We start from the raw sequence: 57,671 nt of genomic DNA on the forward strand, positions 1-57,671 counted from the left end.
GGACTGTCGCTTGCTGGCTTACCAGGTGTTGCGCCGGGTGGCCGCCGGCGGCTACGCCGACCTGACCCTTGATGCGGCCCTGCGCCGCAGTGCCCTGGCGTCGCGTGACCGGGCGCTGGCCACCGAGCTGGTCTATGGGTCTCTGCGACGGCGCGCCAGCCTCGATTATGCCCTGGCGCCCTGCTGTCGTCAGCCGCTGGCCACGCTGGAGCCGGCGGTACTCGATCTGTTGCGTCTGGGTGCCTATCAGCTGCTGTTCCTTGATCGGGTTCCCGCCCATGCGGCCATTCACAGCAGTGTTGAACTGACGCGCCAGCTGCGCCTGCAACGCGCCGCCGGTCTGGTCAACGCGGTGCTGCGCGCCCTGCAGCGGCGTCAGCCACAGTTGCGTTGGCCGACGGCTGAAGAGGATCCGCTGGGCTGGCTGACTGCCACCCTGTCGCTACCGGACTGGCTGGCGCAGCGCTGGTGGAACCAATACGGTTTGCAGCCGGCCGGTCGGCTGGCTGCCTGTCTGTTGCTACCGGCGCCGCTGACCCTGCGGGTCAATCGGCTGCAAACCACACCGGCCCAGCTGCTGGCCCAGCTGGCTGAGGCCGGCTATGCTGCCGAAGCCTGCCGCTATGCCGTCGATGGCATCCGCCTGCTGCAGCCGGTAACCGATCTGACGGCATTGCCGGGCTTCGCCAGCGGCGCGTTCCAGCCCCAGGATGAGGCCAGTCAGCTGATCGCGCCGCTGTTGCAACCCCAGGCCGGCCAGCGTCTGCTTGATGTCTGTGCCGCGCCCGGCGGCAAGACCTGTCATCTGGCGGCATTGACTCACAATCAGGCGGATATTCTGGCCGTGGATCTTCACGCCCACCGGCTGCGGAAGCTGGAACAGGGTGCTCGGCGGCTGGGTTGTCAGCGGGTGCAGACCCTTTGTCTGGACATGCGCCTGTCCGACGCCTGTCTGCCCGACGCCGCCTTTGACGGGGTGCTGGTTGATGCTCCCTGCTCGGGCCTGGGGGTGCTGCGGCGTAATGCCGAGCTGCGCTGGCGGCGCCAGCCGGACGATATCGCTGATTTGGCACAGCTGCAGCAGCAGATTCTGCAGCAGGCGGCGCGGCGGGTTGCTCCCGGTGGCCGCTTGCTTTATTCTCTGTGCACCACTACGCCGGAGGAATCCGACGCCCAGGTGGCCGAGTTTCTTCGGCGCCAGCCGGATTTCGAGCTGGAGCCGCTGCAAGACCGGCTGCCGCCGGAGTTGCTCGATGCGCAAGGCTGCCTGCGCACCTGTCCCTCTGTTCACGACGGCATGGACGGTTTTTTTGCCGCCTGCCTGCGGCGCCGTTGACCCGCTGCCCCCGAACCCCTTGTGAGGATGCATGATCAAAATTTCGCCTTCGATCCTGTCCGCCGATTTCGCCCGTCTTGGCGCCGAGGTACGCGCCCTGGAGGCCGCTGGCGCCGATTATGTTCATGTCGATGTCATGGATGGTCATTTTGTGCCCAACATCACCATTGGTGCCCCGGTGGTGCAGGCCTTGCGGCAGGTGACCCGTCTGCCTCTTGACGTTCATCTGATGATTGAGCAGCCGGATCGCTATATTCCCGATTTTGCCGCCGCCGGCGCCGATATCATTACGGTGCACCAGGAAGCCGTGCCGCATCTGCACCGCACGGTGCAGCTGATTCACGGCCTGGGCAAGAAGGCGGGGGTGTCTCTCAACCCGGCGACGCCGGCTGCCACCCTTGAAATCATCCTGCAGCAGATCGATCTGGTGCTGGTGATGACGGTCAATCCCGGTTTTGGCGGTCAGGCCTTCATTGCCGAGACCCTGCCGAAAATCCGCCAGCTGCGTGAGATGATTGATCGCAGTGGTCGCGCCATTGAACTGGAGGTGGATGGCGGCGTCAAGGTGGACAATATCGCGTCCATTGCGGCCGCCGGCGCCGATGTCTTTGTGGCCGGCAGTGCCGTGTTTGCCGCCAGCGATTACGCGCAACGCATTGCCGAACTGCGTCAGCATGGCCAGACCGCCCTTTCTTGAGGCCTTGCGGCAGGGCGTGCTGTTGGCCGATGGCGCCATGGGTACCCTGCTGTACAGTCAGGGCGGCGACTGTTCCTGCTTTGAGGCGCTCAATCTGCGGGAACCGCAGCGGGTGCTGGCGGCTCATCAGGCGTATCGCCAGGCGGGTGCCGGTCTGCTGGAAACCAATACCTTTGCCGCCAACCGCCATCAACTGGGTCTGTCGGGACTGGCCGATGCTGTCGCCGAGGTCAACCGGGCCGGTGCCGCTTTGGCGCGTCAGGCGGCGGCTAGTCAGGTGGGGCCCTGCTATGTCGCCGGCGCGGTCGGGCCACTGGGGCCGGCCTGGTATGAGCGCGAACCGCCGGAACAGGCCAGCGCGGCGCTGTTTCGCGAACAGATCGCCGCGCTGGTGGCTGGTGGCGTCGATCTGTTGCTGTTTGAAACCTTTGCCAGACTGGACGAACTGCTGTTGGCATTGCGGGTCGCGCGCGAGTTCGCTCTGCCGCGGGTGGCACAGATGGCTTTTGTTGCCGAAGGTCGCACCCGCGATGGCCTGAGCGCAGCCGATATCGTGCGGCAACTGCGTCCACTGGCCGATGTGGTCGGGACCAACTGTGGCTGTGGTCCGCACGACATGCTGCAGCGGGTGCGCGAAATGGCTGTCGTCGATGACGGCCTGCTGTCGGCCTTTGCCAATTCCGGTTTTCCCCAGTATGTCAATGGCCGGCATCTGTATCTGGCCACGCCCGACTATTTCGCGGCCCGCGGTGGCGAGATGGTGGCGGCTGGCGTGCGCCTGATCGGTGGCTGCTGCGGTACCACGCCGGAGCATATTGCGGCGCTGAACCGAACACTGCAGCGGCCGCTGCCGGTTCGCTCGGTTTCTTCGTCCGTTGTGCCGGTGACGCCGGTGCCGACGGCAGCGCCGGTGACTTCGCCGTTGCTTGAGCGCTGGGCGGCTGGGCGCCAACCCATTACGGTGGAGTTGGATCCGCCGCGCGGGCTGGATTGCAGCGCGGTTCTGGCCGGCGCCCGGCGGCTGGCGGCGGCGGGTGTCGACGCCATCAATCTGGCGGAAAATCCGCTGGCTCGTATCCGCATGGGCAATCTGGCTCTGGCGGCGCGGATTCAGGAGGCCAGCGGGGTGCCGGTCATCGCTCATGTGACCTGTCGTGACCGTAATCTGATCGGCTTGCATTCCGAGCTGATGGGGGCCCATCTGCTGGGTTTGCGGCATGTTCTGGCGGTAACGGGTGACCCGGTGGCGGTTGGCGATGCGGCTGGCGCCAGCAATGTGTTCGATCTCAATGCCATTGGTCTGCTCGGTCTGCTGGCGGCACTCAATCAGGGTCGAACCCTGTTGGGCAGCGAACTCGGCGGCCATACCGCCTTCTGCTGCGGTGCCGCCTTCAATCCCAATGCCCAGCCGCTGGAGGGACAACTGCGCAAGCTGGAGCGCAAGGTCGCCGCCGGTGCGCGCTTTGTGCAGACTCAGCCGGTCTACAGTGCCGAGGTGCTGCAGCGTCTGCGTGAGTTGTCGGGCCATTGTCCGGTACCGCTGTTTGTTGGCCTGCTGCCACTGGTGAGCGAGCGCAACGCCGAGTTTCTACACAACGAGGTGCCGGGTATCCGTCTGCCAGACGTGGTGCGCCAGCGCATGCGGGGCACTCAGGGCGATAGCGGTGTTGCCGCCGGAATGGCGGTGATGGACGAGCTGATTGGCCAGATGCGTGGCTGGGTGGCCGGCTACTATCTGATGCCGCCGTTCGGCCGGGTCGAGCTGGCCGAAGAGCTGATACATCGCATCCGTGCCGTGGCCTGAAATTGTGGTTGCCAGCACGGTTGTGATTGCCGCTGCAATGGGGCCGACAGGGCCGCTGCGGCACAAAAATATCCTTGATCTGCACCGTCCGACTGTGGTATTTAGCTGCATACTGTATACAAATTATCTTGATTTTATTACGAAAAAAAGGGCGGCTCGGCGCTCTTTTTTGCGGCATAACAGGGGCTCTCGAAACTTCAGGGGGCGCGGGTTTTACAGGAGGTCATATTGTCTGAAATCGTTTTTTCCAGCTGGGGGCGAGAGGTTGTGGACAACCGTCAGGGCGGTGAGGCCGATCTGGCGTCACTGAAACTGAAGATCCCCACCCAGTATCAGGGAGACAGGAAGGTTGGCGCGTTCATGGGCTGGGACGGCGTGGTGGTGCTTGATCCCGCGACGGACGTGGTGGCCATGGCTGCCGAGTACATGAAACGGGTGCAGGAAAAGCATTGCTGTGGCAAGTGCACGCCAGGCAAAAAAGGCACTCGCGTTTTGCAGGACACCTTGGCGCGCATTCTTGCCGGTCAGGGGCAGGAGAGCGATCTGGATGTGATCGAAAACCTCTCCGGGCTGCTGGAAAACTGCAAATGTACCCTGTGCATGACCTCGGTAATTCCGGTGCAGGATACCGTTCGCCATTTTCGCGACGATTATCTGGCTTATATCCGGGGGGGGCGTAAACCGCAACCCTTTGCCGGGGACTATATTGACAAACTGACCGCCCCCTGTATGGACCGTTGCCCGGCCCATATTGACATTCCGGCCTATATTGAAGAAATCAAGAACTACCGTCTTGACGATTCGCTGTCGGTCATTCGCGAACGCATGCCCATTGCCGCTGTTTGCGGCCGGGTTTGCCCGCATCCGTGCGAGTCGGCCTGTCGCCGGGCTCTGGTGGATGAACCGGTCAGCATCATGGTGATGAAGCGTGTTGCCTCCGACCACGAATGGCTGCACCACAAGCAGCCGCCAATGCAGCCCAAGCCGGCAACGGGCAAGAAGGTGATGGTTGTCGGAGCTGGCCCGGCCGGTCTGACCTGTGCCTACTACCTGGCACTTGAAGGCCATCAGGTGAAGATTATCGAGATGCTGTCCGAGCCTGGCGGCACCGTGGCAGTGGGGATTCCCGATTACCGCATGCCACGTCATCTGTTGCGGCGCGAGGCGGAGATCGTAGCCTCCCTTGGCGTTGAGATTCAGTATGGCGTGAAACTCGGTCGCGATGTGTCGCTGCGCGAACTCAAGGAGCAGTATGACGCTGTCTTTCTTGGAACCGGCTGCTTCAAGTCCAAGCCCATGGGCGTCGAGGGCGAGGACGCCGGTTACCAAGGCTTCTCCGAGGGCGGCATCCATTACCTGCGGGCCGTGGCACTGGGGCAGGACATCAAGACCCCCAAGCGCGTGGTCGTGGTTGGCGGTGGCAACACCGCCATCGACTGTGTCCGTGTCGCCCTGCGCGAAGGTGCCGAGGAATCGATCCTGGTCTATCGCCGGTCACGCGCCGAAATGCCGGCCGAGCCCTATGAGGTCGATGATGCCGAGGAGGAAGGCGTGCGGTTCGAGTTCCTCGTCAATCCTACCCGGTTGGTGGCGGAAAAGAACCGGATCGTCGGCGTTGAGGTGGTCAAGATGGCCCTGGGTGAACCTGATGAATCCGGCCGGCGGCGGCCGCAACCGGTGCCGGGCTCTGAATATGTGATTCCCTGCGACATGGTGATTCCGGCCATTGGCCAGGATCCCGACCTGTCCTATCTGGAAGATAGTGACTACGGCGTCAAGCAGACGCGCTGGAACAGCATTCTGACCCACGGTGGCACGATGATGACTGACGACGCCGGCATCTTCGCCGGTGGCGACTGCGAATATGGCGCCATGACCGTGGTGCTGGCCGTTGGCCACGGCAAGCGCGCCGCCAGTGTCATGCATCGCTATCTGATGGAGGGCAAGGCCGCCCTGACGGACGAAGAGGCCATGGAAGACGCGCTGAATCGCCTCGGGGTGTTTGACGGCAAGGAAAAGGTGCCTGTCCTGGGTGGTCTGCATCGTGAGCATCAGCCCAAGGTCAATGGCCCTGAGCGGGCAAAGAACTACGATGAGATCGAGTTGGCCATGCCGGAGAGCCAGGCGGTGATCGAAGCCGACCGCTGTCTGCGCTGCTACCGCGTCGCCATGATCGCAGTACGCTGATTGCGGCGGCCTTTCCGGATATCACGCGATTCTCAAAACGGGATTTAGGATATTTATATGAGCCATCACGCGGAAAAAGCCATGATCCGTCTGACCATTGACGGACAGGAAGTCGAGATCGAAGCCGGTTCCACCATCATTCAGGCGGCCGAAAAGCTGGGGATCAAAATCCCGACCATGTGCTACCTGAAAAAGGTTTCCACCACCGGCGCCTGCCGGGTCTGTCTGGTCCAGGTTGAGGGCGTTGAGCGACCGGTGACGGCCTGTAACACCATCGCCACCGCCGGTATCGTTGTGACCACCTCAACGCCGGAATTGGAGCGCCAGCGCAAGGACATGATTCGCCTGTTGCTGGTCAACCATCCTCTCGACTGTCCGGTCTGTGATGCCGCCGGCCAGTGCGACCTGCAGGACATCTGTTTTGACCATCATGTGCTTGACCAGCCTTACCGGGCACTGGATGTTGCCATGCCGAAGGTGACCGGCTGGCCGCTGATCGAACATGTGCCGTCTCGTTGTGTGCTCTGTGAAAAATGCGTCAAGGTGGGCCATGAACTGACCGGAATTGGCGATTTCTTCGTCAATGAGCGCGGGGATAAGGCGTTTATCGACCGCAAGCCGGGCCAGAACGACATTGATCCTTATATTGAGGGCAATGCCGTGGCCGTCTGTCCGGTCGGCGCCATGATTTCCAAGCCGTTCAAGCACAGTTCCCGCAGCTGGACCCTGGAGAAGGTGCCCTCGCTGAGCTTTTCCGGTGGGAGTCTGGAACAGGTTGATCTGAACGTGAAAAATAACCGCCTCTACCGGATTACCTCGCAGGACGAGGTGACCCGTAACGACGGTCTGCTCAGTTTTGATGCGAGTTTCGCTTACGGCTTTGTCCACGCGCCCGAGCGCCTGAGCCATCCGTTGGTGGCCGGTGTCCAGAGCGATTGGGACACCGCCCTGCGTCACATTGCTGCCAAGGCGCGGGAGCTGGGTGGCGCGGCGGTAGCCGGTTTGGCCTCGGCCCGGCTGACGCTGGAAGAAAACTACTTGTTCCAGAAGCTGTTTCGGGTTGCCTTCAAGAGTAATAACATCGATTCGGCAGCTCGTTTTGGTCAGCAGGCGGTGTACCGCACCTTGGCGGCCAATTTGGGGCTGCAGGGCGGCAGTGCGCCAATCGAGAGCATTGCCACGGCTGATGCCATTGTGGTGTTCGGTTCGGATATCAGTGCCGAGCAGCCCATGGTGAATGCGCAGATCCAGAAAGCCTGTCGTCGCAATGATGCTTATCTGGTTGTGGCCAACATGCGACGGGTGCGCATTGCGGGCCATTCCCATGTGTTTCTCAATTACCGCCCGGGGAGCGAAAATGCCTTGCTGGCGGCGCTGTGTCGTCTGTTGTTCGATCGTGGCCAGGCCGACAATGCCTGGATCAAGCAGCAGGTGCAGAATGCCGGTGATATCAAAAAGCTGCTGGCCAAGGTGGATGTCGCCGCGGCGGCCGGTCAGGCAGGCGTTGAGCTTGAACTGCTGGTCGAAGTGGCTGACAAGCTGGCGGCGGCTGGCCGTGTCGCTCTGATCTTTGGACGCGATATCAGCCAGAGTGGCCGGGCTGCCGAGCTGACCGCCGGATTGGCGGATCTGGCCATTCTCAGCGGCGCGCTGCAGGGGGCAGGCGTGTTCCCGGTGGATGAGCGGCCCAACAGTCAGGGTTTGCTGGATGCCGGGGTGTGCCCGGAACAGTTGCCTGGCTATCAGGACTACGGCACCAACGCTGCCCGGTTTGCCAAGGCCTGGCAGGTGCAGGCCCTGCCGGAAGGCGGCCTGAATGCGATCCAGATGCTGGAAGCCATCGAGGCCGGAAAAATCCGCATGTTGTATTTGGCAGCGGTCAATCCGCTGGTGACCTTCCCGGATAGCGCGCGCTGGAAGAAGGCTCTGAAGCAGCTCGATCTGCTGGTGGTGCAGGACATTCTGGCATCGGAACTGACCGAAATGGCCCAGGTGGTATTGCCGGCCTGTTCCTTTGCGGAAAAGAGTGGCAGCTTTGTCGCTTGCGATCAGTCGGTTGGGCTGCTGCAGCCGGCCCTGGCGCCTCTGGCTCAAAGCCGGTCGGACAAGCAGATTTTTGCCCAGCTGTTTGCTGTCTTGACCAGCCGGCCGCATACGCAGGACGATCAGCAGATCCTGGCTGAAATGGCCAGTCTGACGGATCTGTTTGAGCGGGTTGGCGTTGAAGGCGCGCGTTACCGGATACCTGCGGTCAAGAAAGGCTGGCAGGCAGGCAAGCTGCAATTCGCTGCGATTGGCGCGGCTGTTCCATCGCAGGGGCTCTGTCTGCTGACAGGCAAGATGCACGCCCATACCGGTGTGACCTCGACCTATGCTGCGGGGGCCTGTGAAATCGCACCTGCTGGCTACATTGAGATCAGCTGTGCGGATGCCGCTGCGGCTGGTATAGCCGAGGGAGACAAGATCAGTGTTGCCGCCGGTGACAAGAAGATTGAGGGCCCGGCGCGGTTGAGCAGCTATGTGCCGGCTGGGCTGCTGTTTGCGCCCTACCATTTCGCGCAACTCAATGCCCAGAGCCTGCTGCCGCTCAGTGATAACCTGGTAGCGGTTACCCTGGCCAAAGCCTGATGATGTAACCCGAAAACCGATGGCGGCGACAGGTTGGCTGCTATCGGATTCTTGAAAACAAAAAAGTCCGGTCTCTGGCGCAGAGACCGGACTTTTTTGTTTTCGAAGGGAACAGGGCCAGGGTGATTGAAGATTTGCCCTGATGCGGCTGTTGCTCTTAATGGGCCTCATGGTAGCGCAAAACCACCAGCAGGCAGCTGCCATCAGCGATGACATTAATGCCGTTGGCTTCGCAAAAGGCTATCGCTTGCGGACTTTCGGCGCCCGGCTGCATCCAGATATTACGGATGCCCCTGGCCAGGGCCTGCTCGACCAGTTGCTCGGTGATTTTGGGTGGCGTGATCACCGACAGGCTCGTTGCCTCGTCAGGCAAGGCCAGGACCGAATCGACGCAGGGAACCCCCTCGATGGTGGTGGCGCGGGGGTTGATGGGGACAGCCTTTAGCTGGTTCTGCAGGTAGCAGCGCAGCACCTTGTTGCCGTATTTGTCGCGGTTGGTCGAAGCGCCGGCCACACCGAACGCCTTGGCGGCGAGAAACTGGTCAATACGCTGTTGCATATCCATGACAACCTCCTTGGTTAAAAGATGCCATCCTCATCGCTGATGCGGGGGGCCTGCTGGACGATCGCCTGGCGGGCGAGGGCATCGCAGCGTTCGTTTTCCGGATGGCCGGAATGACCCCTGACCCAATGCCAGCTGATCTGGTGGGTACGGGCCAGAGCGTCGAGTTGTTGCCACAGGTCGCGGTTGAGAACCTCTTTTTTTTGCGCTGTTTTCCAGCCACGCTGGCGCCACCCGGCCAGCCATTCGGTCATGCCGCGACAGAGGTATTGTGAATCGGTGGTCAGGCGTACCTGGCAGGGCTTTTTCAGAGCCTGCAGGCCGGCAATGGCACCGCGCAGTTCCATGCGATTGTTGGTGGTATGAGGAGCATAACCACTGAGTTCCAGGCAGTGGTCGCCCCAGCGCAGCAGGGTGCCGAAACCTCCCGGCCCTGGGTTGCCGCTGCAGGCGCCGTCGCTGAAGATTTCAACGCAGGGGCGCGGGTCTGGCGCAATTTTGGCCGTACTGCTGTCATCCTGCGGCATGGATGCTCCCTGGGGGTAAACGGCGGCGGAAACACTTTGCATTTGAAGACTGAAAACGAAAAACCCTGTTCCGCCGGAACAGGGTTTTTTGATCAACTGGCGTCCCCAGGGGGATTCGAACCCCCGTCGCCGCCGTGAAAGGGCGGTGTCCTGGGCCGGGCTAGACGATAGGGACACGCGTTATGGTTGAAAATGGTGAGCCGGGGGGGGATCGAACCCACGACCATCTGATTAAAAGTCAGATGCTCTACCGACTGAGCTACCGGCTCACAACGAGGAGTGTTATACGCGATGCCCTGGGCGAAGTCAACACTTTTCCCGGCTTTTTTTGGCCTGTTTCTGCCGGATTATGCGTGAAACGGGTTGCGCAGCTGAATGGTCTGGTCACGGCGCGGCCCAACGGAAACCAGCACGATGGGGCAGCGGCTGATCTCTTGCATCTTGTCGAGATAGCGCTGGGCCGCCGGGGGCAGGTCGGCATAGCTGCGCGCAGCACTGATGTCGCATTTCCAGCCGTCAAGTTCCTCATAAACAGGCTTGCAATGGCGCAGGATGTTGGCATCACTGGGGAATTCTTCCAGTAGCTGACCCTGATAGGAATAGGCGGTGCAGACCCGGATGGCGTCAAAGGTGTCGAGCACGTCAAGCTTGGTGATCGCCAGTCCGGTCATGCCGTTGGTGCGTACCGCTTCGCGCAGAGCAACAGCATCAAACCAGCCGGTACGGCGCGGCCGCCCGGTGGTGGCGCCGAACTCCGAGCCGGCCTTGCGAATGCGCTCGCCGGTATCGTCGCTGAGCTCGGTTGGGAACGGCCCTTCACCAACGCGGGTGACATAGGCCTTGGAGATGCCGATGACCTCATGGATAAAGCGTGGACCGAAGCCGGTGCCGGTGCAGGCACCGCCCGCCAGGGTGGATGAGGAGGTGACGTAGGGATAGGTACCGTGGTCGACATCCAGCAGGCTGCCCTGGGCACCTTCGAACAGGATGTTGTGGCCTTTAAGGCGGCAGCTCTCAAGCAACTGCGAGGTGTTGCCGATGTACGGGCTCAGGCGTTCGGCATAGCGCCGATATTCATCAAGGATCTGTTGCTCGCTGAGCGGTTCCTCGTGGAAGTAATGTTCGAGCAGGAAGTTCTTTTCCGGCAGAATCTCCCGCAGCTTCTGAACGAAGATGGTGTCGTTGATCAGGTCGCACAGGCGGATGCCGCGGCGGCCGGCCTTGTCCTCGTAGGTCGGGCCGATACCACGACCCGTGGTGCCGATGCGCCGTTCGCTCTGCTTGCTCTCGCGGGTGATATCGATTTTCTTGTGGTACGGCATGATGATGTGGACATTGCGGTCGATCACCAGCTGGCTGTCATCGCGCAGGTAGCCCTTCTTCTTCAGGTTGTCGATTTCCTGAATGAAGACTGCGGGATCAAGCACTACGCCATTGCCGATGATGCATTTCTTGCCGTCATGCAGAATCCCCGAGGGAATCAGATGCAGAACGGTTTTTTCGTTGCCGACCACCAGGGTGTGACCAGCGTTGTTGCCGCCCTGATAGCGGACAACCGCCTGGGCGTGCTCGGTGTAGATATCGACAACCTTTCCCTTGCCTTCGTCGCCCCATTGAGCGCCAACGACTACAACGTTTGCCATGGTAAGTTCTCCTTGAGAATTGTATCGCAGGTGGTGCCTTGATTCCGGGCTGGCGGCTACCGACTTCGGGTTGTGTCGACAGCGGCCACGAATCCTATAAAAAGTGCTCTGTGGCGGATCTATGAACGGGTGTCAGGGTTTGGCAGTGTCGCCCAGTGCCTGGCGGGTCAGTTCCGTGCCGCTGAGATTCTGGCTGCTGCCATCGGCCAGGCAGAGCAGGTTGATCTGGTGTCCGTCATCGGCCATGTGGGCCAGATAGCGGTACTGCCGCCGCAGGCTGTTATCACAGGGCGGTGCCTGTTCGGTCAGCAGGGTGCAGGCGCTGTAGCCCTGGCCACGCAGCTGACGGGCCAGGCGCTGCATGGCGCTGTCCTGACACGGGGGGGCGCAAAGCAGCACATCGGTCAGAGGTTGCGCCTGCTGGCCCAGAATGTCGGGCATGGCGAACAGCAGATGAAGCAGATTGAAGGCGAAGCCGGTAGCTGCGGCCGCCCGGCCGTAACGCTCGGTCAGGTGATCATAGCGTCCGCCAAGGCAGACGGCCTGGCCAAAGCCGGTCAGAAAACCCTGGAAGGTCACGCCGGTGTAGTAATCCAGGCCCCGCAACTCTCCCAGATCCAGGGTGATGTGCTGATCCACCTGATAAAGCTCGAGCATGTGCAGTACCTGGTGCAGATCGTCAAGAGCCTGTTTCGAACGCTCGTTGGTTACGACTGCGCTGGCCTGATCGAGCACCTCGCGGCCGCCGAACAGGCGCGGTAGCGCCATCAGTTCTTCGCACTGGCCGTCAGACAGCGGTAGTTGCTGCAGCAGTTGGCGCAGGCTGGAGCTGTCCTTGTGCAACAGGGCCTGCTCAATGGCACGTACCTGGGGCAGGGCCAGGTCGAGGCCCTCAAGGACGCCACGATAGAACTCCACCTGGCCAATGTCGATGGTGAATTCGGGTGCCTGCAGCCGGTCGAGACATTCCAGCGCCATGGTAATCATTTCGGCATCGGCACGTGGGCTCGGATCGCCGATCAGCTCCACGCCTGACTGAAAGATTTCACGGTCCTTGCCGGCCTGTTCTTCGGTATGACGTAACACGCGACAGGAATAGCTCAGTCGCTGGGGCAGCTCGGCCTGTGTCATGCGGGTGGCGAAGATGCGGGCGATCTGCGGCGTGACATCGGGCGCGAAGGCCAGCAGTTGGCCGCTCTGGCGATCATCGAAGCGCAGGGTGCGATCCCGCAGATCATTGCCCAGGCCACGTTCAAGGACTGACAGGAATTCCAGTGATGGCGGGATAACCGGTTGGAAACCCCAAAGTCGGAAGACCTGTTGCAGGGTCTGGCGCAGGGATTCGATCTTGACAGCATTGGTGGGCAGGAAATCCTTGACGCCCTTGGGGATCATCGGTTCGTGGGAGGGTTCGTAGAGATTCATGAATGGTTTCGTCCGTACGCTCGCCGCTGACAGGGCGGCAGGAATCAGGGCAGATAAACCTGAAGGGCTGACAGGATGCGGTCGTCAGCCCGCAGTTGGCGCATGACCGCTTCGGGCACCGCCTGATCGACGGTCAGCAGCGAAACAGCCTTGCCGCCAGACTTGCGGCGGGACAGGTTCATCATGGCAACATTGATGTCGGCTTGCGCCAGGGCAGTGCCCAGCAGGGCGAGCACGCCCGGCCGATCTTCATTCTTGATGACGAGCAGGTGACCAACGGGCAGACCTTCCACCTCGTATTCATCGATACCGACGATACGGCATTCGTCACCACCGAACAGGGCTCCGCTGACCGATTGGCTGCCCTCGTCGCCGCAAACGGTCAACCGTATCATATTGGAGAAGCCCTGGGCAATGTTTGTCCGTGTTTCGGTGACACTGATGCCCCGCTCGCGCACAATGTGGGGTGCATTGACGTAGTTGATACGTGACCCGATAATGGGGGTCAGCAGGCCCTTGAGCAGAGCGGTGGTCAATGGCTCGGTGGGATGTTGCACCAGACTGCCGGCGTATTCGATGCGGATGCTGGAAAACGGCTTGTGCAGCATCTGGGCAAGAAGGCTGCCGAGCCGTTCGGCCAGTTCCAGGTAGGGGCGCAGACTGTCCAGCAGATCGGCGTTGACCGAGGGGACGTTGAGCGCGTTGCGGACAATCCCGCTGTACAGGTAGTCGATCACCTGCTGAGCAGCCTGGCGGGTGACATTGATCTGGGCTTCGGCGGTGGCGGCGCGCAGATGGGGGGTGCAGATGACATTGTCAAGCTGCAGCAGCGGATTGTCGATCGCTGGCGGTTCGACGGCAAAGGTATCGAGGGCCGCGCCGGCCAGGGTGCCATCCTGCAGCGCCTGCAGCAGGGCCTCTTCATCGATCAGGCCGCCGAGAGCACAGTTGACCAGATAGCAGCCCTTTTTCAACCGCGCGAAGGTGCGGGCGTTGAGCAGGTGTTCGGTTTCCAGGTTCAGTGGCACATGCAGGGACAGAAAATCAGCCGTGGCCAGCAGGGTATCAAGGGAAACCTTGCGTGCTCCCAGACGTTTGATGACCTCTTCGGACAGATAAGGATCGTAGAGGTTGACATCCATGTGCAGGCCGTGGGCGTACTCGATAACCCGCCGGGCAATCTTGCCGCCGCCAATCAGACCCAGGGTTTTGCCGTAGATATCGGTGCCGGTGAAGGGCGCTGATTGCCAGCGGCCCTGTTTCACGGCCAAGCTGGCCTGGGGGATGCGGCGTGCCAGGGACAGCATCATGGCAATGGCGTGCTCAGCCATGGTGGTGGTGCTGCCCGTCGGGGTGTTGGTGACCACAATGCCCTGCCGGTTGGCCGCTGCCAGGTCGATGTTTTCCACGCCAATGCCGGCCCGGGCAATGATCTTCAGGCGCGGTGCCGCCGCCATCAGTTCCGCTGTTACAGCCGTGCCACCGCGGACCAGCAGGGCGTCGGTGGTGGCGATGCGTTCCAGCAGCTGCTCCGGCCGGATGCCGGGCTGGTAGTCGAGTTGCAGGCCGGCGGTGTCGCGCAGCAACTGGAGTCCCTCGGCTGAGAAGGTGTCACAGACCAGAACATTCAAGGGGTAGATTCCTGTGCCGGAACGGCAAAAAAAGAGCGGGACAAAAGCAGGACGTTTCAGGTGGCAACCGCCTGAAACCTAGCAACAGGGGGGGGGACTGTCAAGGAGTAATACAGCCCGGTTGGCCTGGGACGCAGGCTATGCTGCGGCCAATCCCGGAATATAAAAAAGCCCTGCCGAATGGGCAGGGCTTTTGAAGTTTCTACGCGAATTTGAGATTACAGTTTGTGGACGTTAGCCGCCTGGGGGCCTTTCTGGCCATCAGTGATTTCAAACTCTACGCGGTCGCCCTCTGCCAGGGACTTGAAGCCGTCGCCCTGAATGGCAGAGAAGTGAACGAATACATCGGGGCCGCCGTCTTGCTCAATGAAACCAAAACCTTTTGCGTCATTGAACCATTTTACCGAACCTTGTGCCATTGTTTCCAACTCCTTTTAATGCCGACCTTGTCGGTCTGTAGCTGTGCTTTCAGCCGGTTTTCCGCGGAACTTCATGTACCTTGGGATAAAGGAAAAGCCGTACTAAACTGAAAGCATGGGGCACGCTATCATGGCTGCTGCAGCCACCGCAAGTAAAAACGAGGGGACGGGAAAAATAAAAACCGACGCCACCTCAGTCATCAAGGGCCGGGATCAATACTTCGCGACCCTTGCTGGTGCCATCGGAGGGCCCGACGATGCCTTCCTGTTCCATCTTCTCGATGATCCGAGCCGCCCGGTTGTAGCCGATACGCAGTCGCCGCTGGATCATTGAAATAGAGGCCTGGCGTGCCTGGGCCACCAGAGCCACCGCTTCATCCCAGCGTTCGTCGTATTCACCGTCCATGGCGAGGTCGTCGCTGGTGGCCGGCGCCGCAGCCAGAATGCTGTTATCGTATTCCGGTGTGCCCTGGCGGCTGAGGAACGCAACCACACGCTGAACCTCATGCTCGGAAACAAAGGCTCCGTGAACGCGCTGCACGGCGCCGGTGCCCGGTGGCAGAAACAGCATGTCGCCCATGCCCAGCAGCGTTTCGGCCCCCATTGCGTCGAGAATGGTGCGCGAGTCGGTGCGCGAGAACACCTTGAACGAGATGCGGGTGGGGAAGTTGGCCTTGATCAGTCCGGTGATGACATCGACACTGGGACGCTGGGTGGCCAGAATCAGATGGATGCCGGCGGCACGAGCCATCTGCGCCAGCCGGGCGATGTGCTCCTCGATCTCGCGGCCGGCCACCATCATCAGGTCGGCCAATTCGTCAACGATGACGACAATATAGGGCAGATGGCCATGATCAAGGTCGTCCTCGCCGCCGTGTGGCGGTGCCGCCTGCGTCACCGGTGGCAGTTCTGCCGAATCCAGATCCTCCTCGCCGGCGGCTGTCGCCACGGCACTGGCGGCCTCTAGGCGTGCCAGGCGGGCGCGGTCCTTTTCTTCGCCGGCGAGTTTCTTGTTGTAGCCGTCGATGTTGCGCACGCCCTTGTCGGCCATCAGGCGATAGCGCCGTTCCATTTCGCGTACCGCCCAAGCCAGGGCCAGGGCCGCTTTTTTCGGTTCGGTCACTACCGGCAGCAGCAGGTGGGGAATCCCTTCGTAGATCGACAGTTCAAGCATCTTGGGGTCGACCATGATCAGGCGCACATCCTCGGGATTGGCGCGGTAGAGCAGCGACAGCACCATGGTGTTGATGGACACGGACTTACCGCTGCCGGTGGAACCGGCCACCAGCAGGTGCGGCATTTTGGCCAGATCGCTGACGCTGGTCTGGCCGAAGATGTCCTTGCCCAAGGCCAAGGGCAGCCGGCCACCGTTTTTGCGGAACTGGTCCGACGCCAGAATATCCTTGAGGTAGACGGTTTCACGGTTGCTGTTGGGAATTTCAATGCCGACCACACCGCGACCGGGAATCGGCGCGACGATGCGGATGGCGGTGGCGCGCAGGGCCATGGACAGATCGTCGGACAGTCCGGCAATGCGGTTGACCTTGATGCCCGGTGCCGGTTCGAATTCAAACATGGTTACCACCGGCCCGGGTTTGACCTCGACCACCCGGCCGTCAATGTTGAAGTCTTTGAGCTTGTTCTCCAGAATCCGCGCCATTTCCATCAGGCTGTTCTGATCGATGGGGGGCGGTGGTTCGCCATCATGATCCAGCAGCGCCAGCGGTGGAATCTGATAGTCACCGCTGAGAGCCTGGAAATCGAAGGATTCCTGCAGTGGCTCCGCCTCGGGTCGGCTGGTTTTTTTGCGCGCCGCCGTGCGCTTTTCAGTGGCGGCAGCCGGCGTGGGGTGGGGCTGGAGCAGGGGCGGGGCGGCGGTGTGCGGAGGTTGTGCCACCGCTTTTTGCCTTGACCGGTGCAGCAGGCCGCGCCAGCGCTCGGCCAACCCCTGGCCAAACAGAACCAGAGAGAAGCCGGTCAGCAGCATGGCGGCGACCAAAAAGACAACCCCGAGCAGCAGGGCGGCGCCGCTGAGATTAAAATAGTTGGCCAGCACCGACTGCAGCAGGCGGCCGATGGCGCCACCGGCCTCGTTGATGACCCGTTCGCCCCAGCGGATCTGACCGAAACGCAACGCCAGCAGGCCGTCGAGACTGCATAGCAGCACAACGAAGGCTGCCAGCCGGTCGCCACGCAGGCGGATGTCCTGCAGCCGCAGCAGCTGCCAGGCCAGTCCGGCACAGATCAGCGGCAGCAGCAGGGCGGGCAGGCCCAGACTCTGGTAGAGCAGGTCGGCCAGATGGGCGCCAAACAGCCCCCCGAAGTTGCGCACGCTGGCGGGATGGAGGTTGTTGTTGAAGGACGGGTCAAGGGGGTGGTAGGACAGCAGGCACAGCAGGAGATACAGACCGCCGGCCAGCCAGAGCACGGCGGCGATTTCCTTGCGCAGCCGCTGTCGGGGGAGGGGCTGCTGGGTGGTTTCGGCACGATCCGACATGGGTGTTGTGACGAGCTCTTTTCAGGCAAGAAGGGTAGCGGGAATTTCCCCGGCGGTGGTTTATGTCGCCAGGTGCGAACTGGTTATCATAACACAAACAGCAGGCTGGCGACAGCCCAGCAGTACAGCGCAAAAAAGATCAACCGTCGCCGCTGCAGGATGCCCAGCAACAGGTGGATGGCCAGCAGGCCCGAGAAAAAAGCCGTTGCGCCGCCTGCCAGATAAATAAACAGTTCCTCACTGTTGAGCTGTTCAAAATGGCGCAAAGACAGTAGTGCCGCGCCGGCTATGGCCGGCAACGACAGCAGAAAGGAAAAACGGGCGGCGCTTTGGGGGGCGACGCCCCGAAACAGCAGCATGGCAATGGTTGAGCCGGAGCGGGAAATCCCCGGCGCGACGGCAAGGCCCTGTATCAGACCCGTCAGCAGGACATCGACAACACCGAGCTGGCCCAGTTCGCGATTGCCGGGACGCCAGCGTTCGGCAGCGAACAGCAAGGCGCCGGTAATCAGGAGCATCAAGCCGATCATGGGCAGCTGTTCGAACATGGCTTCGAATGTGGTACGAAAGCCCAGGCCGATAGCTGCTGTCGGCAGGGAGCCGAGCAGGATGAGTCCTAGCAGGCGACGATAGCCCGCTGCCGTGGCATCCCGGCGAAATGGGCAGCAAAGCAGTTGCCACAGGTCGGCCCAAAAATAAAGAACCACTGTTGCCAGGGTGCCAACATGGAGAATGACATCGAAAAGCAGGCCAGGCTGGCTGAAGCCGGGCAGAAGGTGCTGCACAATTGCCAGATGGCCGGACGATGAAATCGGCAGGAATTCGGTCAGGCCCTGAACCAGGCCCAGCAGTAAGGCATCATTGAGAGTCAAGGTGGACCTCGTCGTCAAAAAGAATCACCAGCAGGGGGGTGCCGAGCAACTGCCGTTTGCAGTGGTATTTGAGGCAACGCTGAACCAGGGCCTCGACCGTGGCCGTGGGAGTCTCTGGTCGTACGTTGGCCAGCTCCTGTTCCAGTGCCTCGGTCAATTGCCGCAGCCGGGCCGCTGCCAGCGTGCCGGCGTCCCACAATCCGCGCCCCACCAGTTGCACCTGCCAGGGCTTTGCCGTTGCGGGCGGGCGGCGCAGGCGGGCGATCAACAGCCCCTGGTGGGCCAGGCGCCGGCGCTGCCGCAGGGCGGTTTCACTCTGGGGTTCACCTGCCGGACCGTACAGTCGTGGCGGGCAGGACAGGGTGGTTTCCCGTTGACTGCCGTGGCGTGACAGTCGCACCGCCTGGCCATTGTCGAGGAGCAGGCAATGGCCAGGTTCGTGTCCGTCGGTCTGCGCCAGTAGTGCCTGCTGCTGGCGTAGGCCGGCATGACCGTGAGTGGGGACCAGGTAGCGCGGTCGTACCAGGGCATGCAGCAGTCGCAGTTCCGTGGTGCCAGCGTGGCCCGAGCAGTGCAGGTTGGGAATCTCGGCCGGTGTCAGCAGCCGTGCGCCCTGCTGGCCGATACGGTGGGCCAAGCGTTGCAGGGCCAGCTCGTTGCCCGGAATGGCACGGGCCGACAGCAGCACGCTGTCGGTCGTCTGCAGGGCCAGGGCGGGCCAGGCTCCCCCTGCCAAGCGGGCCAGGGCGCCCTGCGGTTCGCCCTGACAGCCACTGGCCAGCAGTAGTCGCTGTGCGCGGGGCAGGTGGGCAAGTTCCTCTGGCGGCACAACAAGCCCCGGCGGCGAGGACAGCAGACCCTGCTGGCTGGCCAGGGCGCAGCTGTCGATCAGACTGGCGCCGAGCAGAGCGACACGGCGGTTGTTGTTGCGGGCGGCCGAAAGAGCCTGCTGCAGTCGCGTCAGGTGCGAGGCAAAGGTCGACAGCACCACCATGCCGGGCGTTTCCGCCAGCTGCCGATGCAACTGGCGGGCCACCTGGTCACTGCTGCTGGCGCCGCTCTGTTGACCGGCGTTGGTCGAATCGGCCAGCAGCACCAGGACCTCCTCGTCGGCCAGCCGCGCCAAGCGGGCCAGATCGGTTCTCTGCCCGGCTGGTGCCGCCGGATCGAGACGGAAGTCGCCACTGTGGACCAGGGTGCCAGCCGCGCAGCGCACAATCCAGCCGTAGTTGGCGGGAATCGAGTGGCTGATGCTCACCGCCTCGATGACAAAGGGGCCGCAGGTGAAGGTTTCGCCGGGCGCGACGGCATGACGGTCGAGGTCAGGGGTGGATTTCTGGGCCACCCCGTTACGCCGCGCCAACTCCAGGGTGAAGGGCGCGCCGAACAGCGGTGGCGCGCCCAGTTCGGCGTACAGCCAGGGCAGGGCGCCGATATGGTCTTCGTGGCCATGACTGAGTAGCAGACCGCAGATGTCGGCGCGGCGCTGGTGCAGCCAGCTGATCTCCGGCAGCAGGCGGCCGACACCGGGTGTGCTGCTGTCGGCAAAGCGGGCGCCACAGTCAAACAGCAGCAGCGCGCCCTGGTGTTCCATCACCAGCAGATTCATGCCGACTTCGTTATGGCCGCCCAGCGGCAGCAGGCGGATCTGATCGGGATGGTCGCAAACGGGAAGAGGCATGGAACTCGCGCGGGATAAGGGGTTGAAGGGCAGGGGGCTGAAACCCTGGTGGTGGTTGCCAGTCTCCCGGCGGCAGGGCGCAGTGTAGAAGTCCGCTGCCTGCGGGTCAAATCCTTTATACGCTAGCCGGGCCAGGTCGGGTGCGATTGCCGGCCGTACCTGCCAGGGGCCCAGTCGCGGGCCGTTGGGTCGTTCGGCGGTGGGCAGCAGACTGGCCTGGCACGGCCCCGTTTGTCTTGCGCCGTCCGGCGGCGCTGTTCATGGCAACAGCGTCGCCAGAATCGAAACCGTTGCTATAGAACGACGTTTATTTCTAATTGGGTTTGCCCGGGTTCCGCCTTGCCGGAGCCTGCTTGGTGCTGCCCGCCGGCTTGGTCGACATTGGGCAAGGAGGCGCTGCATCATCGTTTTTTCGCGCTTGCGGCCGAAAAAGACGTGGACAGGGACCCTGGCCCTGCGCTATCTTTTTTTCGTCAAACTTAAATATAAAAGTGTTTTGATTGTTTGTGTTTTGTTTTTTCGAGGTGAACCGAGGCCGCGCCGTTGCCGGCCTGGGTTCGCAAGCGGTTACAACCCGACATCACAGGAGGAACCCCATGGCCCGATTCCCATTCCGTCTGCTTGCTGTGGCGGCCAGCTGTTTGCTGGTCGTGGCGCTGTGTCTGCCGTCCATGGCTCTGGCCAAAACCCGGCTGGCTTTTTCCGGCGGCCCCGATGGCGGCACCTTTCAGTATTTCTCCAACGCCATTTCCAGCCGTCTGTCCAAGATGATTCCGGATGTCGAGGTGTCCAACATGGCTTCGGCCGGTTCGGTGGAAAACCTGCGCCGGGTCAACTCCGGTGATGCCGATTTCGGTGTCATCTATGCCGGCGATCTGTATCTGGGTGCTACGGGGCAACTGACCAACGATCCGCGCAAGTATAGCAATGTGCTGTCGATGGCCTATCTCTATGGCGCGCCGGCTCATCTGGCGGTGCTGGCCGACAGCGGCATCACCCAGGTGACGGATCTGGTTGGCAAACGCGTGGCTGTTGGACCGGCCGGCAGCGGTGCCGCCGCCAGCGCCCAGCGCTATTTTACAGCTTTGGGGCTGTGGGACAAGATGAAGGTGGAATTCATCGGTTACAGCGAAGCGGCCTCGTCCCTGGGCGACCGCAAGATTGAAGCCATGTGGGTATTTGCCGGCTACCCCAACTCGTCCATCATTCAGGCTGCCGCCAGCAACAGCATTCGCCTGCTCAGCCTGGTGGATGCTGCCAAGGCAACGAATTTCTTCCAGAATAATCCCTACTATGCCGAGGTGACCATTCCGGCGGGTACCTATACCGGTGTTGACTACGATGTGCAAACGGTGCAGGATTCGACGATCTGGGTGGCCGGCAAGCATGTCAAGGCCGATATCGTCGAGAAGGCCCTGACCGAGGTTTTTTCGCCCGAGGGCCTGGCCTATATGCTGAGTGTGACCAAGGCTGCCGCGGCCATGAGCATCAAGGATGGCAATTACGGGATTGTTACCCCGCTGCATGCCGGTGCGGCCAAGTTCTGGCAGGCTAACGGCCTGACATTGACGGCAGCCCAGCAGCCACTCTGATGCGGCCTGGACTCTGCCGCCAGTGACGGTGGAGTACTGACCACTGAACGTGATGAACAGCAGAAACGGGGCACTATGCCCCGTTTCCTTTGTCCGCCGACCCGGTCATGCCGGGTTGGCCAGGTTTGATGGTGTCGCAGAAATGGACCAATTGCCGTGCCGCAAGGCTGCGGCGGGCGTAACGTGCGCCTCATGGCTCGCCAATGGCGCGTCTTGCCGGGGAAGTTTCTGCTCAGCCAGCCTGTGAATACCTCAGGTTTTATTTTTAGACAGGGAGTCGCCTCATGCCGGAAACGAAGGATCATCTGGAGGAACTCAATCCGCAGGACCAGGAAAAGCTCAAGACCCTGATGGAGAAGGATGCCAAGTCCTTCCGTACCCCCTCGGGACTCTGGCACTGGGTTACGGCTCTGCTTGGTGCCTTCATGGTGCTGTTTTATTTCTACGCCGCCGGCGTCAAGACCGTGGGCACCCAGTATCATCTGGGGATCTATGTGTTTATTACCTATGTGCTGGTGTTCTTGCTCTATCCCGCCGGCTCGGCGCGGGTGCGGGTCGTGCTCAGTGGCCTGCTTGGACTATTGCTCAGCGGTGGCCTGACGGCCTGGCTGTTTTCGCCGGACATTGCCAGTTTTCATGCCCGTCTGCTGGCGGTTGGCGATGCCCTGGGTGAGGCCGGTCTGGCCGGAGGGCTGGCGGCACTAAGCGGTTTCTGGCTGACGTTGTTGCTGGCCCTGGCCGTGGCGGTGGCGGTGTTTTTCGCCGATCGCTTCATGTTGGCGCGTTGGCGCCAGAGCCCCTGTCTGAGCGATATTCTTTTTGCCTTGGCTGCCGGCGCCACGGTGTTTTACTGGATCAGCCAGTTCGAGGCGCTCAACTACCGGGCCGGGGCCGAAACCGAACTGGATGGCCTGGTCAGTGTGGTGGGCATTCTGCTGTCCATGGAGGTTTGTCGCCGGGTGCTGGGCTGGTCGATGACCCTGATTGGCGTCGGCATGCTGGCTTTTGGCTATTTTGGCCCCCATCTGCCTGATATTCTGGCCCATCGCGGTTTTGGCATCGAACGCATGGCCAACGCCCTGTTTCTCACCACCAACGGGGTGTTTGGCGTGATGGCCAACGTGCTGGCCACCTATGTCATTCTGTTTATCTTTTTCGGCGCCTTTCTGCAGAAGTCGGGCGCCGGCCGTTTCTTCATCGATCTGCCGCTGGCCCTGGCCGGCAAAAGCACGGGGGGGCCGGCTAAGGTGGCAGTCATGGCCTCGGCCCTGTTCGGTTCGGTATCCGGCAGCGCCATCGCCAATACGGTTTCGACGGGAGCCTTCACCATCCCGCTGATGAAGCGGGCCGGCTTCAAACCTCATGTGGCGGGTGCCATCGAACCGGCCGCCTCCATTGGCGGCATGTTCCTGCCGCCGATCATGGGCGCCGGCGGCTTTTTGATGGCAGAACTGACCGGCCTGCCTTATTCCTACATCATGATGATCTCTGTCGGGCCGGCATTGCTGTACTTTTTCTCCGTATTCTGCATGATCCATTTCGAGGCCAAGAAGCAGGGTCTCAAGGGGGTGGTGGACGAGAGCTTGCCGCCCTGGCGCACGGTTCTTAAAAATGACTGGTACTTTGCGATTCCGCTGGTGCTGATGACGGTGCTGATGATCATGGGGCGGTCGCCCGGTTTCTCCGCCTTCTGGTCGACATTGTCGTGTATCGCCATCAGCTGGGTGAAGAAAGAAACGCGCATGGGCCTGCCCGAGATCTGGGAAGCGATTCTGACCGGAGCGCGCAATACCCTGATCATTGGTGCCACCGTCGGTGTTATCGGCGTCATTGTCGGCATTATCTCGCTGACCGGCATGGGCCTGAAGTTCTCCGATATCATCATCAACATGGCCGGCAGCAGTCTGCTGCTGGCGCTGCTGCTGATTACCCTGGCGTCACTGGTCCTGGGCATGGGCGTACCGGTCACGGCGGCCTATCTCATCGTTGCCGTGCTGGCGGTACCGGCCCTGGGGACCTTCGGCGTGCCGGTGGTCTGTGCCCACATGATTGTCTATTGGCTTAGTCAGGATTCCAACATCACCCCGCCAGTCTGTGTCGCGGCCTATGCCGGCGCCGCCATCGCTGGAGCCGATCCCTGGAAAACCGGCTGGACCTCGTTTAAATACGCCAAGCTGCTCTATGTCATGCCGTTGCTGTTTGCCTTCACCCCCTCGATCCTGTTTCAGGGCAAGCTCAATGAAATCCGGGTGCCGGAACTGGAAAACGGCGCTCCCTTTGCTATGGTGAGCCAGATTCATGTCAAGCAGGGGGCCGAGTATCAGCCCGGCGAGGCGATTGCCGTGTTGCAGGCCGGGGCTGACACCCTGACCATCACGGCGGAAAAAAACGCCGTGGTCAGCCTGGTCGGCAAGATGCCGGGTGCCATGGTCGAGCCGGGTGATGTGCTGGTGCGGGGTGAAATCACGCCGACACCGCTGCGCATTGTCATGAGCTTTGTTTCGGCCATCCTGGGTACCATCGCCTTTTCATCCCTGACCATGTTTTACTGGATTCGTCGCACCAGTCTGATTGAATGGCTGATTCTGGCCCCGGCCACTTTGCTGTTGTACTGGCCGACCATCATCACCGATATCGCCGGTATCGTGCTGGTGGCGCTGGTCTGGCTGATGCAGCATCGCAAGAATCGTCAGGACGCGCTGCGGACGGCAGCGGCCTGAATCTCGGAGGGATAAGCGCATGAAACCGATTCAGACCATTCTGTATGCCACGGACTTTTCCGACAGTTCCCTGCCGGCTTGCGAATATGCCGTCTATCTGGCCCAGTTGGCCGGTGCGCGCTTGCAGGTGCTGCATGTGATTGGTGAATTTGCCGACAAGCGCAAGAGTCGCATCCAGCCGGAAACCCTTGCGCTGCTGGAGCGTGAGGTGGAAATCCAGGCCTTCAAAAGCATGGAGGAATTCTGCCACGACCACATCGGTACTACCGTTCCCTGTGACAGCGAGGTGGTCATGGGGCTGCCGTTTCAGGAAATCCTCAAGCAGGCCGAGGCCATTGACGCCGATCTGATCGTGATCGGCAGTCACGGCCGTACCGGCCTGGAGCATGTGTTGGTTGGCAGCACGGCCGAACGGCTGGTCCGCCGTTCGGTTCGGCCGGTGCTAACGATTCGCAGTCGCGGTGTTTGACTCCGTCGCCTGAACCTGCCAGGAAGATTCGATACCCCGTCACGGCCATGGCTGCTGGCGGGGTTTTTTATGCGGTGAGGCCGTAAGGCCGGAGTGCTGGTCGCAGCAGGTGGCGCTTCGGGCGGGGCGGACAATCCGAATCGTCGGTTGCGCCGGGCCGGTGAAGACGGTAGACTTTCGCTGCTGTGGGGCGCAACCGGCGCGCTCGTCTGGCGCGCCGACTCAGCGAGCGGTACAAATTTTTTATTCGTCGGGCAGCTGCCGGAAACTGCGGCTGACCCGCCACAACAGGGAGGTTGCAGTGTCGGTAAACAAAGTGATTCTGGTGGGCAATCTGGGAAAGGATCCGGAGCTGCGTTATACGCCCAGCGGTGTGGCCGTGGCCAATTTTTCCCTGGCCACTACTGAAACCTACAAGGATCGTGACGGCAATCGTCAGAACAAGACCGAATGGCACAATATCGTGGCCTGGCGCCAGCTGGCCGAAATCTGTGGCAAGTATCTGCACAAAGGCAAGCAGGTGTATATCGAGGGCAAGCTGACGACGCGCAAGTGGCAGGATCGCGATGGTGTTGACCGCTATACCACTGAAATCGTTGCCGATCAGATGCAGATGCTGGGTCGCGCCGGCGAGGAGGGCGGTGGCGCGCCGTCTCCGGGTGGCCGCGGCGGCAATGACGGTTACGCCGCCACCCCTCCGGCGCGATCTGGTGCCGCTGCGGTCGACACCTATGAAGAACCCAGCTTCAATCCGGATGACGAAATACCCTTTTAGTCGGGTTTCCCAGGATCACGTCCACAGCGGTGCTGATCCCGCATCCGTTCCCGCTATTCCGGTGGGGCTGGCCTGCCGCCTGGCTGGGAACAGGATGTTGTTGAACAGGCTGTATTGCAGAAAGGATGGGAGCAGATGGCAGGCAAAACCCTCTGGCTGATGGTGATGACAGCGTTGATTCTGGCCGGTTGTGACAAGCCGCAGACGGCAGAAGCTCCGGCGCCGGTGAAGGAGACCGCGAGCGCGCAGACGGTGGTGGCGGACGAGGCCACGGCGGTGGTGGAGCAGGCTGCCGTGACAGCCGCGGCTGAAGCGGTACCGCAGGAAGTTGCGCCGGCGCAACCGTCGGCCGAGCCGGGTGAGGTTGCTGCGGCACCGGTTGAAACGGCCGTGGCTGAGGTCCAGCAACTGGCCGAACCGGTGATTGCCGAGGCGCAGCAGGCGGCCGCCGCAGCGGTTGAGCAGGTGCAGACAACCGCTGCGGCGGTTGTGGCTGCAGGTCAACAGACGGTGACCGAGGTGGCGGAAGCGGCCGTGGCCGCTGTCAGCCCGGCGCCCGTTTCGGCGCCTGAAATCCTGGTGCTGGAAAATAACTACGGCGCGGTCAGTTTTACCCATGCCTGGCACGGCCAGCAGCTCGGCTGTACCACCTGTCATGGCGAGGCCACGCCCGGCCCCTTTGAGCTGGGCAAGGACCGGGGTCATGCCCTGTGCAAGGAGTGTCACGCTGCTCAAAAGCAGGGCCCGACCAAGTGTGGTGATTGCCACAAGAAATAATTTCGTCGGGTGTTTTTGATCCGGTGCCGTTGTTTGCTGCCGGGTGCCATTGCCTGAGCCCGCCTGAGCGTTTGTCTGCCGGGCGGGCTTTTTCATGGTTTCGCTTGTCGCCGGCCGCTGCTGGCAGCGGAACCTTCAGCCTGTTTGCTGTCAATAAAAAGGAGGCTCCCCATGCGCCGTACCAAGATCGTCTGTACCATTGGCCCGGCTTCGAGCGATCCGGTCATCCTGGAGCGCCTCATGCTGGCCGGCATGAACGTGGCGCGGCTCAATTTCTCCCATGGCGATCACGCTGGCCATGGTGCGCTGATCCGCAACCTGCGGGCCACGGCGTGCCGGCTCAAGCGGCCGGTGGCGATTCTGCAGGATCTGTGCGGCCCGAAGATCCGCCTGGGGGAACTGCCGGAGCAGGGCGTTCGTCTGCATGCCGACGACGCCATCAGTCTCAGCGCCAGCAGTGCGCGGGTGCCGGACAGTCTGCCGGTGGATTACGACCGTCTGTGTGACGATGTCCGTGTGGGCGATACCCTGATGCTGGCCGACGGCCAGATGGAACTGCGCGTTGAGCGGCTGGCCTGCCCGCAAGTGTTCTGCCGGGTGATCCGTGGCGGCACCGCCTATAGTCGTAAGGGAGTTAATCTGCCCAACACCGAATTGCAGATTGCTGCCTTTACCGCCAAGGACCGCGCCGATCTGGCTTTTGGTCTGCAGGTGGAGGTGGATGCTGTCGCTCTGTCCTTTGTCCGACGGGCCGAGGATCTACAGGAGGTGCGCCAGCAGATCGCCGCCAGCGGTTCCACTCCCCTGCTGATTGCCAAGATTGAAAAACCTCAGGCCCTGGAACACTTCGACGCCATTCTTGATCAGGTTGATGGTGTGATGATAGCTCGAGGGGATCTCGGGGTCGAGGTGCCGCTGGAGCGGGTGCCGGTGCTGCAAAAAGATCTGATCCGGCGGGCGCGCCAGCGCGGCCGATTGACCATTACTGCCACCCAGATGCTCTCCAGCATGGTCAGCAGCGCCCGGCCAACCCGGGCTGAAGCCACCGATGTGGCCAATGCCATCTACGATGGCACCGATGCCCTGATGCTGTCGGATGAAACCGCCTCGGGTGCCTTTCCGGTGGAATCCGCCCAGATGCTTGATCGCATCGCCCGCGCCACCGAGCCCCATCTTCCCACCAGTCTCGATATGGATCTGCCGCCCCTTGACCGCGAGGCCCCGGTGGCCTGTGCCATCGGTCGGGCTTGCGGTTGGCTGGCTGCAGACATCGGCGCCGCCGCCGTGCTGGCCTATACCCGTTCCGGCTTTACGGCCCGCTGTGTCGCTCGCTTTCGGCCGGCCTGCCCGGTGGTGGCTCTGACCCCGGATGCCAGTGTCTGCCGCCAGCTGAGTCTGATCTGGGGGGTTGAGCCGGTTGAGGTGCCGTCTCTCAACAGCACCGACGCCCTGTTTGTCTCGGCGCGCCGTTACAGCCTCAGTCAGGGGCTGGCGCGTCCTGATGACTGTGTGATTGTGACGGCTGGCACACCCTTATGGCAACCGGGGTCGACCAACCTGATCAAGGTGATTGAACTGGAAAAGGGGCTGGATGTGCGCCGTCAGGGTGAGTCGCCGGCATCTGGCAGCGAGGAAGTGTCATGAAGCGGCGCTGTGAGCAGCTGTTGCGCCAGGCGCTGACCGATCCCGATGCCGAGGTGCGGCGCCAGGCCAGCATGGCGCTGGAGGAGGTCGAGGCGCAGTTGAACCTGGCCCAGGTGCACAGGCAGTTCGCGCACCAGGATCCCGCTATGCGGGTGGCGGCGGTTCATGCCCTGGCCGAGATTGTCGCGCCGGCGGCGACGGAACTGCTGCGCCGGGCTCTGCAGGATGATGTGGCTGCCGTGCGCGCCGTGGCACTGCAGGTGGCGGGTCGCCGTTGCCCGCCGGGTTTGCTGGCGGCGGTGTTGCAGGCTTTGAAGGACAGTGATGCGGCGGTGGTTGCTTATGCCTGCCAGACGCTGGCGGCCTACGGCGATCGCCGGGTACTGCCCTATTTGCGGCTGCTGGCCGAGCGCGCTGACAGCGCCAGGCGGGCTGCCGCCCTGGCGGCGCTGGGACAGTTGGGGGATGCTGAGGCCTTGCCGCTGCTGACGGCGGCACTGGAGGATGGCGCGGCTCAGGTACGCAGTGGCGCGGTGCAGGGCCTGGCCCGTTTGGCGCTGCGTTGCGACCAGACGGCGAGCGGCGACGGCGATGAACTCGGCGTGGCGGGCCGCTGATCATTGCCGGCTAGAGCCAGTCGGCCGGCCGAATGCCGAGACGCAGGGGATCGACCTCGCCAGCCAGGTCTTCGCTGCTGTCGATCTGCCGGTCGTACGATGTGGTGAGCAGCTGGCCTTCGTCATCCCGCAGAATCCGCACCAGCGCCCGTTGGTTGTCGAGGCGGTCCTGATCAATGATCAGGCCGATTTCGTTGTTGACCAGCCGCACCAGCGTGCCGACGGGAAAATCGCCGAGGGTTTGTACCAGAGCTGCCACATAGTGCGGATGTAATTGGCTGCCGGCCAGCTGTTGCAGCAGTTGCAGGGCCTGTCGAGGACTGGAGGGACGGCGGTAGGCGCGTAGGGTGGTGAGGGCATCGTAGACATCGGCCACGGTGCAGATATCCACCAGCGGCGCATGGTCTGCCGCCAGTGCGACCTTTGGGTAGCCGTGGCGGTCGTAGTGCAGATGGTGACCCTGAATAATGGCGAGCACGGCAGGATCAATGTCATCCATGGCCTGGGCGATATCGGCGCCCAGCAGCGGATGGCGCTGCATCTGGGCGTATTCCTCGATCGACAGCGGCCCGGGTTTACGCAGAATCCGGCTGTCGATTTTCAACTTGCCCAGGTCATGCATGAGACAGCCGACGCCCAGTTGCTGCAGACGGTCGGCGCTAAGGCCACAGGCCTGGCCGATGGTCATGGCGACCACGGCGACATTGACCGAATGGCTGTAGGTATAATCGTCGAAGTCCTTGATTAGGGTCAGGGCAAAAAAGGCGTAGGGTGCCCGGATCAGTTCTTGCGCCATGCTGTCGACGGCCTGGCGCAGCGGACCACTGCGGGGCACTCCTCCCTGCAGAATCTGCTCACCCAGGTGGTTCACACAGCTCAGGGCTTTCTGGTAGGTCGTCCGTGGGGCATTGTGCCCGTCCTCGCTGGCACCGGTCAGTTCCAGACTGTGAATGGCATGGATGGCGGCGGCTGCCAGCTGCTGGTCGAACTGGTCGCCCTGCAGCTGGTTACTGGTGAACAGGGCGATGAAGTGGCAGAGCTGATCCGGGGTCAGGCTGGCAAGAATCTCAAACCCATCGATGTGATTGGTTTGTAACAGGTTGACGAGGGCTTTGGCGGCGGGATGGTCACTGAACAGTTCGTCGTTGATCAGCAGGGCGCCATCGTGCAACGCCAGCCGCAGTGGTCCCTGTTCATTGGTCTGGCGGTGCAGCTGCTGCCACAGCCGGTCGAGCAGTTTCAGGTTGAGCGGATGCTCGGCCGGGTAGAGGCGCAGACTGCTGAGCAGGGCGTTGAAGTCGAGCAAAAAAGCGGTAGCGCTCATCGGCCGGCTCCGGGTTTTTGCAATACCTGGCGGGCGGCTTCGGCTACGGCCCGGTCGGCATCGTGGCTGAGCTGCTGCAGTTGCTGGTCGACAGCGGCATCCCGCAGGCCGGTCAATGCCTCAATGGCGGCAAGACGCAGCTGCCGGTAGCGGTTGCGATGGAGCCAGGGGCGGTGGCCGGCGATGCGCTGCAGGCTGGCGCGGGCTGCCGGATCGGCCTGCTCGCCCAGGGCTTCAATGGCGCTGCGGCAGCACACCAATTCGCGTAGCAGGGGATCACGCTGGTTGATCTGCCACAGCAGGCGTTTCAGGGCGGCGGGATCGTTCTGACTGCCAAGAGCGCGCAGGGCCATGGGGGCCTGCGGGCAGGCGGGCGTATCCAGATAGCGCAGCAGCGCCTGGCAGGCGGCCGGTTGGCGGATGCGGGCCAGGGCGCGGATGGCTTCGCGCACGACGCGCTCGTCGCTGTGGTAGAGCTGCGCTGCCAGATCGTCAGTCAGGCGGACATCCCGGCTTTCGGCCAGAAGGACCAGGGCATTGCGCACCACGAACCAGCGCTCGTCATGCAGATGGCGGAGCAGGAGAGGCTGGATTTCAGTGATGCGCTGACTGAGCAGCTGACTGAGCAGGCGCCGGATCTGGGGGTCCTGTTCCTCGATCAGGCGCTGCCACAGCAGGGGGCCAGCCTGCTCGCCGAGCAGGCCGATGAGCCGCAAGGTCAGTGGCCGCTGCCGCTTGTCGTGGCTGACCAGGTCGAGCAGGAAATTCACCAGCCCGAGCTGGCTGAGGCGGTTGAGGGCATCGAGGCAGTGCTGACGGAAGAACGGACCGGTCTGATCGTTATGACACCAGAAATCCCATTGCTGCAGCGCCGGCAGGATTTGATCACGCTGGTGGCTGGTCAGCAGGCTCTGCACCGCCTGCAGCAGCAGCGCATGCTGCCGGGCGAAGTTCTGCCGGCTGGTGGGGCTGTCTTCATCAATCAGCTTCTGCAACAGCCGCAGCTGGCGTGACAGATCCGCTGGCAGGGGTGCTGCCTGGTTGCCGGCCTGGTTGGCGCTGCCGTCCGCGAAGCCGCTGTCCGCGGCGGTTTCGCCCTGGGCTTGCTGCCGCTCGCGGAGCTGCTGGCGGTAGCGCGCCGCTGTTGTCAGATCGAACTGGTTGAGCAGCAGACCGGTGACCCGGTGTTGCTCCAATTGGTGTTGCAGACCGCCGGCAGCGGTCATCTGGGCGGGTTCCATCAGCAGCAGCCGCACCAGGAGAAGGAGTTGGCGCTCGGTCAGATCGTCGAGCACGATCAGACTGGTGACCCGATGAACGAACAATCGGGTGGCCAGATCGGCCGGCAGGGTGGAGCCGCAGCGCAGCAATTGGCCCTCGCGCTCGAAACCCTGGCGTCGTACCTTCAGGAGCAGTCCTTCAGGCTGGCGTTGCAGCAACTGACGCATCAGGTCGATGGCCTGCCGCAGGGGCTGCTGCAGGGCGGGATGGCCGTCATGATAATAGCTGGCCAGCTTGAACAGGCGGGCCAGAGCTGCGAGGGACTGTTCCAGGGCGGGATCGCTGAAGGTTTCCATGAGGCGCCTGCTGCTGGTGGGAGCGGCTGGGGCAGCCGCCGACGAGAAAACGTTTCTACAATAAGAACTTTCGCCTTGCTTGTAAACCGTTGCAACCGGTCGTGGGCAAGGTTGCTGGTGAAATACCGCGGCACCGCCGGTAGGACGGTGCCGCGTGGGGGCAACGGCAGAGACGGGATGACGGGGGTGCTACAGGCTGCGGAACGCCTGAGCGGCGGCTTCGATGGTCTGGTCAAGATCGTCACGGCTGTGAGCAATGCTCATAAAGCCGGCTTCAAACTGGGATGGCGCCAGATTGATGCCCTGATCCAGCATGGCGCGGAAGAAGCGGCTGAAGGCGGCGGTGTCGCTGGTGCTGGCGTCGCTGAAGCTGTTGACCGGACCGGCACAGAAATAGGTGCAGAACATGCCGCCAACACGCTGCAGGCAGGTTGGCACGGGGCAGAGAGCGGCCGCCTGCTGCAGGCCGGCTTCGAGGTAGGCACTCTTTTCCTCGATCTGCTGGTAGAAGCCTTCCTGCTGCAGCAGTTCCAGCGTGGTGATGCCGGCGCTCATGGCCAGCGGATTGCCTGACAGGGTGCCCGCTTGGTAGATGCCGCCGACGGGCGAAAGCTGTTCCATCAAATCGCGCCGGCCGCCGAAGGCCCCTACGGGCAGGCCGCCACCGATGATCTTGCCCAGGCAGACCAGGTCGCCGTAGACACCGAAACGTTCTTGTGCCCCACCATAGGCCAGACGGAAGCCGGTCATGACTTCGTCAACGATCAGCAGGATGCCTTCAGTCGTGCAGAGTTCGCGCAGCCCTTCGAGAAAGCCCGGTAGAGGAGCGACGCAGCCCATGTTGCCGGCCACCGGTTCGAGGATGATGCAGGCGATCTGGCCCGGATTGGCGGCGACCAGCTGGCGGACTTCGGTCAGGTCGTTGTAGGTGGCGGTGAGGGTGTGGCGGGCAAAATCGGCCGGAATGCCAGGCGAAGTCGGTACGCCGAAGGTGGCGGCGCCACTGCCGGCCTTGACCAGCAGAGAGTCGGCGTGGCCGTGATAGCAGCCGTCGAACTTGAGAATCTTGTCGCGGCCGGTACAGCCGCGCGCCAGGCGGATGGCGCTCATGGTTGCTTCGGTGCCGGAGGAAACCATGCGCACCTGTTCGATGTTGGGGTAGGCGGCACAGACCATTTCGGCCAGCTGAACCTCCTTGGCGGTTGGCGCGCCATAGGAGGCGCCCAAACGGGCTGCTTCCTGAATGGCCTCCACCACCCGAGGATGACAGTGTCCCAGAATCATTGGCCCCCAGGAACCGACATAATCGATATAGCTCTGGCCGTCGGCATCGAAGATGCGGCTGCCGGCGGCTTTCTCAATGAACAGCGGATCGCAGCCGACGGATTTGAAGGCGCGGACCGGGCTGTTGACGCCACCGGGAATGACCTGTTTGGCCTGGGCGAAGAGGGCTTGAGACTTTTCGTGTTTCATGTTCTGTTCTCCTGCAGCGGATTTGAGAGGCAAGGCCTGTTGTGGTGACGTCGGCGGGTGCGCAGACAGGCGGCGACGCTAGCACGCGCTCACCGCCGGTGTCAAGTGTGCTGGCCAGCTAAGCCAATGGTTTCATGGGGTTATCGTAAACGGAGGGAAAATGGGCCTGGTGCTGGGGATCACTGGCGGTATCGCGGCGGGCAAGAGTACGGTCAGCCGGTTGCTGGCGCAGCGCGGCGCTGTGGTCGTCAGCGCCGATCAGCTGGCGCGGGAACTGGTGGCGCCGGGCCGGGCGGCCCTGCAGCGGCTGGTGGACTGTTTTGGTTCGGCCATCTTGCAGCCGGATGGCCAGCTTGATCGGGCCGGCCTGGGCGCCCTGGTATTCGCCGACACCGACCGGCGGCGTCAGCTGGAGGCGATCCTGCATCCGGCCATTGCCAGCCTGTCGCGCCGCCGTCTGCGTCAGGCCCGTCGTCAGGCGCCGCTGGTGGTCTATGAGGCCCCTTTGCTGTATGAGGTGGGGGCTGAAAAACGGGTTGATCGGGTACTGACGGTAACGGTGGATCCGGCTGTTCAGCTGCAGCGTCTGCAGCGGCGCGACGGCAGCACGGTTGAAGAGGCGCGTCGTAAGGTGGCAGCGCAGATGCCCCAGGCTGAAAAGGCGCGGCGGGCGGACTACGTTATTGACAACTCCACCGATCTGGCGGCGCTGCAGCGGCAGGTGGCGGCGTTGTGGCAGCGCCTGCAGGCGGAGGGGCTGCTTGCTGATGTGCGTGACTGACAGCCTGCAGAGCCCATGGAAGGGCGAACAAAAACCGCATTGATCCATCATGGCGTGATTGGCTGAGCCAGACGGAGATTGCCTGTTCGGCTGGCGCTGTTGAAGAAGCCCTGGACGGGCCTTGTTCAACCTTCTGCTGCTGTGGGCGCCTGCAACGGCAACGGCCGCTGGAATGGCGGCCGTTGCGGATCAAGCGAAGACGAGTGCGGGCTTCAGGCGCGGTAACCGAGGCGGGTGGACAGGTTCTCTGCCGCATCGACCACCAGCGGTGTCAGCTCACGGGTTATGCGTTCGTCGGTGAAGCGCATTGACGGGCCGGACAGGCTGATGGCGCCGACAATCCGGCGGGTGTAATCGCGAATGGGCGCGGCGATGCAGCGCACTCCGGGATCGAGCTCCTCGTTGTCATAGGCGTAGCCCTGCTGACCCACCTGCCGCAGTTCTTCCTTGAGCGCTGTGCGGCTGGTGATGGTGGTGGGGGTGAAGCCCGGCAGTTCGGCCGGCAGGCAACTGTCGAGTTCTTCGTCCGACAGGTAGGCCAGATGTACCTTGCCGGCGGCTGTGCAATAAGCCGGCAGACGCGAGCCGACCCGCGAAACCACCCGTACCGTCAGGTTGGTTTCTACCACGTCGAGGTACACGACATGGTTTTCCTTGAAGATTGCCACATAGGCGGTTTCGTTGCAGGCTTCGACCAGCTGTTCCAGACTCAGCTTGGCCTGGCGCAGCAGACCCATCTGCTTGATGAAGGTCTGTCCCAGCTCGAGGGACTTCAGGCCCAGCCGATAATTCTCGGTGGCGCGGTTCTGCTCGATATAGCCGCGCGACTCGAGTGTGGCCAGTAGCCGGAACACATTGTTTTTATGGAGCTTCAGGCGCTTGCTCAGCTCCGTCACGCCCAGCTCGTCGACATCGTCGTGAAACTGCTCCAGCAGATCCAGGGCGTGGGAGACGGCCTGAATAATATATTCGGACTTGTCTTTCTTGGCGGGCATGCGTCAATCCCCTTAACAAATAAAAGAACGGAACGGAAGACCGGGCCGGACTGGCTAAATGCGTCTATGTATAGAATCGCGTTTCATTTGTCAAGGGTTCGTGGTAGAAATTGCGACATCTGAGCCAGAAGACCCTTGAGCGCACCGGACGCAGTCGTCCGGTGCGTTTTGCTGACATTTTGGAAGACTATAAAATGTTGTTTTAAAAGAGTCAAGAGGTTAAGGGTCGATTCCGCTCCAGCACGGTCGTTTTCGTCAAAAGTGATGCCATGCTGACGGGATAGATGTCGGAATGAAAATATAACATGGCTCAGGCGAGGTGGGCGCAGGCGTGTGTCACGCGAGGTCTCGGGCTGTGCCGCTGATCGCTGTCGTTAGCCGGTGGAGGGCCGGCCGAGGCGTGGCCGGCCGGGCAGAGCGGCGTGGCTGGTCAGCCTTCCGTGGCGGTTTTGCGGATTTCCCGCAAAACGCTGGTTGCAAAACAGCCAGCCGGCAGGGAGAAGTGCACCATCAGGTCAGCGTCGGCGGCCTGACAGTGGCAGTCGGCCGGAAAAACGCGCAGAGGACGGCGTTCGCCGGTAAGATGCAGACCCTTAAGCGCGGTGAAGGCATCGGCAGGCAGCTGCTCCGCCACCAGCAACTGCTGTTCGAGGCGGGCCATGGCGCCTTCGCTGGTCAGTGCCCGACTGCCTGGCAACAGGCCGGCCGGACTGATCTCGCCGGCGTTGGCGCGGGGCTGCTCGGCGACGGCGTCACTCACCCGGAAACAGGCCCCCTTGGCGTGAATGTAGGCGATATCGCCTGGCCACAGCTGGCCGAGGCTGGTGAGGCGCTCTGTCACCAGCGTGTCGAAAAAGGCCGACTGCCAGGCGCTCAGATACAGCGCCAGGCGCTTGCGCGGCAGCCCCAGAACCGCCTGGCGCGGGCTGCGGCCCTGCTGCAGCTGCAGCAGCAGGCGGCGTTCATCGCGCATGGCGGCGGGCAGGGCGGCACAGGCGGTGGCCTGATCGCCGGCAGCGAAGGCCTCGGCCGCCTGGCGCCAGCGTTCGTTGGTGATACGGGCCGGCGGGCCGATGATTTCAGCCAGGGCGCGATCGAAATCCTGCTGCAGCAAGGCGCGACCGACCGCGGCATTGTTGCCCAGCACGCCGTAGCGTTGCGGACCGAAACGGTTTGGCACGCCCTGCTGCTGCAGCCGTTGGAGAATGGCCTCGGCGCGGCACGGCGCGTCGTTTTCCACTTGGCGCAGGCGAATGCTGAAACGGTTGCCGCGCAGGTGCCCAAGACGCAGTTTGTTGCCGTGGCGGCTCAGCTGCAGCAACCGCACCTGCGGCAGGGTCAGGGCTTCAAGCTGCTCGGCGCGGGCACCGGCGATGGACAACCACTGGCGGCTGCGGGCCTGGGTGTCCTTGAGGCCGGCATAGCCGAAACGGTCGCGTGGCAGGCGCAGGATCTGGCTGAGCTGCTCGACCAGGGCGAAGGTGCTCAGGCCCTCCTTCTCTACCAGCAGGTAGAGATGTTCGCCGCTGCCACAGGGCAGATAGGCGGGGATCTCCTCGACACAGAAATCCTCGGGCTGCTGTTTAAGCAGGCCACCGGTGCCGGCTAGATCGGCTGTCAGATAAGGAATCTTCATGGCCCGAGCTCCTGTCCGTTGGCCGGGTGTGGATGGCGGGTACGGAAGCCGGTCGGCAGTGCTGGTCGGTCGGCTTCGCTCAGCTGCAGTCCCGCCTGGCGGTGGCGGGCGATGAAGTAGATGGGCAGATTGCCGGCGAGAAAGCGGCGCATGTATTTCGACAGCGGGTAGCCGGGCAGGGCCGTGGTCACGGCGGTGGCGCCGGGCTGGACATAACCTTCGATTCCCGCCAGCAGGCAAGCCACCTGGTTGGCGTAGTTGGCCACGTCGCTGGCGAAGTGCAGACGGCCATCATCCGTCAGACAGCACAGCAGCAGGCGCAGAAAGTCACCATTGACCAGGCGGCGGTCGCGGTGGCGTTTTTTGGGCCAGGGGTCGGGACAATTGATGTAAACAGCGCTGAGGCTGTTGGCCGGGCAATGCTGGTGCAACAGGTAACGGGCCTCGACACGCAGTACCCGCACATGGTTCAGGCCGGCCTTTTCCAGCCGGCGGCAGGTTTTCAGACAGCCCTTATTGTAGATATCGATGGCGATAAAATTGGTCATCGGATTGGCGGCGGCCAGTTCGGCCATGAAATCGCCGATACCGCAGCCGATTTCCAGCGCCAGTGGCCGGTCGGGCTGGGCGAACAGCTGACGCAGATCGCGGCAGCCGATGAGCTGCTCTGGTGGCACGAACAGCGGCGAATGGATGGGGAGAATACGCTGGGTGGTGGCGGTTGTGGTCATAACCTCACGGAAATCCTGGCAGGATAAAGGAGCTGCGGCGGCGGACACCGCTGGCTGAGAGGCAGCAGGGCTGAAAATCGGCCGGAACCTAGCACAGGCCGGCAGCGATTGCAACGCGCAGCCACGCCGGCTGGCCGCAAAAAACATTGAAATCAGGCTTGGGCGCCGCTAGGCTAGCACCGTTTCCCAGCTCCGCGTGGTCCCCGCCGCCTGAGCCGATATTTGGCAGTGCCTTGCGCTGTCGTTCCTCCATTCAGATCGGCCGCTGCCGGCTGCCCGCAACCCGCTCGCCAGAGCCGCACAAGGAGAATTCCGCCCATGTTGATTGTCATGAATCAGGATGCCACATCGCAACAGATTGATGCTGTGACGGCGGCCGTTGCCGCCCTGGGCCTGCGTGCCGAACCGATTCCCGGCAGCAGCCGTACCGCCATTGGTGTGCTGGGCAACCAGGGCTACGTCGATGATGCGACCATTCGCAACCTGCCTGGTGTGCGCGAAACCCTGCACGTCAGCAAGCCCTACAAGCTGGTGTCGCGCGATTTTCATCCAGCTTCGACCCAGGTGCGGGTCGGTCCGGTGATCATTGGTGATGGCCAGCCGCCGGTGATGATGGCCGGTCCCTGTTCCATCGAAAGCGAGGCCCAGATGCTGGCCAGTGCCCGCATCGTCAGGGATGCCGGCGCCACCATCCTGCGTGGTGGCGCGTTCAAGCCGCGCACCGGCCCGCATAGTTTCCAGGGTCTTGGCGTCGAGGGTTTGAAATTGCTGCGTCAGGCCGGCGATGCCGTGGGCCTGCCGGTGGTGACCGAGGTCATGCGCATCGGCCAGCTTGAGGATGTCTGCCGCTATGCCGATCTGTTGCAGATCGGTGCGCGCAACATGCAGAACTTCGACCTGCTCAAGGAGGTTGGCCGGTTGCGTGTGCCGGTGCTGCTCAAACGCGGCATGAGTGCCACCATCGAGGAGTTTCTTGCTGCCGCCGAGTACATTGTCGCCGAGGGCAACGATCAGCTGATTCTGTGCGAGCGCGGCATCCGCACCTTCGAAACCGCCACCCGCAACACCCTCGATCTGTCGGTGGTGCCGCTGGTGCGTCAACTCAGTCATCTGCCCATCATTGTTGATCCCAGTCATGCCACCGGCCGTCGGCCACTGGTGCCGGTGATGGCGCAGGCGGCGCTGGTGTGCGGCGCTCATGGCCTGATGGTGGAGGTGCATCACGATCCGGCCCATGCCCTGTGCGACGGTGCCCAGAGTCTTGACGGCCCGCAGTTCGCCCGCCTGATGGGCCAGCTGGCGCAGCTGACCGCGTTTCTGCGTGATCAGCGTGCGGCGGAGACCGGCGCGGCGTGCTGAATCTGCAGGAGCTGATGGCCCAACTCAATGCCTTTGTCTGGGGGCCGGTGATGCTGGCCCTGCTGGTTGGCACCGGTCTGTGGTTGAGTCTGCGGCTTAAGGGTATTCAGTTGCGTTGTCTGCCGCGGGCCTTGCGGCTGGTATTCGGCCGCCGGCCGGCCGCCGGCGCCGGTGACATCTCGCCGTTTCAGGCCCTGACCACCGCCCTGGCCGCCACCATTGGCACTGGCAACATCGCCGGGGTTGCCACGGCCATCTATTTGGGCGGGCCGGGCGCCATCTTCTGGATGTGGCTCTGTGCCCTGGTGGGCATGGCCACCAAGTACGCCGAGGCGGTGCTGGCGGTGCATTTCCGTGAACAGTTGCCCGATGGCACCATGCAGGGCGGCCCCATGCGCTATCTCAGCGTCGGTCTTGGTCTGCCCTGGTTGGGGCTGCTGTTTGCCCTGATGGGCAGTGTGGCCGCTTTCGGCATCGGCAGCATGGTCCAGTCCAACTCGGTCGCCGTGGCTTTGCAGGCCAGCTTTCAGGTGCCGCCGCTGCTGACCGGACTGGGGCTGGGGCTGGCCAGTGCCCTGGTGATCCTCGGCGGTATTCATCGCATCGGCCGGGTGACGGAAAAGCTGGTGCCGCTGATGGCGCTGTCGTACATGGTGGCGGCTCTGGTCATCCTGCTGAAAAACGCGGCGGCCATTCCTGCTGCCCTGGCCCTGATTTTCAGCCATGCCTTCGCGCCGGCGGCGGCCAGCGCTGGCTTCGCCGGTGCCACGGTGGCCATGGCCATCCGCTTTGGTGTCGCTCGCGGGGTGTTCTCCAACGAGGCCGGCCTGGGCAGCGCTCCCATCGCCCATGCTGCCGCCCGTACCGACAGCCCGGTGCGGCAGGGTTTGATCGCCATGACGGGTGTTTTTTTCGATACCCTGATCGTCTGCAGCCTGACGGCGCTGGTCATCCTGACCTCCGGTTTGTGGGACAGCGGCGAACGCTCCAGCGCCCTGACGGCGCTGGCGTTCGAGGCGGCTCTGCCGGGTGCCGGTGCCCTCATCGTCACCCTCGGGCTGGTGGTGTTTGCTTATTCGACCATGCTGGGCTGGGCCTATTATGGTGAGCAATGCATCGAATATGTTTTCGGCTTGCGCGCCCGGCTGCCGTACCGGCTGCTGTTTTGTCTGGTGATTGTCTGGGGGGCGCTGGAGAAGATTGGTCTGGTGTGGGACTTCTCCGACGCCATGAACGGCGCCATGGCCATTCCCAATCTGATCGGTCTGATTGGTCTGTCGGGGCTGGTGGCCCGTCTGACGCGCCAGGCCTTTGCCTCCGGTGAGCTTCGATGACCCCTGCGACGCCAGCGACTGACGGCTGGGTCGAGGTGGCGCTGCTGGCGCCCCTGCCGGCACTGACTTATGCTGTGCCGGCCGAACTGGCCGCCGCTGCCGTGGCGGGTCGACGGGTGCGGGTGCCACTGGGCCGGCGCACGGTGCTGGGCGTGGTGCTGGGGCCGCAGGCGCAGGCGCCGATCGGTTGTCGCATTCGGCCGCTGACGCAACTGCTCGATAATGGGCCGGTGCTGCCGCCGGAGCTGCTGGCTTTTTTGCGCCGGGCCGCCGCCTACTATGCCTGTCCGCTGGGGCTGGCACTGAAGACGGCCCTGCCGCAAGCACTCAGTGGGCTGCAGCCACCACCAACGCAGGAGGAAAACCATTATCGCTGCCTTGTGACCGACCCGCCACTGCGTGGCCGGCTGCAGCAGGAACTGGTGGCATTCATTGCCGAACGGGGCACGGTGAGTCTGACCGCCTTGCGCGGCCGCTTCGCTCAACCCCACGCGGCCCTGCGGCGGCTGGAACAGTTGGGGGTGCTGGTTTGCGAGCGTCAGTCTCGTCCCCATGATCCCTTTGCCTGTCAGCCCTGTCAGCCTGAAGCGGCGCCGGCGCTGACCGCGGCCCAGCAGCAGGCCCTGAAGGCGGTGACAGCGGCACTGCGGGCCGGTGGCTTCGCGCCTTTTTTGTTGCACGGCGTTACCGGCAGCGGCAAAACCGAGGTGTATCTGCAGGCCATTGCCGAGGTGTTGCGGCAGGGACGTCAGGCCCTGGTGCTGGTGCCGGAGATCGCCCTCACGCCGCAGCTGGTCGGCCGCTTTCGCGCCCGTCTCGAAGCTAAAGGGGCTCGTATCGGCGTGCTGCATTCGGCGCTGGCCGGCTCGGAGCGCTATGCGGTCTGGCAAGGGGCCGCTGCCGGAACGCTGGACATTGTCATCGGGGCCCGTTCGGCCCTGTTCGTGCCGCTGGCCCGCCCAGGCATACTGGTGGTGGACGAGGAGCAGGACGACAGCTACAAACAGGCCGAGGGGTTTCGCTACCATGCCCGCGATCTGGCGCTGCTGCGGGCCCAGATGGCGGCGGTGCCGGTGCTGCTGGGCAGTGCTACCCCGGCCCTGACCAGCTACCAACGCGCCCGCAGCGGCGCCTGGCATTATCTGGAACTGGCCGAGCGGGTCAATGCCCGGCCGCTGCCGACCATGGAAATCGTTGATCTCTCCGCTGTGCCACGCGCCGAGGGGCCGCTGTCGCCACCGTTGTGCACGGCTCTGGCGGAAACCCTGCAGCGGGGCGAACAAAGCCTGTTGCTGCTCAACCGGCGCGGTTTCGCCCCTTTTTTACTCTGTCAGGATTGTGGCCATTGTCCGCGTTGTCCCAATTGTGACATCAGCCTCACCTGGCACCGGGCCGAAGGCCGGTTGCGCTGCCACTACTGCGATTACCGTATCGTGCCGGCGGATTGCTGTCCCGTCTGCGGCGGTGCCACCTTCGAGCCGGCCGGTGTTGGCACCGAACAGCTCGAAGCGCTGCTGCGCGAACGGTTCCCGGCGGCCCGCATTGCCCGCATGGATCGCGACAGTACCCGCGCCAAGGGCGCCCAGCAGCTGCTGGTCGAGCAGATGAGCCGGCGCCAGGTTGATATCCTCGTCGGCACCCAGATGGTGGCCAAGGGCCACGATTTCGCTGCCGTTACCCTGGTGGGCATTATTGATGCCGATGCCGCCCTGAACATCCCGGATTTTCGCGCCGCCGAGCGCAGCTTCGCCCTGCTGGCCCAGGTAGCCGGCCGTGCCGGCCGCGCTGAATTGCCCGGCCGGGTGCTGGTGCAGACCCGCTGCAGCGATCATCCGGTGCTTGGCTGCGCCCTGACCCAGGATTACGCCGCCTTTTGTGCTCAGGAACTGCCCCAACGACAGCTGCTTGGTTATCCACCCTATGGCTACCTGGTGAACCTGGTGCTGTCGGCGCTTGACCGGGTGCTGGTGGAGCGCCACGCTGCTGCCCTGGCGGCCGCCTTGCGGCTGCCGGCCGGAGTCGAACTGCTGGGGCCGGCGCCCTGTCCCCTGTTCCGCCTGCGCAACCGCTACCGGTTGCAGATTCTGCTCAAAGCCACTGAGCGGCCGCCCTTGCGCCGTCTGCTGGCTCAGGTGCAGCAAGAGGTGGCGCAGTTGCCGGCGCGGGTGCGGCTGGCGATCGACGTCGATCCCTGCGACATGCTGTAACCTGTAACCGGCCGGTGGCAGATGGTTGCTGCTTTCTGGCTGATCGTGGCTGGAAACGGCCGCAATCGACCTTTCATCGGGTTCCGATGATTCCCCAGCTGGGGGCAGCGGCTGCTGATTGCTTGATAGCGGAGGAAAATCATGACGGTGAATCGATTTCGCCTGGGGATGGTTGTTCTGCCTGTGTTGTTGATGGGGCTGCTGAGTGGTTGCCAGAGTGCCTATTTCGCCACCATGGAGAAGTTCGGCGTGCACAAACGCGATATTCTCGTCGAGCGGGTGGAACAGGCGCGGGAAAGTCAGCAGCAGGCCAAGGAGCAATTCCAGTCGGCGCTGGAGGCCTTCAGTGCCTTGACCGGTTTCGATGGTGGCGAGCTGGAGCGCCGCTACAAGACGTTGCGGGATCAGCTGCAGGCCAGCGAGGAGCAGGCGGCCCAGGTGCGTGAGCGGATTGTCGCTGTCGAACAGGTTGCCGCGGCGCTGTTCGATGAATGGCAGGAGGAGCTGGATCAGTACAAGAGCGCCAGCCTGCGCCGTTCCAGCGAGCAGCAGTTGCGCGATACCCGTAATCGTTGCGATCAGCTGGTGCGCAGCATGCGGCGGGCCGAACAGCATATTGAGCCGGTGCTGGAACCCTTGCGTGACCAGGTGCTTTATCTCAAACACAATCTCAATGCCCGGGCCGTGGCGGCCCTGCGCAACGAACTGGAGGGCATTCAGACGGATGTCCGTCGGCTGGTTCGCGAACTGGAGCAGGCGGTGGACGAGGCGGACCGCTTCATCCGCCAGATGGAGCCGGCCGGCCAGGCTGCCAAATAATCCTGAACAGAAGGAGAACCACGGATGTTAGTGACCGTATCGGCGTTGTCACTGCTGCTGATGACAGGGAGCGGCCCCAGCGGACAGGAGATGCCCTTTGTCAAGCCGTCGCCAGCCCAACTGCGCCTTCAGCTGGGTGAATTGGCCTACCGGGTCACCCAGGAAGAGGCGACCGAGCCACCCTTCAGCCATCCCTATGCCGCCAGCACGGCCGAAGGCCTTTATGTCGATGTGGTTTCAGGTGAGCCGTTGTTCAGTTCCCGCGACAAATTCGATTCCGGTACTGGCTGGCCCAGTTTCTGTCGTCCCCTGTTTGCCGAGGCCGTGGTGGAGAAAGAGGATCACCGCCTGTTGCGCCCCCGCATCGAGGTGCGCAGCCGCCAGGCGGATTCCCATCTGGGCCATGTTTTTGCCGACGGCCCGCCGCCGACCCGTCGCCGCTACTGCATCAACGGCGTCGCCCTGCGGTTTGTGCCGCGCGAGCGGCTGGAGCAGGAAGGCTATGGTCGTTGGCGCGAACGGTTTACACCATGAGCTGGCGATTACAGACCCGGCCGTGCCGGTGTCGGTTTCGTCCGTCGGCCTGGGCTCAGGCGCTGCTGTTGACATTGATACTGGCGCTTTCGGCCTGCGCCCCCAAGCCTGCGCCCGTGCCTGAAGCACTGCCCCCAGTCAGTGCGGCGCGTCCCGCGCCGCCGGCCGCCGCTGAGCCCTACCGGCCGGTTCGCTTTGCCGATCTGCCCGGCTGGCAGCAGGACGATCAGCTCGGGGCGCTGCGGGCCTTCCGGCGCAGCTGCCGCTCGCTGCGCTGGCGTGACGGCTGGGCCGATCTGTGTCGCCGGGCGGCGGTGTTGCCGGAACAACCCGAAGCGATCCGGGCCTTTTTTGAGCAGGAGTTTACTCCCTGGCAGTTGCAGCAGGAGGACGGCCAGCCCGAAGGCGAGTTGACCGGCTACTATATTCCGGATGTCGAGGGTCGCCGTCAGCCGGATGAGGAGTTTCGCTACCCGCTCTATGCCCGACCCGATGATCTGCTGATCATCGATCTGACGGCGGTCTATCCCGAACTTAAGGGCTACCGCCTGCGGGGCCGGCTCGAAGGCAACCGGGTGCTGCCCTATTTCGCGCGGGCCGAGATTGAGACCGATCAGCCGCCGCTGCGGGGCAGCGAGCTGTTCTGGCTGAAGGATCCGGTGGCACTGTTTTTTCTGCAAATCCAGGGCTCGGGCCGGATACTGCTGCCCGGCGGTGAGCGGGTGCTGATACAGAACGCCGACCAGAACGGTCATCCCTTCCGCTCGATCGGCAAGCTGCTGCTCGACAGCGGCGAGATGCGCCGGCACCAGATGTCGCAGCAGAACCTGTCGCGCTGGGCGCGCGAAAACCCCGGCCGGGTACGGCAGCTGCTCAACGAAAACCCCAGCTATGTGTTTTTCCGGGTTGTCGAAAACAGCAGCGATGGCCCAACCGGTGCTCAGGGGGTGCCGCTGACCGCGCGCCGCAGCCTGGCTGTCGACCCGCGCTTTGTGCCGCTGGGCGCTCCGGTTTATCTGACGAGTCGCTGGCCGAAAAGTGGTGAGCCGCTGCAGCGTCTGATGATCGCCCAGGATGCCGGCGGCGCCATCAAGGGGCGCGTGCGGGCCGATTTTTTCTGGGGCATGGGCGATCAGGCCGGCTTTTACGCTGCCCGCACCAAGTTCCCCGCCCGGCTCTGGCTGCTGTGGCCGCAGGGGCGCGCGCCGGGCCGTTAATGTCCCTCTTGCCAATTTTCAGATTCGGGAGGATAGTAGCGCCGCGTTCCGGCCTGCGCCTGCCGGAGTGTTGCTGTTATCAACCCCTTGTCGGATCGAAGAGAGTCATGTCCCTGAATTCGTTCTGGATGGCCCGCACCCTGCGGACAGTCGCCCTGTTTTTCCTGACCCCGTTGCTGTCGGCCTGTTTGCCGGAATATCTGTTGGTTGAACAGCCGGACTGGCAGCAACTGCAGCAGCGGGTACAACAGCAGCAGCAACAGCTTGATCGGTTGCAGGACGAGCTGGGCCAGACCCAGCAGACCCTGCGGGCAGCGCACCTGGAGGTTAACGAAGGGCTGCGTGAACTCGATGAACGCCAGCGCGACCAGTTGCAGCGCCAGATGCAGTGGGAGGATCAGGTTCGCGCCCTGCGTATCGTGGCTGCCGAGCCCAAGGCCACGGCCAGCCGACCGGCGCCAGCGCCGCCGGCGCCTTTGCGGGTGGCACGCGATAAACAGGTGGTTGGCGCCATTGAGCATGTCTATCTGGCGCCGCCTGGTGTGGTGCTGCCGGCGCGCATCGATACCGGTGCCACCACCTCGTCCCTTGACGCGCGCAATCTGGAGATTTTCGAGCGTAACGGCGCGCCCTGGGTGCGTTTTATGCTGGTGAACCCGGAGAACAACAAGGAAACCCTGCTCGAAAGCCGGGTGGTCCGCTTTGTCCGCATTTTGCAGTCCAATACCGACGATTCCGAGCGCCGGCCGGTGGTGGAGCTGGGTGTGACCATCGGCAAGGTGAACCAGAACGCCGAATTTACCCTGTCGGATCGCAGCCATATGGATTTCCCGGTGCTGATTGGCCGCAATGTGCTGCTGGATATGATGCTGGTCGATGTCAGTGAGGAGAATATCGCCCCGCCTCATCAGCCGGCCAAACCCGCGATTGGCAAGGGCAGCAAATAATGAATTCGCGCCTGTTTTTCTATCCAATGGTGTTGCTGCTGATCGTCGCTGGCCTTCTGACGGCCTGGTTGCGCCACGAACGCATGGGCATTCCCTTTGTGCCGGGGGTGCAGACGCCCATCTGGCTGGTGGAGGCCCGGGTCGATTTTACCGCCAAGGGCGAGCCGGTCACCATCAGCCTGGATCTGCCCGATAATCCGCCGGGTTTTTCGCTGTCCGACGAGCAGACCGCTTCGCCGGGCTACGGTTTTGCCGTGCTTGAGCGCAGCAGCGACCGCCGTGGTGAATGGTCGATTCGCACGGCGCGTGGTCCGCAGGTGTTGTACTACAAGGTGCAGGCTGTGCCGCTGGCCACCGCTCCGGCTGCGGTCGGGGAGGAAGTGCCGGCGCCACCGGAGGCGGCGCTGTGGAGTGCCGCCGAGTCCCTGGCGGCGCAACAGTTGCTGGAAACAGCCTATCAGCAATCGAGTGATCCGGTGAGCATGACCCGGGCGCTGATCCAGCAACTGCTCGCGCCGGTGCCGGACCAGAACGCCACCCTGCTGCTGGGTCAGACCCTGCTGCCCCAGTTGTTGCAGAAACTGCTGCACACCGCCGGTATTCCCGCCCGCATCGCCATGGGGCTGCAACTGGAGGATGGCCGCCGCAACCAGCAGCTGACGCCGGTGCTGGAGATCTATCACCAGCAGCGCTGGCTGCCGTTCGATCTGCGCACCGGTGCCCAGGGTCTGCCGCAGGATTTTCTGCTCTGGCATCAGGGCAGCCGCTCCCTGCTTGATGTGCAGGGCGCCTATAACTCACGGGTGCGCTTTTCCATGCTGCGGCAGAGCCTCTCAGCGGTACAGCTGGCCCACACCACCACCGAGGAGTCGAAGCTGGCCTTCTTCGGCGTTCACAAGCTGCCGGTGGAGGAACAGAACATGCTCAAAACCCTGCTGGTGCTGCCGCTGGGAGTGCTGGTGATGGTGTTCATGCGGGTTCTGGTCGGGCTCAAAACCGCCGGTACCTTCATGCCGGTGCTCATCGCCCTGTCGTTCTACCAGACGGCCCTACTGCCGGGCCTGACCGGTTTTATCGCCATTGTCGCGCTGGGCCTGCTGCTGCGCGGCTATCTGTCGGCCCTGAACCTGCTGCTGGTGGCGCGGATCTCCACCATTGTCATCATCGTCATCTTTATCGTGCTGTTTTTGAGTCTCACCGGTTACCAGTTGGGCTACAACACCGGCATGACGGTCACCTTCTTTCCCGTCATTATCGTGGCCTGGACCATCGAGCGCATGTCGATTCTGTGGGAGGATGAAGGCCCGCGTGAGGTGATCATTCAGGGCGGCGGCAGCTTGCTGGTGGCCGTTTTCGGCTATCTGCTGATGACCTGGCCGCTGATGGCGCACCTGAGCTTTCACTTTCCCGAGATCAACCTGATCATTGTGGCGCTGATTCTGTTGATGGGGCATTATACCGGCTATCGCCTGCTGGAACTGCGCCGTTTCCGTTCCATGCTGCCGAGGTCCTGACCGTGAGCTGGTTCATTTCGCCCGCGCGCCTGCGCGAACTCGGCATTCTGGGAATGAACTGTCGCAATATCGACTTCATCAGCCGTTACAACCCGCGTCAGCTCTATACCCTGGTGGATGACAAGCTCAAGACCAAGCAACTGGCCCGCCGCAATGGCATTCCGGTGCCGCCGTTGCGTTTTGTCGTGCGTGAGCAGTACCGCATCCGCCAGGTTGGTCGCTGGTTCGACAATCTCAACGGCTTTGCCGTCAAGCCGACCAAGGGTTCCGGCGGGCGCGGTATCCTGATCATCAAGGGGCGTGACGGCGAGGCCTTTGTCAAGTCTTCCGGCGTTCATTTGCAGCCGGAGGATCTCAAACGCCATCTGTCCAATATCCTCGCCGGTCTCTATTCGTTGGCCGGAACCCCGGACCAGGTGATGGTGGAGGAGCTGATCTCGTTCGATGCGCGCTTTGCCAACTATTCCTACGAGGGCGCGCCCGATATCCGCGTCATCGTGTTCCAGGGTTACCCGGTGATGGCCATGCTGCGTCTGGCGACACGGGCTTCCGATGGCAAGGCCAACCTGCACCAGGGTGCCGTCGGTGTGGGGCTTGATATCGCCACCGGTCGCTGCCTCAAGGCGGTGCAGTACAGCCGGCCGCTGAGCGTCCATCCCGATACCGGTTGCGCCTTCGACCAGATCGAACTGCCCGAATGGCCGGAGATTCTGCGGCTGGCGGCGCGCTGCAACGAGATGACTGGCCTGGGCTATCTGGGTACCGACTTCATTCTCGATGAAAAGCGCGGCCCGCTGTTGCTCGAACTCAACGCCCGGCCCGGTCTGGCGATCCAGGTGGCCAATGGCAGCGGTCTGCTGCCGCGGCTGCGCCGCATCGAGCAGCTGCGCAAACGTCATGTCCGGGTCGAGGACCGGGTGCGGTTCGCCATGGAGGCCTTTGGCCAGCCGCAGCTGACACCCTGAAGCGGAGGACACCCCGCCGTTGCCGCTTTGCCGCGACCACAAAAAAAGCGCTCCCGCATTGAGGAGCGCTTTTTTTGTGGCTTGCTTGGGGGGACTTACAGATCGGCGATCTTGAGCACGATTTTGCCGAAATGCTTGTCTTCCTCCATCATGCGGTGGGCCTCAACCACCTGGTCAAGGCCGAACACCTGCTCGATGATGGGCACGATGCGGCGCTCGGCGAAATGGGGCAGGGCGCGACGGGTGAACTCGGCGGCGATTTCGCCTTTTTCCGCCACCGGCCGCGAGCGCAGCACGCTGCCGATGATCTGCTGGCGCTTGACCATCATCAGGGCCAGATTGAGCTCGGCCTTGATGCCGCTGGTGACGCCGATGATGACCAGCCGGCCCTTGTAGGCCAGCGAATTCATGTTCGGGGCCAAGTACTTGGCCCCGACATGATCGAGGATGACATCGACACCTTTTTTGTTGGTGAATTCCTTGACCAGATCGGAGAAGTCCGGTGTCTGGGTGTAGTCGATGACCAGATCGGCACCCAGCTGCTTGACCCGCTCAAGCTTGGCCGGACTGGCGGTGACAATCAGTTTGGTACTGGGGGTGAGAGCCTTGGCCAGCTGTATGGCCGCCGTATTGACGCCGCCGCCACCGCCGTGCAGGATCGCGGTCTGGCCGTCCTGCAGCTCACCAATCATGAAGACGTTGAGGAAGGCGGTGATGTAGCTTTCGCAGACGCAGGCGGCTTCCTCGAAGCTCATGGTCGCCGGAATCGGAATCAGGTGGCTGGCGTAGGCCACGGCGTATTCGGCATAGCCGCCACCGCCCACCAGGGTCATGACCCGGTCGCCGATGCGCCAGCCGCTGACCTCGCTGCCGACGGCTTCGATGACGCCGGCCACTTCCAGGCCGAGAATCTCCGAGTCGCCGGGCGGGGGCGGGTACTTGCCGGCCCGTTGCACCAGATCGGGGCGGTTGATGCTGGTGGCGGCCACCCGGATGAGCACCTCGTTGGCCTTGGGCGCGGGTTTTTCCGCCTCACCGACCTTGAGAACCTCCAGTCCGCCGAATCCGTCGAGCAGTACGGCTTTCATCATACATCTCCTTCTGAATTAAAATTGTCGAGAACCCTTTTGCCAAAATAAATAAAACGCCGTATCGATTATAGGGATTTGCCGCGCCGGCGCAACCGCTTTCGCGCGGCACGGGCCGGTCATCAGCCCTCGGGGTTGAAGCGGTAGCCGCGGCCGCGCACGGTGAGGAAGTGGCGTGGCCGGGCCGGTTTTTTTTCGAAATACTTGCGCAGCCGGACAATGAAGTTGTCGAGGGTACGGGTTTCGGTGTCCGGCGCCATGCCCCAGACCGACTTCAGCAGGAAGGCGCGGCTTAAGATCTCGCCCTCGTGGCTGATGAACAGCTTGAGCATGCGCAGTTCCAGGTCGGTGAGCTGGAACGGCTGCCCCGCGCGACAGGCTTCACCGCTGATCAGATTGACCTCCGCGTCGCCGAAACGATAGCGGCTGAGTTCATTGTACTGTGGCCGGTACCAGGCACTGCGCCGCAACATGCCGGCGATGCGCAGCAGCAGTTCGGTCAGGCTGAAGGGCTTGGCCAGATAATCGTCGGCGCCGGCGGCCAGGCCGGCGATGCGTTGCGCTTCCTCGCCCAGGGCGGTAAGCAGCAGGATCGGCAGCTGTGGTTCGATGCGGCGGATGCGCTGGCAGACCTGCAGACCGTCGAGCTCGCCGGCCAGCATGCGGTCGAGAATGACCAGATCGAAGGTTTCGTGGCTGAGCCGTTGCAGGGCTTCCTCGCCACTGTCCACCTGTTGTACCTGATAGCCTTCCTGGCGCAGATTGAAACAGAGGGCGGCGGCAATGTGCTGTTCATCCTCCACCAGCAGCAGATGGGCGGCGCTCATTTGCTGTTCTCAGCCAGGGGCAGGCGGATGGTGAGGGTGCAGCCGCGGTTTTCGCCCGCGCTGTACAGGCTGACCCGGCCCTTGTGGCGCTTGATCAAGGCCTTGACGATGAACAGTCCCAGGCCGAAGCCCTTGATGCGAGGGTTTTGCTGGCCGTGGCGATAGAACATGCGAAAGACGCGCTGCTGTTCGCTGGCCGGCAGACCGCGGCCTTCGTCGCGGATCACCAGCAGGCACAGGCGGCCGCGTCGTTCCAGCCGCACCTGGATGCGGGCCGGTGTGGGTGAATAGAGCACGGCATTCTCCAGCACATTGCGCAGCACCATGGCGAAGGTTTCGGGTTCCAGCACCACGCAGATGCCATCGGCGATCTGGCTGCTCAGTTGCACGGCGTCGCCCTGCTGCTGTTGCCATTCGGCCAGGTAGCTGCGCAGATAGGCCGACAGGTCACAGGGCCGCAGGGCCAGGCGCCAGCGGCTCTGTTCCAGCCGGTTGGCGGTCAGCAACTTGGTGATCAGGCTGCTGAGGCGGGCGGTATCGGCCAGCATGGCCTGGATAAAGGGATCAAGGTCGGCCCCGGCGGGTCGATGGCGCTGCAGGGTTTCCAGTTGCAGCTGCAGCGAGGCTACCGGTGTTCTGAGTTCGTGGGTGACCTGCGAGATGAACGATTTCTGCTCCCGGTTCAATGCCAGCTGACGGCGCCAGTAGAGAAAGATGACGTAGACCCCGACCAGAATGACAATCAGCAGCAGCAGGCCTTCAAGCAGGATCAGCCAGTTGATGCCCGGTTCGAGCAGGTCCGGGCTGTACTTTTCGGCCAGGCTGCGCAGTTGCTGGTGGCTGCCGAGAAACCAGTAGATCCAGAAGCCGACCACCGCCAGCCAGGCGCACTGGATGGCGATGAAGGCCAGCAGGGGATTGAGACTGGGGCGTTGCCATTTCATGGCCGGCTTCCTTAGGGGATCGAAGGGCTTTTACAGAACTATTACACGGACACAGGGGGCCTCTTTGCTATCATCGGGGGTGTTTCCCGGAAACAGTTCCGGCGCTGCGGGCGCAGGGCCTGTCGCTCCGGTCGCAGCAAAGGAGGTCCGCTCATGATGCCATTGAAAATCGGAAAACACCAGATTCCCTATCCTCTGATCCAGGGCGGCATGGGCGTGCGGGTATCGGCTGCCGGCCTGGCCGGCGCGGTGGCCCGTTGCGGTGGCGTCGGCCTGATCGCCACGGCCGGCCTGGCCCTTAACAGCCCGCATTATACCGGCCGCAACTTCTTTGCGGCCGATCTGCTGGCGCTGAAGGAGGAGCTGCGCAAGGCTTACGAAATTGCGCCGGACGGTATCATCGGCACCAACTGCATGGTGGCGGTGAGCAATTACGATGATATCGTGCGTGCTAGTTGTGAAGCTGGTGCCAAGATCATTGTTTCCGGTGCCGGGCTGCCGCTGAATCTGCCGGCGTTGACGGCGGATTATCCCGAGGTGGCGCTGGTACCTATTGTTTCCTCGGTCAAGGCGGCCGAACTCATCGCCCGTAAATGGCACAAGGCCTACCAGCGTCTGCCCGACGCGGTGGTGGTGGAGGATCCCGACACCGCCGGTGGTCATCTGGGTGAGAAGCTGGAGAATATCGGCAACGGCAGTTACGACCAGTATGCCACCGTGCGCGGGGTGAAGGCCTATTTTCGCGAGGAATGGCAGGCCGACATGCCGGTGATCGCCGCCGGTGGTATCTGGGACCGCGCCGATGTCGAATACGCCCTGGCGCAGGGCGCCGACGGTGTGCAGATGGCCAGCCGTTTTGTCTGCACCGAGGAATGCGATGCCGCGCCGGAGTTCAAGCAGGCCTATCTTGACTGCCGCAAGGAGGATATCGGCCTGATCATGAGCCCGGCCGGGCTGCCGGGACGGGCGATCTGCGGCAATATCGAAGCCATCCGGGCCCACGATATCGAGGGCCAGGTGCGTTGTCCGTCGGGCTGCCTGAAGAAATGCGCCTACAAAAGCGGTCAGGAGCGCTTCTGCATCGTTCATGCCCTCGACCGCGCCCAGCGGGGCGATCGCGCCAGCGGCCTGATCTTCTGCGGCAGCAATGCCTGGAAGGCCGACCGCATCGAAACCGTGGCCGAGATTTTTGAGGAACTGTTCGGCGCTGTGGCAATGCCCCAGGCCTGTGCCGGCTAGTGCCGTTATTTGCCACCCTTCTGTTGTTCCTGCCGGGCCGGAGTCCTTTCCGACCCGGCTTTTTGTTTGCCGAATCTGTGTTATAACAGGGCACTGAGAAGGCCTTGAACGGCCTGGCCTCAGCCTTGTGTTGTTGCCCGAACCGGTGCCTGCCCGCGCCCCAGGAGGAGTCTATGTCCCGCTATTTCTTTTCCCTTTCCGGTCTGGCTGCTGCCGCCCTGGGCTGTGTTCTGGTGGCACCGCTGGCCTGGCCTGCGCCGGCCTCGGCCCGTGCGCCCGAGCATCGTCATTCTGAGCGGCACGGTTTCTCCGGGCCGGCGCGGCCGGATTTCGGTCGCGAGGTACGGCGCCCGCCGCAGGGGGCCCGGCGGCTGCACAGCCCGCGCCATGGTGTGCATTATGTGCATCGCGGCACCTTTTATCGTCCTTTGCACCATGGCTACCGGGTGGTGCGGCCGCCGGTCGGACTGGTGGTCAACTGGCTGCCGACCGGCTACGTGATGCTCAATGTCGCCGGCCTCAGTTATGCCTATTACGATGGCATCTACTATCAGCCGATGGCCAGTGGCTACCGGGTGGTGGAGGCGCCGATGACCACCCTGGTGACGCCGACTCCGCCACCGCCGCCGCCCCAGCGTCTGCCGTTGCCGTCCCAGGCTCTCGGCCAGGTGCGGGTTCAGGTCGAGATGCTCAATGTGCGCAGCGGGCCCAGCCGGCTGCAGCCGGTCGTGGGCCATGTGACGGCCGGCACCTCCCTGGTGGTGCTGGGCAGCGCGCCCGACTGGTACTATGTGCAGTTGCCCGATGGCACTTATGGCTGGGTCTGGGCGCAATTTGTTGTCGGGGAATTGCGACAGCCATGATGCCGGCCGATTTGGGCAACCTGACCCTCATCGGCATGCCCGGCGCTGGCAAGAGCACCCTGGGCGTGGTGCTGGCCAAACGGCTGTCGTTGGGATTTGTTGATACCGATGTGCTGATCCAGGTCAACCGCGGCAAGGCCCTGCAGCAGATTCTCGATGAGGCCGGCTATCTCGAACTGCGCCGCATCGAGGAAGAGGAAATCCTGCGGCTGCAGGTCGAGCGTCATGTCATCGCCACCGGCGGCAGCGCCGTCTACAGTGCGGCGGCCATGGCTCATCTGCAGCGCCTGTCGACCATCGTTTTTCTCGATGTTGCCTTTGACGAGATCTGCCGCCGCATTCACAACTTCGACAGTCGTGGCATTGCCTGTGCGCCGGGACAGAGCTTTGCCGACCTGTATCAGGAACGGCTGCTGCTCTATCGCCGTTACGCCGAGATCACCATCGATGCCAATCGGGGCGGCCAGGAAGAACTGGCCGAGCGCATCGCCGATCAGCTGCTTGCCTGAGGGCGGGACGAGCTGTCGCCGCCGCTGAAAAAGAACGGGCCGCCCCGGGATTGAGGCGGCCCGTTCTTGTTCGGGCGGACCAGAAAGGCAAGCCGTCTGCCGCGCTCATCTGCCACCGGAGCGCCAGGGCAAAAGGATGACAGGCCGAGAAGGAATCGCTGGCCGTGACCGACGGCTATTCGCCGCGTTGCTGGCGGATCTGCTGTAAAATGGCGCGGCCGCCCTGTTCCAGGGTCAGCTCGGCGATCCGGCTGCCCAGCTGGGCGGCCTGGGGGCAGGAGCCGCTGAGGCTGTTTTTGATGATCTGCTGGCCATCAAGGCTGATCATGCCGCCGGTCACGTTCAGACAGTCGTCACCGACGCGCTGGGCCAGGCAAAAGGCCGGAATGCTGCAGCCGCCATGAAGGGTTTTGAGAAAGGCGCGCTCGGCCAGCAGACAGGCTTCGGTGGGGGCGTGGTTCACCGCTTGGCGGATGATGCGGCGCCGCTCCGGGCTCAGACTGGTGGCCGCCTCAATGGCGACGCTGCCCTGGCCCACCGGCGGGATGAAACGGTCGAGCGGCAGATGCTCGACGATCAGTTCATCATAGTGCATGCGGTGAACGCCGGCGAAGGCCAGCAGGATGGCGTCACACTGGCCGGCATCCATCTTGGCGATGCGGGTCTGCAGGTTGCCGCGCATCTCGATTACCTGCAGGTGGGGATAATAGGCCTGCAGCAGGGCGCGCCGCCGCACCGAGGACGAGCCGATCACCCTTGGCCGGCTGCTGTCGGCCAGTCGCACCGTGCGGTCACGGCTGACGACCACGTCGTGCATCTGCTCGCGTTCAGTGAAGGCGATGATCTCAAAGCCCGCCGGCAGTTCCGACTGCATGTCCTTGGCGCTGTGAACGGCGATGTCGATGGCACCGGAACGCAGCTGATCCTCCAGCTCCTCGGTGAAGACGCCCTTGCTGCCGATTTTGGCGATGGACACGTCGAGAATCTGGTCACCGCGGGTGTCGATTTCAACGATTTCGGTTTCCAGACCCGCCTGGTGCAGCAGGTCTTCAACATGATGCGCCTGCCACAGCGCCAGCTTGCTGCGGCGGGTGCCGATTCGTACGGGGTTCGCCATGGAATCACTCCTGTCGGACGGTTGGGGCATAAAGGCCAGGCCACAAAATGAAAACCGGCGGGAGCACAGACCTGCCGGCGCGGTGCTGGCCAGATGCCCGTACTGACGCAGCCGGCGCATTTTTTCAGCTTCCGCCCCCCCTGTCAAGCAGGAGGCGGCTGCCAGGAAAAGCTGTCGGCCGCCGCCTTCGTTCTGGCCTGGTGGGCGTGGCTGTGCTAGTTATTAACTCTTTTTTCAAATACTCAGGAGGTCGATCGGCAGTGGGTGGCGGACGGTGGTGGAATCCTGCGGTTGCTGGCGCCCTGCTGGCCGCTGCCGTGCTGGCGGGTTGTGCGTCGCCGCCGGCGCAGTTGCAGCAGGCCGACCAAGTGGCCCATGCCCTGGTGCGGCAACAGCAGCAGGCCCTGGGGCAGGTGGCCGACTTCCAGCTCAGTCCGGTACGCCGTGCCTTGCGCCAGCGGCTGCTGCAGCAGCAGGGCTGGCCGGTCGCCGCCGCGCCGGCGGTTGACCCTGATACCGCGGCCCCGGCCGAAGCCGCCGATGGACCGTTGCTGCTGAGTCTGCCGCTGGCCCTTGAAATTGCCGCCGGCTACAGCCGTGACTACCAGTTGCAGAAGGAGCAGCTGTTCCAGACGGCCCTGGCCCTGGATCTGGAGCAGGAACGGTTTCGCACCAGCTGGCGCGGTCTGCTCGGCAGCCTCTGGGCGCAGGACCGGAGCCAGAGACCGATCCTCCAAGGGCTGCAGCACAGCGGCGATCTGGCGCTGACCCGCCAGCTGCGGCAGGGCGCCAGTCTGGCCGCGGGGCTGGCCCTCGATCTGGTGCAGCTGCTCAGCGGCGACCGGCTGGTGTCGCGCGGACTGGTCGCCGATGCCAGCATCAGCGTGCCCCTGCTGCGTGGCGCCGGGCAGGCGGTGGTGACCGAACCTCTGCAGCAGGCCGAGCGCGATCTGCTCTATGGCCTGTGGTCCTTCGACCGTTACCGCCGCAGTTTTGCCGTGGCCGTGGCCAGCAGCTATCTGCAGGTGCTGGAACGCAACAACCAGGTGCGCACCGCTCACGACAACTATCAGCGCCTGATCGACAGTCGCCGCCGGGCCCGCCGCCTGGCCGATGCCGGCCGGCTGCCCGAGGTGCAGGTCGACCAGGCGCTGCAGGATGAACTGCGGGCGCGCAGTCGCTGGGTGCAGGCGCGGCAGAACAGCCTCGATGCCCTCGACCGCTTCAAGCTGCAGCTGGGCCTGCCGACGGATGCCCAACTGGCCCTTGATGACGCCGAACTGGCTCGTCTGCAGCAGTCCCTTGCCGCCGCGCTGACGGATCGCGCTGATGACGGGACGGCGGAAAAAGCCTTGCTGCGGCTGGCGTTGCGCCAGCGCCGTGATCTGTTGGTGGCGCGTGGCGAGGTGGAGGATGCCCGGCGCGCCATTGGCGTGGCCGAGGATGCCCTGCGCGCCGAACTGACCCTGCTGGGCCAGGCGCAGGCCGGTGAGAGCCGCTCCCTGGGTCAGGCCAGCCAGGACGACGCCCGTCTGCGGCCGGCGCGGGGCCAGTATTCGGCGCTGCTGCAACTCGATCTGGCACTGGAGCGCACGGCCGAGCGCAATGCCCTGCGCAACCGCTGGATTGATCTGCAGCAGGCCGTGCGCGCGGTCGAGGCTCTGGAGGACAATGTCAAGTACGAGGTTCGCAGTGCCTGGCGCCGACTGCATGAGGCCCGTGAAACCATCGCCATCGAACAGCAGGCGGTGCTGGTGGCCCGGCGGCGGGTGACCAGTACCAGCCTGTTTCTGCGGGCGGGCCGCATCCAGATGCGCGATGCCCTCGAAGCCGAGGACGCGCTGGTGGCGGCCAACAACGCGCTGGTGGCGGCCCAGGTGCAGTACGCCATTGCCCGTATGCAGTTGCAGCGCGACCTGGATGTTCTTGAACCTGACGTGGCGGGCCAGTGGCTGTTGACCGACTGGCATCCGCCTCAGGAGCAACCGTGAAAAGCGAGCGATTTCTCGACAAGCGCCTGGCCGGGCCAGGGCTTCTTCTGTTGCTGGCGGGCCTGGCGCTGCTGGCCCTGCTGCTGTGGCCCGCCAGTGGCCGGTCTCCTGTTGATCCGGTGGTGGTGCGGGTCAAACGCGCACCGCTGACCATCAACGTGCTGGCTTCCGGCACCATCAAGGCGCGCGATCAGGTGGTCATCAGCAACAGTCTCGAAGGTCGCACCACCATTTTGTCCCTGGTGGCGGAGGGCACCCAGGTGCGGGCCGGCGAGTTGCTGATCGAACTCGATGCCAGCAGTCTGCAGGATCGCCGCATCGACCAGCAAATTGTGGTGCAGAACGCCGAGGCGGCTTTCGTGCAGGCGCGAGAAAATCTCGAAGTGGTGAAAAATCAGGCGCGCAGCGATGTCGAACAGGCCCGTCTGGCGCGTCGCTTTGCCCGCGACGATCTGGCTAAATACCAGCAGGGCGAGTATCCGGCCCAGCAGCAGGAGGCCCTTGCCCGGATTGCCCTGGCTGAAGAGGAACTGCGCCGGGCCGAGGAAAAACGGTCCTGGTCGCAGGTGCTGTTCGACGAGCGCTTTCTGTCACAGACCGAGTTGCAGGCCGATGAGTTGGCGGCCCAGAAGGCGCGCATCGATCTGGAACTCAGCCGTGGCCGACTGACCCTGCTGCGTGATTTTGATCATCCGCGCCGGTTGCTGGAGCTCAAGGCCGAGGTGGACAAGACCGCCATGGCGCTGGAGCGCACCGAGCGCAAGGCGGCCGCCGATGTGGTGCAGGCCGAGGCCGAGCTGCTGGCGCGCACCACCACCCTGGAGCGCGAGCGCGGCAAACTCGACAAGATCAGTCAGGAGATTGCCAAGACGCGCGTGCTGGCGCCGCAGGATGGCATGGTGATCTACGCCACCTCCACCCAGGCCAGCTGGCGCGGGGCGGTGGAGCCGCTGGCTGCCGGACAGGAGGTGCGCGAGCGGCAGGAGCTGATCTATCTGCCGGCTTCCGGCGCGCGGCTGGTCGAAACCAAGATTCATGAATCGGACCTGCAACAGGTGCAGGTTGGCCAGCGGGCGCTGGTGCGGCTTGATGCCCTGCCGGGCCAGATCTTCGCCGGGCGGGTGGAGAGCATTGCCGTGCTGCCGGATGCCACCAGTGCCTGGCTCAATCCCGATCT

At 63.2% G+C, this 57,671-nt stretch carries 46 protein-coding genes and 2 tRNA genes (2 of these 48 cut by a window edge); 27 read left to right on the forward strand and 21 right to left on the reverse strand.

All coding sequences use genetic code 11. The annotated features are described in order from the left end of the window. The 5 genes from rsmB to BLR80_RS04965 form a co-directional block, all read left to right on the forward strand. Window positions 1–1,336: the 3' portion of a 16S rRNA (cytosine(967)-C(5))-methyltransferase RsmB gene (gene rsmB, locus BLR80_RS04945; RefSeq protein WP_092076859.1), read on the forward strand. Its footprint begins 35 nt before the window's first position; the window shows 1,336 of its 1,371 coding nt (coding positions 36–1,371); its start codon lies off the left edge, out of view; the stop codon is at window positions 1,334–1,336. Between the two features lie 31 nt (window positions 1,337–1,367). Continuing rightward, window positions 1,368–2,033, forward strand: a complete 666-nt coding sequence (gene rpe / locus BLR80_RS04950) for a ribulose-phosphate 3-epimerase (RefSeq protein WP_092076861.1) — start codon at window positions 1,368–1,370, stop codon at window positions 2,031–2,033. After that, window positions 2,011–3,837 carry a bifunctional homocysteine S-methyltransferase/methylenetetrahydrofolate reductase gene (locus BLR80_RS04955; protein ID WP_092076863.1) on the forward strand — a complete coding sequence of 609 codons (1,827 nt, stop codon included), beginning with the start codon at window positions 2,011–2,013 and terminating at the stop codon, window positions 3,835–3,837. The genes rpe and BLR80_RS04955 overlap by 23 nt, the downstream gene beginning before the upstream one ends. A gap of 228 nt (window positions 3,838–4,065) precedes the next feature. Continuing rightward, window positions 4,066–6,024: an FAD-dependent oxidoreductase gene (locus BLR80_RS04960; protein WP_092076865.1), complete on the forward strand. Its 1,959-nt coding sequence runs from the start codon at window positions 4,066–4,068 to the stop codon at window positions 6,022–6,024. Between the two features lie 57 nt (window positions 6,025–6,081). Continuing rightward, window positions 6,082–8,652, forward strand: a complete 2,571-nt coding sequence (locus BLR80_RS04965) for a molybdopterin-dependent oxidoreductase (protein ID WP_092076867.1) — start codon at window positions 6,082–6,084, stop codon at window positions 8,650–8,652. Window positions 8,653–8,809: 157 nt separating this feature from the next. On the opposite strand, the gene BLR80_RS04970 is transcribed toward BLR80_RS04965, so the two are convergent. The 11 genes from BLR80_RS04970 to BLR80_RS05020 all read right to left on the reverse strand — a co-directional run bounded on the left by BLR80_RS04970 (window position 8,810) and on the right by BLR80_RS05020 (window position 19,909). Then, entirely contained in the window at window positions 8,810–9,217 is a 408-nt protein-coding gene (locus BLR80_RS04970) for a CoA-binding protein (protein WP_092076869.1), read from the reverse strand. A 14-nt stretch (window positions 9,218–9,231) separates the two neighbouring features. Further along, window positions 9,232–9,741: a ribonuclease HI gene (gene rnhA / locus BLR80_RS04975; protein WP_092076871.1), complete on the reverse strand. Its 510-nt coding sequence runs from the start codon at window positions 9,739–9,741 to the stop codon at window positions 9,232–9,234. 97 nt (window positions 9,742–9,838) lie between these two features. After that, window positions 9,839–9,916: transfer RNA gene (locus tag BLR80_RS04980), tRNA-Glu, on the reverse strand. Window positions 9,917–9,934: 18 nt separating this feature from the next. Then, a tRNA-Lys gene (locus BLR80_RS04985) sits at window positions 9,935–10,010 on the reverse strand. 78 nt (window positions 10,011–10,088) lie between these two features. Continuing rightward, entirely contained in the window at window positions 10,089–11,384 is a 1,296-nt protein-coding gene (locus BLR80_RS04990; protein WP_092076873.1) for an adenylosuccinate synthase, read from the reverse strand. A 132-nt stretch (window positions 11,385–11,516) separates the two neighbouring features. After that, on the reverse strand, window positions 11,517–12,809 hold the full coding sequence (gene hisZ, locus BLR80_RS04995; protein WP_092076875.1) for an ATP phosphoribosyltransferase regulatory subunit: 1,293 nt from the start codon (window positions 12,807–12,809) through the stop codon (window positions 11,517–11,519). Between the two features lie 44 nt (window positions 12,810–12,853). After that, window positions 12,854–14,440 carry a phosphoglycerate dehydrogenase gene (serA, locus tag BLR80_RS05000; protein WP_092076877.1) on the reverse strand — a complete coding sequence of 529 codons (1,587 nt, stop codon included), beginning with the start codon at window positions 14,438–14,440 and terminating at the stop codon, window positions 12,854–12,856. 218 nt (window positions 14,441–14,658) lie between these two features. Further along, window positions 14,659–14,859, reverse strand: coding sequence for a cold-shock protein (locus BLR80_RS05005; protein ID WP_092076879.1), 201 nt, complete (start codon window positions 14,857–14,859; stop codon window positions 14,659–14,661). Window positions 14,860–15,052: 193 nt separating this feature from the next. Then, window positions 15,053–17,356, reverse strand: coding sequence for a DNA translocase FtsK (locus BLR80_RS05010; RefSeq protein ID WP_092076881.1), 2,304 nt, complete (start codon window positions 17,354–17,356; stop codon window positions 15,053–15,055). Between the two features lie 86 nt (window positions 17,357–17,442). Continuing rightward, window positions 17,443–18,228 carry an undecaprenyl-diphosphate phosphatase gene (locus tag BLR80_RS05015; protein WP_092076883.1) on the reverse strand — a complete coding sequence of 262 codons (786 nt, stop codon included), beginning with the start codon at window positions 18,226–18,228 and terminating at the stop codon, window positions 17,443–17,445. Further along, window positions 18,215–19,909, reverse strand: coding sequence for a ribonuclease J (locus BLR80_RS05020; RefSeq protein ID WP_092076885.1), 1,695 nt, complete (start codon window positions 19,907–19,909; stop codon window positions 18,215–18,217). Before BLR80_RS05020 ends, BLR80_RS05015 begins: the two co-directional genes overlap by 14 nt. A gap of 596 nt (window positions 19,910–20,505) precedes the next feature. Between BLR80_RS05020 and BLR80_RS05025 the strand changes: the two genes are divergently transcribed. From BLR80_RS05025 to BLR80_RS05055, 7 genes are all read left to right on the forward strand, one after another. Continuing rightward, entirely contained in the window at window positions 20,506–21,501 is a 996-nt protein-coding gene (locus tag BLR80_RS05025; RefSeq protein WP_092076887.1) for a TAXI family TRAP transporter solute-binding subunit, read from the forward strand. Between the two features lie 284 nt (window positions 21,502–21,785). Beyond that, on the forward strand, window positions 21,786–24,221 hold the full coding sequence (locus BLR80_RS05030) for a TRAP transporter fused permease subunit (RefSeq protein WP_092076889.1): 2,436 nt from the start codon (window positions 21,786–21,788) through the stop codon (window positions 24,219–24,221). Between the two features lie 19 nt (window positions 24,222–24,240). Beyond that, window positions 24,241–24,690, forward strand: a complete 450-nt coding sequence (locus tag BLR80_RS05035; RefSeq protein ID WP_092076891.1) for a universal stress protein — start codon at window positions 24,241–24,243, stop codon at window positions 24,688–24,690. Between the two features lie 301 nt (window positions 24,691–24,991). Further along, window positions 24,992–25,465, forward strand: a complete 474-nt coding sequence (locus BLR80_RS05040) for a single-stranded DNA-binding protein (RefSeq protein WP_092076893.1) — start codon at window positions 24,992–24,994, stop codon at window positions 25,463–25,465. A 135-nt stretch (window positions 25,466–25,600) separates the two neighbouring features. Next, on the forward strand, window positions 25,601–26,242 hold the full coding sequence (locus tag BLR80_RS13205; protein ID WP_245691342.1) for a cytochrome c3 family protein: 642 nt from the start codon (window positions 25,601–25,603) through the stop codon (window positions 26,240–26,242). Window positions 26,243–26,413: 171 nt separating this feature from the next. Next, window positions 26,414–27,886 (forward strand): pyruvate kinase, encoded by a 1,473-nt coding sequence (pyk, locus tag BLR80_RS05050; RefSeq protein WP_092076895.1) that lies wholly within the window; start codon window positions 26,414–26,416, stop codon window positions 27,884–27,886. Next, entirely contained in the window at window positions 27,883–28,503 is a 621-nt protein-coding gene (locus BLR80_RS05055) for a HEAT repeat domain-containing protein (RefSeq protein ID WP_092076897.1), read from the forward strand. The genes pyk and BLR80_RS05055 overlap by 4 nt, the downstream gene beginning before the upstream one ends. Before the next feature lie 10 nt (window positions 28,504–28,513). On the opposite strand, the gene BLR80_RS05060 is transcribed toward BLR80_RS05055, so the two are convergent. The 3 genes from BLR80_RS05060 to hemL form a co-directional block, all read right to left on the reverse strand. Beyond that, window positions 28,514–29,827, reverse strand: coding sequence for an HD-GYP domain-containing protein (locus tag BLR80_RS05060; RefSeq protein WP_092076899.1), 1,314 nt, complete (start codon window positions 29,825–29,827; stop codon window positions 28,514–28,516). Next, on the reverse strand, window positions 29,824–31,404 hold the full coding sequence (locus BLR80_RS05065; RefSeq protein ID WP_092076901.1) for a HEAT repeat domain-containing protein: 1,581 nt from the start codon (window positions 31,402–31,404) through the stop codon (window positions 29,824–29,826). Before BLR80_RS05065 ends, BLR80_RS05060 begins: the two co-directional genes overlap by 4 nt. A 189-nt stretch (window positions 31,405–31,593) precedes the next feature. After that, window positions 31,594–32,877 (reverse strand): glutamate-1-semialdehyde 2,1-aminomutase, encoded by a 1,284-nt coding sequence (gene hemL, locus BLR80_RS05070; protein ID WP_092076903.1) that lies wholly within the window; start codon window positions 32,875–32,877, stop codon window positions 31,594–31,596. Between the two features lie 160 nt (window positions 32,878–33,037). On the opposite strand from hemL, the gene coaE reads away from it, so the two are divergent. Then, on the forward strand, window positions 33,038–33,658 hold the full coding sequence (gene coaE, locus BLR80_RS05075) for a dephospho-CoA kinase (protein WP_171906318.1): 621 nt from the start codon (window positions 33,038–33,040) through the stop codon (window positions 33,656–33,658). 212 nt (window positions 33,659–33,870) lie between these two features. Here coaE and BLR80_RS05080 read toward each other — a convergent pair whose 3' ends face one another. The 3 genes from BLR80_RS05080 to trmB all read right to left on the reverse strand — a co-directional run bounded on the left by BLR80_RS05080 (window position 33,871) and on the right by trmB (window position 37,020). Continuing rightward, complete coding sequence (locus BLR80_RS05080; protein ID WP_092076905.1) at window positions 33,871–34,653, reverse strand: IclR family transcriptional regulator; 783 nt, start codon at window positions 34,651–34,653, stop codon at window positions 33,871–33,873. Between the two features lie 430 nt (window positions 34,654–35,083). Next, window positions 35,084–36,289 carry a tRNA pseudouridine(13) synthase TruD gene (truD, locus tag BLR80_RS05085; protein WP_092076907.1) on the reverse strand — a complete coding sequence of 402 codons (1,206 nt, stop codon included), beginning with the start codon at window positions 36,287–36,289 and terminating at the stop codon, window positions 35,084–35,086. Then, window positions 36,286–37,020 (reverse strand): tRNA (guanosine(46)-N7)-methyltransferase TrmB, encoded by a 735-nt coding sequence (gene trmB / locus BLR80_RS05090; protein ID WP_092076909.1) that lies wholly within the window; start codon window positions 37,018–37,020, stop codon window positions 36,286–36,288. Before trmB ends, truD begins: the two co-directional genes overlap by 4 nt. Before the next feature lie 318 nt (window positions 37,021–37,338). On the opposite strand from trmB, the gene aroF reads away from it, so the two are divergent. The 9 genes from aroF (at window position 37,339) to BLR80_RS05135 (ending at window position 47,916) form a co-directional block, all read left to right on the forward strand. Beyond that, a complete protein-coding gene (gene aroF, locus BLR80_RS05095) occupies window positions 37,339–38,379 on the forward strand; it encodes a 3-deoxy-7-phosphoheptulonate synthase (RefSeq protein WP_092076912.1) in 1,041 nt (346 codons plus the stop codon). Window positions 38,380–38,393: 14 nt separating this feature from the next. After that, window positions 38,394–39,713 (forward strand): alanine/glycine:cation symporter family protein, encoded by a 1,320-nt coding sequence (locus tag BLR80_RS05100; RefSeq protein ID WP_092076985.1) that lies wholly within the window; start codon window positions 38,394–38,396, stop codon window positions 39,711–39,713. Further along, window positions 39,710–41,920 carry a replication restart helicase PriA gene (gene priA / locus BLR80_RS05105; protein WP_092076914.1) on the forward strand — a complete coding sequence of 737 codons (2,211 nt, stop codon included), beginning with the start codon at window positions 39,710–39,712 and terminating at the stop codon, window positions 41,918–41,920. The genes BLR80_RS05100 and priA overlap by 4 nt, the downstream gene beginning before the upstream one ends. Before the next feature lie 141 nt (window positions 41,921–42,061). Next, window positions 42,062–42,739, forward strand: a complete 678-nt coding sequence (locus BLR80_RS05110) for a DUF2959 domain-containing protein (RefSeq protein ID WP_216095173.1) — start codon at window positions 42,062–42,064, stop codon at window positions 42,737–42,739. Window positions 42,740–42,763: 24 nt separating this feature from the next. Further along, a complete protein-coding gene (gene msrB / locus BLR80_RS05115) occupies window positions 42,764–43,273 on the forward strand; it encodes a peptide-methionine (R)-S-oxide reductase MsrB (RefSeq protein ID WP_092076918.1) in 510 nt (169 codons plus the stop codon). Between the two features lie 116 nt (window positions 43,274–43,389). Next, window positions 43,390–44,490, forward strand: coding sequence for a murein transglycosylase A (gene mltA, locus BLR80_RS05120; RefSeq protein ID WP_245691346.1), 1,101 nt, complete (start codon window positions 43,390–43,392; stop codon window positions 44,488–44,490). Between the two features lie 107 nt (window positions 44,491–44,597). After that, the gene (locus tag BLR80_RS05125; RefSeq protein ID WP_216095174.1) at window positions 44,598–45,437 is read left to right on the forward strand and encodes an ATP-dependent zinc protease family protein; all 840 of its coding nucleotides are present in this window, start codon (window positions 44,598–44,600) and stop codon (window positions 45,435–45,437) included. Continuing rightward, window positions 45,437–46,951 (forward strand): inactive transglutaminase family protein, encoded by a 1,515-nt coding sequence (locus BLR80_RS05130; RefSeq protein ID WP_092076922.1) that lies wholly within the window; start codon window positions 45,437–45,439, stop codon window positions 46,949–46,951. Before BLR80_RS05125 ends, BLR80_RS05130 begins: the two co-directional genes overlap by 1 nt. Before the next feature lie 2 nt (window positions 46,952–46,953). Beyond that, window positions 46,954–47,916 carry an alpha-L-glutamate ligase-like protein gene (locus BLR80_RS05135; RefSeq protein WP_092076924.1) on the forward strand — a complete coding sequence of 321 codons (963 nt, stop codon included), beginning with the start codon at window positions 46,954–46,956 and terminating at the stop codon, window positions 47,914–47,916. A gap of 95 nt (window positions 47,917–48,011) precedes the next feature. Here BLR80_RS05135 and BLR80_RS05140 read toward each other — a convergent pair whose 3' ends face one another. From BLR80_RS05140 to BLR80_RS05150, 3 genes are all read right to left on the reverse strand, one after another. Continuing rightward, entirely contained in the window at window positions 48,012–49,004 is a 993-nt protein-coding gene (locus BLR80_RS05140) for an NAD(P)H-quinone oxidoreductase (RefSeq protein WP_092076926.1), read from the reverse strand. A 122-nt stretch (window positions 49,005–49,126) separates the two neighbouring features. Next, window positions 49,127–49,831, reverse strand: coding sequence for a response regulator transcription factor (locus tag BLR80_RS05145; protein ID WP_092076928.1), 705 nt, complete (start codon window positions 49,829–49,831; stop codon window positions 49,127–49,129). Next, on the reverse strand, window positions 49,828–50,775 hold the full coding sequence (locus BLR80_RS05150; RefSeq protein WP_092076930.1) for a sensor histidine kinase: 948 nt from the start codon (window positions 50,773–50,775) through the stop codon (window positions 49,828–49,830). The genes BLR80_RS05145 and BLR80_RS05150 overlap by 4 nt, the downstream gene beginning before the upstream one ends. Window positions 50,776–50,928: 153 nt before the next feature. Between BLR80_RS05150 and BLR80_RS05155 the strand changes: the two genes are divergently transcribed. From BLR80_RS05155 to BLR80_RS05165, 3 genes are all read left to right on the forward strand, one after another. Then, window positions 50,929–52,014 carry an NAD(P)H-dependent flavin oxidoreductase gene (locus BLR80_RS05155; protein WP_092076932.1) on the forward strand — a complete coding sequence of 362 codons (1,086 nt, stop codon included), beginning with the start codon at window positions 50,929–50,931 and terminating at the stop codon, window positions 52,012–52,014. A gap of 173 nt (window positions 52,015–52,187) precedes the next feature. Further along, entirely contained in the window at window positions 52,188–52,877 is a 690-nt protein-coding gene (locus tag BLR80_RS05160) for an SH3 domain-containing protein (RefSeq protein WP_092076934.1), read from the forward strand. Next, window positions 52,877–53,386 (forward strand): shikimate kinase, encoded by a 510-nt coding sequence (locus tag BLR80_RS05165; RefSeq protein WP_092076989.1) that lies wholly within the window; start codon window positions 52,877–52,879, stop codon window positions 53,384–53,386. The genes BLR80_RS05160 and BLR80_RS05165 overlap by 1 nt, the downstream gene beginning before the upstream one ends. Before the next feature lie 175 nt (window positions 53,387–53,561). Here the strand turns inward: BLR80_RS05165 and hemC are convergent, their stop codons facing one another. Beyond that, window positions 53,562–54,503 carry a hydroxymethylbilane synthase gene (hemC, locus tag BLR80_RS05170; protein WP_092076936.1) on the reverse strand — a complete coding sequence of 314 codons (942 nt, stop codon included), beginning with the start codon at window positions 54,501–54,503 and terminating at the stop codon, window positions 53,562–53,564. Window positions 54,504–54,763: 260 nt separating this feature from the next. Here hemC and BLR80_RS05175 point away from each other — a divergent pair, with 260 nt between their 5' ends. Continuing rightward, window positions 54,764–56,494: a TolC family protein gene (locus BLR80_RS05175; protein WP_092076937.1), complete on the forward strand. Its 1,731-nt coding sequence runs from the start codon at window positions 54,764–54,766 to the stop codon at window positions 56,492–56,494. Beyond that, window positions 56,491–57,671: the 5' portion of an efflux RND transporter periplasmic adaptor subunit gene (locus tag BLR80_RS05180; protein ID WP_092076940.1), read on the forward strand. It continues 295 nt past the right edge of the window; 1,181 of the gene's 1,476 nt are visible here — the first part of the coding sequence; its start codon is at window positions 56,491–56,493; its stop codon lies beyond the right edge, outside the window. The genes BLR80_RS05175 and BLR80_RS05180 overlap by 4 nt, the downstream gene beginning before the upstream one ends.

The sequence above is a fragment of the Desulfuromonas thiophila genome (genome assembly GCF_900101955.1).
Taxonomy (GTDB): Bacteria; Desulfobacterota; Desulfuromonadia; order Desulfuromonadales; family Desulfuromonadaceae; genus Pseudodesulfuromonas; species Pseudodesulfuromonas thiophila.

Excerpts from the sequence above, each read along its gene's own strand:
- rpe (WP_092076861.1), top strand. The coding sequence starts at position 1,368 with ATGATCAAAATTTCGCCTTCGATCCTGTCCGCCGATTTCGCCCGTCTT.
- BLR80_RS04955 (WP_092076863.1), top strand. The coding sequence starts at position 2,011 with ATGGCCAGACCGCCCTTTCTTGAGGCCTTGCGGCAGGGCGTGCTGTTG.
- BLR80_RS04965 (WP_092076867.1), top strand. The coding sequence starts at position 6,082 with ATGAGCCATCACGCGGAAAAAGCCATGATCCGTCTGACCATTGACGGA.
- BLR80_RS04970 (WP_092076869.1), bottom strand. The coding sequence starts at position 9,217 with ATGGATATGCAACAGCGTATTGACCAGTTTCTCGCCGCCAAGGCGTTC.
- rnhA (WP_092076871.1), bottom strand. The coding sequence starts at position 9,741 with ATGCCGCAGGATGACAGCAGTACGGCCAAAATTGCGCCAGACCCGCGC.
- BLR80_RS04990 (WP_092076873.1), bottom strand. The coding sequence starts at position 11,384 with ATGGCAAACGTTGTAGTCGTTGGCGCTCAATGGGGCGACGAAGGCAAG.
- hisZ (WP_092076875.1), bottom strand. The coding sequence starts at position 12,809 with ATGAATCTCTACGAACCCTCCCACGAACCGATGATCCCCAAGGGCGTC.
- BLR80_RS05005 (WP_092076879.1), bottom strand. The coding sequence starts at position 14,859 with ATGGCACAAGGTTCGGTAAAATGGTTCAATGACGCAAAAGGTTTTGGT.
- BLR80_RS05010 (WP_092076881.1), bottom strand. The coding sequence starts at position 17,356 with ATGTCGGATCGTGCCGAAACCACCCAGCAGCCCCTCCCCCGACAGCGG.
- BLR80_RS05020 (WP_092076885.1), bottom strand. The coding sequence starts at position 19,909 with ATGCCTCTTCCCGTTTGCGACCATCCCGATCAGATCCGCCTGCTGCCG.
- BLR80_RS05025 (WP_092076887.1), top strand. The coding sequence starts at position 20,506 with ATGGCCCGATTCCCATTCCGTCTGCTTGCTGTGGCGGCCAGCTGTTTG.
- BLR80_RS05030 (WP_092076889.1), top strand. The coding sequence starts at position 21,786 with ATGCCGGAAACGAAGGATCATCTGGAGGAACTCAATCCGCAGGACCAG.
- BLR80_RS05035 (WP_092076891.1), top strand. The coding sequence starts at position 24,241 with ATGAAACCGATTCAGACCATTCTGTATGCCACGGACTTTTCCGACAGT.
- BLR80_RS13205 (WP_245691342.1), top strand. The coding sequence starts at position 25,601 with ATGGCAGGCAAAACCCTCTGGCTGATGGTGATGACAGCGTTGATTCTG.
- pyk (WP_092076895.1), top strand. The coding sequence starts at position 26,414 with ATGCGCCGTACCAAGATCGTCTGTACCATTGGCCCGGCTTCGAGCGAT.
- BLR80_RS05055 (WP_092076897.1), top strand. The coding sequence starts at position 27,883 with ATGAAGCGGCGCTGTGAGCAGCTGTTGCGCCAGGCGCTGACCGATCCC.
- BLR80_RS05060 (WP_092076899.1), bottom strand. The coding sequence starts at position 29,827 with ATGAGCGCTACCGCTTTTTTGCTCGACTTCAACGCCCTGCTCAGCAGT.
- BLR80_RS05065 (WP_092076901.1), bottom strand. The coding sequence starts at position 31,404 with ATGGAAACCTTCAGCGATCCCGCCCTGGAACAGTCCCTCGCAGCTCTG.
- hemL (WP_092076903.1), bottom strand. The coding sequence starts at position 32,877 with ATGAAACACGAAAAGTCTCAAGCCCTCTTCGCCCAGGCCAAACAGGTC.
- coaE (WP_171906318.1), top strand. The coding sequence starts at position 33,038 with ATGGGCCTGGTGCTGGGGATCACTGGCGGTATCGCGGCGGGCAAGAGT.
- BLR80_RS05080 (WP_092076905.1), bottom strand. The coding sequence starts at position 34,653 with ATGCCCGCCAAGAAAGACAAGTCCGAATATATTATTCAGGCCGTCTCC.
- truD (WP_092076907.1), bottom strand. The coding sequence starts at position 36,289 with ATGAAGATTCCTTATCTGACAGCCGATCTAGCCGGCACCGGTGGCCTG.
- trmB (WP_092076909.1), bottom strand. The coding sequence starts at position 37,020 with ATGACCACAACCGCCACCACCCAGCGTATTCTCCCCATCCATTCGCCG.
- aroF (WP_092076912.1), top strand. The coding sequence starts at position 37,339 with ATGTTGATTGTCATGAATCAGGATGCCACATCGCAACAGATTGATGCT.
- BLR80_RS05100 (WP_092076985.1), top strand. The coding sequence starts at position 38,394 with ATGGCCCAACTCAATGCCTTTGTCTGGGGGCCGGTGATGCTGGCCCTG.
- priA (WP_092076914.1), top strand. The coding sequence starts at position 39,710 with ATGACCCCTGCGACGCCAGCGACTGACGGCTGGGTCGAGGTGGCGCTG.
- BLR80_RS05110 (WP_216095173.1), top strand. The coding sequence starts at position 42,062 with ATGACGGTGAATCGATTTCGCCTGGGGATGGTTGTTCTGCCTGTGTTG.
- msrB (WP_092076918.1), top strand. The coding sequence starts at position 42,764 with ATGTTAGTGACCGTATCGGCGTTGTCACTGCTGCTGATGACAGGGAGC.
- BLR80_RS05125 (WP_216095174.1), top strand. The coding sequence starts at position 44,598 with ATGTCCCTGAATTCGTTCTGGATGGCCCGCACCCTGCGGACAGTCGCC.
- BLR80_RS05130 (WP_092076922.1), top strand. The coding sequence starts at position 45,437 with ATGAATTCGCGCCTGTTTTTCTATCCAATGGTGTTGCTGCTGATCGTC.
- BLR80_RS05140 (WP_092076926.1), bottom strand. The coding sequence starts at position 49,004 with ATGAAAGCCGTACTGCTCGACGGATTCGGCGGACTGGAGGTTCTCAAG.
- BLR80_RS05145 (WP_092076928.1), bottom strand. The coding sequence starts at position 49,831 with ATGAGCGCCGCCCATCTGCTGCTGGTGGAGGATGAACAGCACATTGCC.
- BLR80_RS05150 (WP_092076930.1), bottom strand. The coding sequence starts at position 50,775 with ATGAAATGGCAACGCCCCAGTCTCAATCCCCTGCTGGCCTTCATCGCC.
- BLR80_RS05155 (WP_092076932.1), top strand. The coding sequence starts at position 50,929 with ATGATGCCATTGAAAATCGGAAAACACCAGATTCCCTATCCTCTGATC.
- BLR80_RS05160 (WP_092076934.1), top strand. The coding sequence starts at position 52,188 with ATGTCCCGCTATTTCTTTTCCCTTTCCGGTCTGGCTGCTGCCGCCCTG.
- BLR80_RS05165 (WP_092076989.1), top strand. The coding sequence starts at position 52,877 with ATGCCGGCCGATTTGGGCAACCTGACCCTCATCGGCATGCCCGGCGCT.
- hemC (WP_092076936.1), bottom strand. The coding sequence starts at position 54,503 with ATGGCGAACCCCGTACGAATCGGCACCCGCCGCAGCAAGCTGGCGCTG.